Origin of the sequence: Kocuria sp. CPCC 205261 (genome assembly GCF_040981025.1) — a bacterium.
Lineage (GTDB): Bacteria > Actinomycetota > Actinomycetes > Actinomycetales > Micrococcaceae > Kocuria > Kocuria marina.
This window is the reverse complement of sequence record NZ_JAVKPU010000003.1, coordinates 171,773-229,443: the sequence shown is the minus strand read 5'-3', so window position 1 is coordinate 229,443 and position 57,671 is coordinate 171,773. Positions and strand designations below refer to the sequence as shown.

Here is a 57,671-nt window from a genome sequence, read left to right as displayed (position 1 = left end):
GGTCTTCGAGTACTTCCTGCGCAACAAGCGCCGCGACTGGGACCAGTACCGCCAGGAGGTCTCGCCCTACGAACTGCGGACCAACCTGGGCATCCTGTAGGGGCAGACCATGACTGACACCCCGGGCACCGCCAAGGAGCGCGCGGAGAAGATCTCGGCCAAGCAACTGATCTCGATCGGTTTCGCGGACGTCACGAATGCCCGGCGCTGGCTGGGGTTCCGGGAACTGGACGGCGTGGACCTGTCCGCGCTGCTCGCGGGACTGGCCCACGCGGCGTCGCCGGACGTGGCGCTGCAGCTCATCGTGCGGCTCATCGAGAACCACCCGGAGGTCGCGCGGCGAATCAACGGGGACCCCCGAGAGTCCGAGACCATGTTCCGCTTGCTGGGTGCGTCCGAGGCGCTGGGGGAGTTCCTGCTGCGCGCCCCCGAGAACCTGGACCTGCTGGACATCCCGCCCGTGGACGAGCCGAGGGCGGACCGCGCGGAGGTCTTCCGTGCGGCGCTGCTCGAATCGGTGGGCGCCGATCCGCAGGCGGACACCCCGGTGGCATCGCTCACGGGACAGGACGCGCACAAGGCGTTGCGCGTGGCCTATCGCCGCGGGCTCGCGCGCGTGGCCGTCCGGGATGTCGGGGCCGTGGACCCGGTGGCCTACATGCCCGCCGTCGGCCGGCAACTCGCGGACCTCGCCGGGGCCGCCCTCGAGGCCGGCCTGGCGGTGGCGCGCGCTCACGCCGCCGAGCGCTGGGACCCCGCCCTCGTGGAGCAGGTACGGCTCGCGGTGATCGGCATGGGCAAGTGCGGCGCCCGAGAGCTGAACTACATCTCGGACGTGGACGTGGTCTACGTCGGGGAGACCCGGGCCTCCGACGCCGGGGACACCCCGGACGAGAGCACGAGCACGGAGATCGCCACCGAGATGGCCCACACCCTCGCGCAGGCCATGATGGCCGCCGGTCCCGAGCCGGCGTTGTGGGAAGTGGACGCGAACCTACGGCCCGAGGGCAAGGACGGGCCGCTCGTGCGGACACTGGACTCCCACGTGCGCTATTACAAGCGCTGGGCCAGGTCCTGGGAGTTCCAGGCGCTGCTCAAGGCCCGGTGCGTCGCGGGCGATCAGGACCTCGGGAGGCGCTACGAGGCGGCCATCGCGCCGTTCATCTGGTCATCCGCCGAGCGCGAGGGCTTCGTGGAATCCGTCCAAGCCATGCGCCGCAGGGTCACGGAGAACATCCCTGAGGCGGACCGGGACCGGCAGATCAAGCTCGGACCCGGGGGACTGCGGGATGTCGAGTTCACGGTGCAGTTGCTACAACTCGTACACGGACGCTCGGATGAGACCGTCCGCACGCGTGCCACCACCGAATCCCTCGCGGCGCTGAGCGCGGGTGGCTACATCGGCCGCGCGGACGCCGAGGAGTTCGGACTCAACTACCGATGGCTGCGGTTGCTCGAGCACCGGATCCAGTTGTTCCGCATGCGGCGGACGCACCTGATGCCGCGCGACGAACGGGAACTGGCCGTCGTCGCCCGGTCCGTGGACGGCGCCGCCGAGCGCACGCACCCCACGGCCCAGAAACTCGTGAGCGACTGGAACGCGGCCAAGCGCTCCGTGCGCAGCATGCACGAGCGGATCTTCTACCGTCCCATGCTCGCGGCGCTCGCCAACGCGCCCGCGGACACCACCCTCACGACCGACGCCGCTCGGGACCGCCTCGCGGCACTCGGGTACCAGGACACCAAGGCCGCGATGCGACACATCGAGGCCCTCTCGCGCGGCGTGAGCCGGCGAGCCGAGATCCTGCGCACGCTGCTGCCGGTGCTGCTCGACTGGCTCGCTGAGGGCGTGGACCCGGACGCCGGTCTGCTCAACCTGCGCAGGGTGTGCGAGGCTCTGGGCAACACACCCTGGTTCCTGCGATTACTGCGGGATTCCAACGCCGCGGCCGAGCGGTTGTGTCACATCCTCTCGAGTTCTCGGTACGTCTCGGACCTGCTCGAAACCTCTCCCGAGGCGACGGCGTGGTTGGGCGACGACTCCCAGCTGGCCACCCGGTCCCTGGACGAGCTCGTGTCACAGATGCGCGCGCAGGTCGCTCGGCACCACGACCCGGGCGAGGCCATCCGGGCCGTGCGCCAGATCCGGCGCCGCGAACAGTTGCGCATCGCGCTCGCGGACACGAGCGGCGTCGCCAGCGTGGAGACCACCGTGACGGGTCTTTCGGACGTGGACCAGGCCACCGTGATGGCCGCGCTGTACCTTGCCCGCACCGAGTACGCGGCCGAGCACGACGGCGCTGTCCCCGCCGAGGTGCTCGTGATCGCCATGGGGCGCCAGGGCGGGCGCGAGATCGGTTTCGGCTCGGACGCGGACGTGATGTACGCGTACGCACCCGCCCCGGACGCGGACCCCGGGGAAGCGCGCAGTGCCGCGGAAACCGTGCTCAACCGCATGGTCAAGCTCCTGAAGCAACCGTGCACGCCGCCCGTGATCGCCGAACGGGTCCTGGAGATCGACAACGACCTGCGTCCGGAAGGGCGCTCGGGCACCATGGTGCGGTCGGTGGCCTCGTACGCCGAGTACTACGAGCGCTGGGGTCAGACCTGGGAGTTCCAGGCCCTGACCCGCGCCCGGTACATGGCCGGTTCCGAGGACGTGGCCCAGGCGTTCTTCCGTGTGGTGGACCGCTTCCGGTACCCGGCCGAATTCACGGACCGTCAGCTCGTGGACATCCGGCGCATGAAGGCGCGCGTGGAGAGCGAGCGGATGCCCCGCGGGGCAGATCCCACCCGGCAGGTGAAGCTGGGCAGGGGCGGGCTCTCGGACGTGGAATGGCTCGTGCAGTTGCTGCAGCTGCAGCACGCGCACGAGGTCCCCGAACTGCGCACCACCTCCACGCTGCCCGCGCTGAACGCCGCGGTGGCCGCCGACCTCGTGGGCCCGGAGGACGCCGCCGTACTGGAGCACGCGTGGAAACTTGCCACGGACATCCGCAACGGCAACGTCCTGCGCTCCGGGCGGGCCTCCGATTCCGTGCCGTCACGCCGGGTGGACCTCGAGGCCGTGGCCCGGTGGATCGGCTACGAACCCGGTTCCGCCGCGCAGCTCGAGGAGGACTACCTGCGGATCACCCGGCAGTCCCGCTCGGTGTTCGAGCGGTTGTTCTACGGCCGCTAGTTCTGCGCCCGACCGTTCGTGCCGTCCTCGTAGGCCGCGTCCCGCGAGCCCACCTGACGCGCGACCGACAGGTGCCCGCCCAGGTAACCGCCCAGGCCGGCGGCGGACATGCCGCCCAGGGCGAGGACGCGCCCCAGCCCGTGGCGTCCGGTGCAGCGGGCCACCCACGAGGCGAATTGCAGACCCGTGGCCAGGCCGTTGGACCCGGCGTGAATCACGGCCACACGTTTGTCCCGGTTCTGCAGCCCGTGGTACTCGGCCCATCCGGTCAGGGCAGATGGCACCGCCGAGAGGACACCCACGCCCGTGAGCACCCGCGCGGCGCGGGCGGAGTCACGGCCACCCATGAGGTCGAGCACGAGCGCGCTCATCCACGTGCCCATGGGCACCTCGATGAGCAGCGGGTGCAGCGCGTGGCCCACCTGCTTGCCCTGCAGGAGGTCGCGAACGGTCGGATTCCCGGCCACCGCGGTGGCCACGGAATCGGCCGAGCTCACCAAGGGGTCCAGGGCGCTGCTGCCCTCGACCGTTTTCATCAGGGGAGTCAGGGGGCTCTCGGCATTCGAGGCGGGGGATTGGGTGGACTCATTCATGGTCGGTCCTCTCAGATGTGGGATGTCCCGCCATCCTCGCACCCCGCGGCGGGGAATGCACCCGCCCCTCGGGGTGTCCCGCTCCTGCGTGGAGTGGGCCAGTCAGCCCGGCGCTGCCTGTTGTGGTAGACCCGCCCGCTTCAACTGAGCAAAAGTAACCCGGGGCGCCCCTGGGCTGCTTTTGCTCCACGGGATTTTCGGTGGAACGGGCCTGGTGAGTGGTGCCCCAGGAGGGAGTCGAACCCCCGACCAAGAGATTAGAAGGCTCCTGCTCTATCCACTGAGCTACTGAGGCGGGTCGCCGAAGCGACGACTCAGTTTAGCAACGCCTCCGAGCCGCTCGCGCACGTGAGTTGCTCCGCCACCCCGTGCGGTCCGGGCTGCACAGATGGCCGACGTCGCCCGGCCGGGCATCGGGCTTTCCACACCTCCTTGAACGGACCGCCGACGCCGCGTCCCGCGCGTCAGGCTGGGCTCACCCCGATGCGGGGTTCACCCCTTACCCGCCGGCCTTCGGGCCGCGGGTGACCGAATGAAGGAGCATCCCATGAGCGAACACGTGACACTGCGCGGATTCGTGGGCAAGGACCCGCAGTCGCACCTCTTCGACGACGGCACGATGGCCGCGCGCTTCCGCCTGGCCACCACGTCCCGCCGTTTCGACGCCGCCACCCAGACGTGGCACGACTCCGGCACCAACTGGTACTCGATCCGGTGCTTCCGCGCCCTGGCCATGCACGTCATGGCGAGCGTGCACTGCGGTCAACCCGTGGTGGTCACCGGCAAGCTCAGCATCAACGAGTGGCAGTCGGATTCCGGCCCGCGCACGATCGTGCAGGTGGATGCGGCGGCCGTGGGTCATGACCTGAGCTTCGGCACGGCCAACTTTGCCCGCTCAGGCGGGCGGAATCCGGGGGCCGGTACGGCAAGTGCCGCGCCGGGTGACGGACAGGGGTCTGACGACACCGGCATGGACGGCGCCGGGGAGGACTCGAACGAGAACGCCGGGACCGCCGGGCACGATCGGTACCGCTCCGCTCGGTCGATGGGACTGTCCGACGAGGGGTTCGTGGATCTCACTTCCGGGGCGGTGATCGCGGTGGGGGAGCAGGACCACACGTTCGACGGCCTGACCCCGGCCGCTCCCGACGCCAGTGCCGCGGTCGGGGACACCCTGAGTGTCACGGAGGGGATGGACGAGGACGCCGAAGACGAGTCCCGTGACAGCGCCGACCGGACGCGTGAAACCTCCGACCTGGAGGGGGCGACCACGGGTGGCTGACTAGTAGGGGGCAGGCGGTGTCGTCGTCGTACCAGGGAGCGATTCCGGAACCGGGACCGCACGGCCGGGGGACCGCGGCGCGGCGACGCCGGGAGGTGAGGGAACGACGTCGCTCCGTGGCTCGCGCGGGTGCGGCGGCGCGGTAGCCTGGAGGGTATGGCGGAATTTATCTACACCATGAACAAAGCCCGCAAGAAAGTGGGCGACAAGGTCATCCTCGATGACGTCACCATGTCGTTCTTCCCCGGCGCCAAGATCGGCGTGGTGGGGCCGAACGGCGCGGGTAAGTCGACGATTTTGAAGATCATGGCGGGGCTGGACCAGCCCTCCAACGGCGAGGCGCGCCTGAGCCCCGGCTACTCGGTGGGCATCCTTTTGCAGGAACCCCCGTTGAACGAGGACAAGACCGTCCTGGGCAACGTGGAGGAGGGCGTCGGCGAGATCAAGGCCAAGCTCGACCGCTTCAACGAGATCTCCGCCGAGATGGCCGAGCCGGACGCCGACTTCGATGCCCTGATGGAAGAGATGGGCAAGCTGCAGGAAGAGATCGACGCCGCCAACGCGTGGGATCTCGACTCCCAGCTCGAGCAGGCCATGGACGCGCTGCGGTGCCCGCCGCCGGACGCGGATGTGAAGGTGCTCTCCGGTGGTGAGCGCCGTCGTGTGGCGCTGTGCAAGCTGCTGCTCGAGAAGCCGGACCTGCTGCTGCTGGACGAACCCACCAACCACCTGGATGCCGAGTCCGTGCTGTGGCTCGAGCAGCACCTGGCCTCCTACCCCGGTGCGGTGCTGGCCGTGACCCACGACCGATACTTCCTGGACCACGTGGCCGAATGGATTTGCGAGGTGGACCGCGGCCGCCTCTACCCCTACGAGGGCAACTACTCCACGTACCTGGACACCAAGGCCAAGCGCATGGAGATCCAGGGCAAGAAGGACGCCAAGCAGGCCAAGCGCCTCAAGGACGAACTCGAATGGGTCCGTTCCAACGCCAAGGGCCGCCAGACCAAGTCGAAGTCCCGTCTGGCGCGTTACGAGGAGATGGCGGCCGAGGCCGAAAAGACCCGGAAGCTGGACTTCGAGGAGATCCAGATCCCGCCGGGGCCCCGCCTGGGCAACCAGGTCATCGAGGCCAGCAACCTCAAGAAGGGCTTCGGGGACCGCTCCCTGATCGACGGGCTCTCGTTCTCGCTGCCGCGCAACGGCATCGTGGGCGTGATCGGGCCCAACGGTGTGGGTAAGTCCACGCTGTTCAAGACCATCGTGGGCCTCGAACCGCTCGACGGCGGCGAGCTGAAGATCGGCGATTCCGTGCAGATCTCCTACGTGGACCAGAACCGCGAGAACCTGGACTCGGAGAAGACCCTGTGGGAGGTCGTCTCGGACGGGCTGGACTACATCAACGTGGGCAAGGTCGAGATGCCCTCGCGCGCGTACGTGTCCGCGTTCGGCTTCAAGGGCCCGGATCAGCAGAAGAAGGCCGGCGTGCTCTCCGGTGGTGAGCGCAACCGCTTGAACCTCGCGCTGACCCTGAAGCAGGGCGGCAACCTGCTGCTGCTGGACGAGCCCACCAACGACCTCGACGTGGAGACCCTCGGTTCCCTGGAGAACGCACTTCTCGAGTTCCCGGGCTGCGCCGTGGTCGTCTCCCACGACCGGTGGTTCCTGGACCGCGTGGCCACCCACATCCTCGCGTGGGAGGGCACCGAGGAGAACCCCGACCGCTGGTACTGGTTCGAGGGCAACTTCGACGCGTACGAGGAGAACAAGGTGGAGCGCCTCGGCGCCGACGCCGCTCGGCCCAAGCGCCTCACGCACCGTCGTCTCACGCGCGACTGACATTCGCGCCACCGCGGGTCCTGTGCCCGCACCGGCCCGGCGCCCCCGGCCACCGCACACGCGGTGACCGGGGGCGGCGTCGGTTCGGGAGCGGGCCGGACCGCGGTGTCCGTGGACCGCTCTGCCCCGGGTGAAACCCATGAAGCCAGGCTCGTGCGACCGCCCGGTCAGCCCACAAGGATGCGGCGGCTCGCAACGTCAGCCCCCGAATCGACCACCGGTCGTGCTCAGCGGGACTCGGTGAGCCCGCCAACGCGAAGGAACGCCAACTGCCCGGTCTTCCCCGGTAACCGGATGGTCGGGCCGAGCTCGAAACCCGTGGCGATGAGTCGGGCCACGGCTCGGTCGTTGGACACGTCCGGTTCCGCCACGATTCGTCGGGTGCCGCAGCGTGCGAGCTGCGCGATGATGAGGCGCCCGAGTGCCGCGGTGAGTCCCGGGCGGCGGGTGCGCACGGGCGCCAGCAGGACATGCACCCCCAGGTCCCCGGGTTCCACCCGATACGTCGCGCCCACCGGATCAGCGTGGGGTTCGTAGCTCTGGAAGATACCCATGGGGGTACCGTCGAGTTCCAGGAGCCACGCATGATGCGTGGGCGAGGCATCCAGGTACTCGTACACCTCGCGCACCCGCTCGGGGGTCCACCCCGTCATGCCCCAGAAGCGGGCTCGCGGCGCACGGACCCATTCATGGATCACGGCCGCGTCCCGCCCCGGCTCCACGAGCCTCAGCGTCACGCGCGGGCCTGGCGCGGACTGATCCGGTAGCGGTGGCAGTGCGCCCAGGTCGATGGATCCACCGGACGAGCTGGCCGAGCCGGCCGGACCGGCCGGACCCATCGCGCCGGACCTCCCCACGGAACCAGCCGGAACCCACGGCAGAGCGTGATCCATCTCCCCGCACGACCACCGGTGCAGCGGCGGTTCCGTGCACTCGCCCCGGGCCACGGGGTCGGGTGTGATCCACCACGACGCCGCGGGGTCGGCCAGATCCCACAGCACCCGCGCGGCGGGGACACGCACGCACGCGGGTCCCGTGCCCGGTAGTGTCCCCGCCGCGAGCAGGCAGTCCGCGTCCCCGCCCACGGGAACGGGGTCCGCCGCGGTCAGGGCCGGGTCACTGCGCCACGGGGTGTACAGATGCAGTGCGCCCCACGGCGGGAGCGCCGTACCCGGGTGCTCGTGGGCGACCCGTTCGAGGGCCGTCCTGGCGCACCAGCGGACGTCCACTCCCAGGTCAGGGCCGTGACGCACGATGTTCTCCACCGCGAGTCCCACTCGTCCGGGCCCGTGCAGGAACGGGTCCCACACGGTCGGCATGCCTGTGGGTCCCGAGAGCACCGATAGCGGGGTGGTCCGCATGAGCTCGTGAACGAACGCGTCCCGCCACACGGCGAACAACGACGCTGTCCAGGACCCCGCCGCCATCGACCCGTCCCAGTTGAGCAACGCCGCACGGACGGAGTCAGCCGCCTCCGCCGATGCATTCGTCGTTCGGGACTCCCCCTTCCGTTGCGATGCCGCACCGGCCGCCGACGGCGCCCCCACAGGTCCCGAGGCCATGTCCGGTTCCTGCGCATCCGCAGGTCCCGATCGCGCACCGGCCGCCGACGGCTCATCCGCAGGTCTCGACGGCGCACCCACAGGTCTCGACGCCACGTCCGGCTCCGGCGCCGTCCGCACCGGCCCCGTGGAACCCACCCGCGCCACGGTGGCGACCGGGTCCGACACGGCGGTCCGAGACGCGTCCGCGAACAGCTCCCTCAACAGCGGGGGCCAGTGCGGAGCGGCGGTGTCCAGCTGGGCCGCCAACAGGTCCTCATGACGCACGGCACCGTGTTCGGCCACGGCGGCGTCGAGCAGGTGCGTTGCCCGCCGGGCCCGGTGCGGGGGCGCGCACGCGAGCCGCGCGGCCGAAGCGCAGGGGTCCGAGGGGCGCTGATTGGCGCGCACGGTGATCCCGTGCAGCGGTCGGGGCGGTTCGGCGGCCCCCAGGAACGACCCCGTGACCGTGTGTCGACATGAGCCGTCGCGGTCCGCGGCCACCACGTCGTTGCACGGCACGGCCCACCCGGACACCGCCTCCATGACGTCGTCCGCTGTGCGCGCCGAGAGCAGCTCACGACATGCCGAGAACGCCCGCGCAGGATCCGCCGTGGGCGCGGGGAACACCACGGTGACGGTGGTCGCGGTGCCGGGCACGGCGGCGTCGAGCACTGCTTCCGCCGCGGGAGTGCCCGGCAGCACGAACCCCGCCGCGCACGAGCGGAGCAAACAGGCCCGTTCGACGCTACCGCGCGCCCGCAGCACCACCGAGCGGTGCTCGAGCCGTTCACCCGTGGTCGCGACGTACCACGCGCCGTCACGGTTCTCGACAGCTAGGTCCGCGATGTGTTCCGTCGTCGTCATGGCGGCCGTAATGGCCCACGCGGCGCTTTCGGTGCGCCCGAAGTGCGGGACCCCTGGCAATCCCGCGAGCGCGAGACCCCGCACCCGGACGTCCGGCGTGGAGAGGCACACGGGCTGATAGGGCCCCGATTCTTCCACGACGCGGTGCGGGTCCGCCGCGAGCAGCGGTGCGCCGCTCGCGGACAGCTCGCCCGGAACGAGCCACGCATTGGATCCGGCCGCCGCGGGGGATTCGGCATCGAGCACGGGGACCCAGGCGTCGCCGAGTTCGCGCCGCACGCGGCGTCGCCACAGCTGCTCGGGGAGACTCCCCGTGAGCAGGTGCGCATCGAGGTGCACGGCCATCGGGGTCCAGGGGTCCCACGGCCGCACGGCCCGCTCGGTGAGACCGAGCTCGCGCACCTCGGGGGTCCCTGGCCAGGTCTCGGCCAGTGCCTCACTGATCCCGCGCGCGTACGCGGCGAAGAACTCCCGGTCCCGCGCCGACGCCGCGTCCCACCACCGTCTGGCCGTACCGGGGACGTCCGCGGCCAGGGTGAGGTGATCGCCGTCGAGCCCGTCCGGTCCCACGAGCTCTGCCGAGCGCCCCTCGGCGCGGTGACGCAGCACCTCCACGTGCCAGGACCTGTCCACACCGGTCACGTAGCCGTGGCCGTGTGCCAGCGCGGTGAGATCGTCCGCCTGCACGTGGGGCACACCGAAGGGATCGCGCCACAACCGCCAGCCGGGGCCGGACCGTTCAGGACCGGGCCGCCCGGCATCAGACTGCTCAGAACCGGTCCGTGCGGGGGCAGAGAGCATGACACTCCGTGACCCGCGAGAGACACGCCCCGGCTCAGCACCGTCGGTGCGCGCTCCCGCGGATCCGCCGCCGGGACACCGTGCGCTCACGACGCGGGGCCCGCATCAGGGGAGCGGAACGCGGCCAGTGGATTGGTCAACCGACCGGCGTAGGTCAGGGACGCCGACTGGTCGGCCAGATCCACCATGCGCTGCGGGTTGCGCAGTTGCAGCCGGTTCAGGCACGAGTGGGCGAAGGTCTCCCGGAACAGGTCCAGCTCGCGCCAGTGTTCGGGGAAGCGCTCGCGGTGCTCGTCCAGGACCTTGGCCCCGAGCGCCCAGAACTCCTGTTCGGGGAGCACACCGGAGGTGTGCAGGAGCACCGCGAGGTGCCGCAGGACGCCGTCGACCACGTCCGTGTGGATGGACAGCTCCCGCTGCTCCGGCTCCACCACGGAACGGATGCGTTCGATCCCCTCGGGCAGGGGCCGGTCGCTGAGCACCGCGATTTCCTCCCCGATGTCCTTCCAGAACGCACCGACCGGGAACCCGTCGCGCAGGCGCAGGATCACGTTTTCGCTGTGGGGCATGAGCGCGATGTCCTGGGACAGCAAGAGGTGCGCGACCGGGACCAGGTACACGTCGAGCAGGGCGCGCACCCAGTCCCTCGCGGTGACTCCCGAGCGCTCGATCCACGCTTCCGTGAGGGGCCGCCCGGCGCAGTCCCGGTGCAACACCCCGGCCAGGCTGGCGGCGTGCTCCCCGGGCTCGAGCATCGGCACCGGGGACTCACGCCACAGCGCAGCCAACTGTTTGGTGTGGTCGGAGGCCACACCGCTGCGGTGGTGGGCATCCCCGGTGTAACCCACCGCGGCGTGCTCGCGCAGCACCCGGATCCCGCGTGAGCGCAGGAACGGATCCTCCCGGGTGATCCCGTGCAGCCAGTCACTCACGGCGGGCATCGTGCGCATGTAGGCGGGGGAGAGCCCGCGCAGGAACCCCATGCTGTGCACCCCGAGCGCGGTCTTGGCGTAATCCCGCGCCGGGTCGCTCACGTCCAGGAACGTGCGCACGGACTGTTGTGCGCGCCACTCGTGCTCACTACGGCCCACCAGGATCAGGTGGCGCCGCAGCACGTCCGGGAGCATCCCGGGCAGGATGCGATGCTCCCACTGCCACGGGTGCACCGGGAGGAACGTGTACTCGTCCGGGTCCTCGCCGGCCTCGGTCACCGCCGCGCGGAAACGGTCGCGCTCACCGGCGGTGAGGTGCCGGTCCTCATGGTCATGTTCGTTCACGTGCTGCCCCAGGGACACGATGCACAGACTGCGGCGCGCGGCGAGCCACGTCAACCGGGCGGGGTATGCCGCCTCGGGAGCCCATGACGTCTGTTCGGACGCACCCATGCCCACCCGGCCCGAGCTCGCGACGAATCCGGGGTGTCCCCGGTCCAGGAAACGTTCCACTTCGGCGAGGTCCGCGGTCGCCAGTTCCGCGGCGGTCGGTGCGGGTACGGCACGACGACGCGCCATCGAGTACATGGTTGCGGACAGGTCCTCAAGGTACAGCGGGAGCATTTCGTCGGTGAGTCCCAGGACGTCCTTGAGGTCCAGCACGGCCTGCTGGGCGTCCGGTTCCTCGCCGGCGTCCCCGGGGATGATGCGCCGCACCGAAGCGGGGTCCACCTCCCAGTGCTCGAGCGGGTGCCGGGTGGCCTCGAAGTACCAACTCGGGCGCCCGGCGGCGTCGGCCACGGTCCAACCGTCGCCGTGCGGGGCGGGATGCAGCAACCGTTCGTGACTGAACTCGGAGAACATCTTGGCGAGCACGTCCCGCTGCAGTCGCCGTGCGGCCCGGCGGTCCAGCCGGGGCTCGGGCGTCGGGGCGACGTCCCGCTGTTCATCGGGGATGCGGGTTTCGACGACGGCGCTCATCGGGTCACCCCCGCGCGCTCGGCCACGGAGGCTTCCGTGTCCGCGGTCCGTACGTGGTCCTGCGGTCCGTCCCCGCGGACGACGACGCTCACGGACGCGGTCTTCTCCGCCAGGTGGCACTCGCCCACCTCACGGAACCCGGCCCAGCGGTTGATTGCGCGGATCCGCTCGTTGCGGACGTCGGGTTCCACGATAACGCGCTGCACCGCGGGGTCCGACCACAGCAGGTTCAGCGCCGCCGCCATCACGGCTCGCGTGGTCCCCGGAACCGGACGGGACGTGGGTGCCACGAACAGGTGCAGACCGGCGTCGCCGTCGCGGACCGGCCACACCGCGGCCAGGGGGCTGCGGGCGGGGTCGTACGTCTCGAGCAGCGCGAGCGGGCGGTCGTGTTCGCTGACGATCCAGGCGTCCTCTGCGTCCGCCGCGGTCATCCTGTGGTACTCCCGGGAAATCGTCTGCTCGTCCGCGCCCACGAGTCCCCACGCGTGCGCACGCGGGGAACTCAACCACGCGTGCAACAGCGCCGCGTCCCCGTCCGGGTCCACCGGCCGCAGCGTGAACGCGCGCCCGAGAGCGCGGGTCTCGAACGCGCCGTCGGGCCCCACGGCGGGGGCGACATGACGCTGGGGGACGTGACCGAAACTCTGGAACGTCGTGTGGTCCTCGGTGATGTACGGTGTGCGGCCCGTGACGTGCGCGAGCACGTGCGCGTTGCGCAGCGGTCCCATCCCCAGGTCGGGTGCCGTGAGCGCATGCGTGTGCTCGCCGTGGTTGAGTACGTGCACGGTCCCGTCCGGGCTGGCCCGGTGGTACCGGTCGGGGCTGAGCCGCCCTGAGGCGTCGAGCGAGAGCTGGTCCCGGACCGGTGCGAGCCAGTCCGGGGCCGCGGACCGGTAGCCCGTGGCCGCGACGACGGCATCGGTCACGGTCTCGCGCACGTGGTGGTTCTCCGAATTGCGCCAGCGCAGGACGGTGCGCCCGGCCTCGTGCCACGCGTCCACGAGTTCGGTGGCCGCGACGAGGCGCACGGGCGGGGCGTCCGGGTCGTTGCGGCGCACGTACAGGGCCTCGTGGATCGCGTCGATCGTCGCGTCCGAGATGCCGCGGTGCAACTGGGGTTGGGACGCGTTGAGCCGGTCCCGCTCGGCCTCCGGGAGGGACCGGAAGTGGTCGAGGTAGTCGGGCGACGTCAGTTCGAGGCTGAGCTTGGAGTACTCCATGGGGTAGAACCGTGGTGAACGGGTGAACCAGTCCACGGCCGGCCCGCCCGGGGTGTGCAGCAGGTCCAGGAACACCTCCGCGGCCGACTGCCCCGAGCCGATCACGGTCACGTGCTCCTCACTCACCAGGGTCTCCCGGCGGGACAGGTACTCACTTGCGTGCACCGTGGTGTCCGGGACGCCGGACAGTTCGCCCGGCGTGCGGGGGACCGTCCCCGTGCCCACGACCAGGTGGCGCGCCCACCACGAGTGCTCGACGCCGCGGGCCCGGGCCGTGACGCGCCACGGACCCTCACCCGTCGGGCGGGTGACCTGGGTGACCCGGTGTCCCCAGTACACCCCGCGGACTCGCTGCGCGGCCCACCGGCAGTAGGCGTTGTAGTCCCGCCGCAGCGGGAAGAAGGACTCACGGACGTAGAACGGGTACAGCTCGCCGGTCTCCTTGAGCCACTGCAGGAACGAGAACCGCGAGGTGGGATCCGCCATGGTCACGAGGTCCGCGAGGAACGGGACCTGCAGCGTGGCGTCGTCGAACAGCAACCCGGGATGCCAGTTGAAACCGGGGGCCGCGTCCAGGAAGGCTGCGCGGACGTCCGGCAGAGGGTCGGTGAGGCATGCGAGTCCGAGTCCGAACGGGCCCACCCCCACGCACAGCAGGTCCAGGGGGTCGTCCGGGGTGCCACGCTGAACGGTGCCCGGGGCGTCAGTGGGAGTCGACGCGGCGTCCGACGGCGTCGATCCCTGGTCCGCGGGCCTGGAGTCGTCGTGTGCCGGTTCGGTTCCGTGCCGACGGTCGGGGTGGGATGCGGTCGTGCGGGGGGTCATGCGCGGGCCTTTCCGGTGCGATCGTGGGCGGTGAGGGACAGGGCGGTCTCGTGGATGAGGTCCAGGACCTCCCGGACGTCGTCGAGGGTCGTCTGCGGGTTGAGCAGGGTGAATTTCAGGCAGGGACGCCCGGCCACCTCGGTCTCCGCCACGGTGGCGCGGCCGGTGTCCCACACCGCGCGGCGGATCGGGCGCACCCAGCGGTCCGCGGTCTCATCGACCGCGTCCGGGCCGTTCCCCGTGGTGGAGGAGGCGTGTGCGGCGGAAGAGGTGTGCGCGGCAAGCGGGGCCCCCGCGGCGTCGTCGTTCCCCGCATCCGGAGGCGTCCAGCGGAACAGCACGGTGCTCAGGGACGGGTCGCACACGAGTTCGAAGCGCGGGTCCGAGCGCAGCTCGTGGGCCACACGCGCCGCGAGGTCGATGACGGCGTCGAACATCGCGCCGATCGCGTCCGGGCCCATCGTGCGCAGCGTGACCCACAGCTTGAGCGCCTCGAAGCGGCGTGTGGTCTGCAGGGAGCGGTCCACCTGATTGGGTTCGGGGGTGTCCGCCGGGTTGAGGTACGCGGCGTGATGCGCGCAGTGGCGCAGCGTGTGGCCGTCCCGCACGATCACGGCGGAGCACCCGATGGGCTGGAACCACGCCTTGTGGAAGTCCACGGTTACGGAGTCAGCGCGGTCGATCCCGGCGAGCCGGTCGCGGCGCGTGGGGGAGACCAGCAGCGCGCCACCGTAGGCCGCGTCCACGTGGAACCAGACCCCGTGCTGCGCACACACCTGCGCGACGTCCTCGAGCGGGTCGATCGCGCCGCGGTCCGTGGTGCCCGCGGTGGCCACCACGGCCATGGGGGTCAGCGACTGGGTCGCGAGGTCCGCCAGCACTCGACGCAGCGTCGGCACGGACAGTGCCCCCGCGGCGTCGACCGGGACCGGGACCACGCAGTCGTCGTCGAGTCCCAGGATCCGGGCGGCCGTGCTGACCGAGAAGTGGCTCTCCGCGCTCGCGAGGATGCGCAACGACGCCGCTCGCACCGGCCGCGGGGCCGCGTGCGGGGTGCGCGCGGAGCGTTCGAGGCATTCGTCGCGGGCGAGCATGAGCGCCTGCAGGTTGGAGGTCGTCCCGCCCGGGGTGAACATGCCGTCCGCGGCGGCGGGGAAGCCGATACGCCGCGCCGTCCACGTCAGCAGCGAACGTTCCATCACGGTCGCCGCCTTGGACTGGTCCCACGTGTCCATCGAGACGTTGACGGTGGCGGCCAGGGTCTCCGCGGCGACCGCGGGCACTGCCACCGGGCAATTGAGGTGCGCGAGCGTCCGGGGGTGATGGAACCACACCGCGTGGCGCAACCACGTACGGTCGAGCTCGTCCACCGCGGCGCCGAAGTCGTGCAGCGGGGTGTCCAGGTCGATCCGCGACAGTGCCCGGTCGATCTCGTCGTGGCTCGCGGGTTCGTGGGGTTGTCGCGCGCCGGCCAGGCGCGCCGCACCGGTGGCCGCGGCTGCGGTGACATCGCGCATGAGGTCCGTGACGGTGTCCGCGTGGAGCAGGGATGAACTCACGGAACGGTTCGGCTTTCGTTCGGGGGCACTCGGATGCAATAAGCTACACGGTGGTAACTAATTACTGATAGGTTAGGCTAACCTAAGATTCAGCAATTGTGTACCGCCCGATCCACCCCGGAACACGCAGAACTGCCTCGCGACCTGCCGGTTCTTTCCGGGCTGGTGTTCCGTGACCCGCCCGCCGAACGAGGAGAACGCCCGTGCCCCACTGGGAACGTCTGGCCGTCCGAGCCCTCGGGGCTTCCGAGACCGTGCTCACAGTGGTGAGTCGCCGCGACGTCGGCCCCACCTACACGCGCATCACCGTGCGGCACGAGGGGTTCCTCGCGCGCCACACGCCGTTCCCGACCATGTGGTTGCGGTTGTGGTTCACGTCCCGCGGCAAGGACCACCAGCGGGCGTTCACGGTGGTCGACCCACGCCCGGACGAGGGCGTCTTCGACATGGAGTTCGCCCTGCACGACGGCGCCTCCTCCGACTGGGCTCGCACGTGCGCACCCGGCGACACCATCCGGGCGTCGCTGCTCGGCAGCACCCCGCCCTGGCCGCCGCGCAGGACACCGCGCCGTGGTCACGGGTCCGAACCCGCTCCGGGGCTCGATGCCGATTTCCCGGGACGCACGGTGCTCGTGGGCGACCCCGCGAGCTTGCCCGCCCTGAACTCCATGCTCCCGCTGTTGGGAACCCACGACGTCGAGGTGTGGTTCGAGTACCGCGACCCGCGCGACGCTGACCTGCCCCTGGCCGCAGCGAAGCGCCACCAGGTGCACACGGTGCACCACATCGGCGCGGGGGAGGACGTGGCCGCGGCCGTGCTCGCGCACTGGGAGACGCATCCGCCCGCACCGGGGGACCGGTACTGGATCGCTGTGGAGGCGCAGCAGAACCGCCTGCTGACCTCGGCCCTGCGCACCCGCTACGGCGTGCCCCGCACACACATCGACGCCACCGCCTACTGGAGGAACGTATGAGCACCATGACCCTGTCCGCGCCCGCGGGGATCCGCACGAACCGTGGGTTCTGGGGGCTGCTGTGGGCGCTATACACCACGCAGTTCATCGGGGCGGCGTTCCTGTCCACCGGCCTGGTGGGCATCCTGCGCGACGGCGGCACGGACCTGGGGACCCTGGGCGCCCTGCAGCTACTCGCCCTCGTGTGGCCCGTGAAGTTCCTGTGGGCACCCCTGATCGATCGGTGGGCGCCGGGCCGGGCGCGCGGGCACTACAGGTCGTGGTTGCTCGTGCTGCAACCCCTCATGGTGCTCGCCCTGCTGGCCATGGCCGTGTTCGCCGACCCGCAGGACGGTCTGAGGGTCCTCGTGATCCTGGCCGCGGCGTTCGTGCTCTTCTCCGCGACGCAGGACATCGCGGCGGACGCGCTGTCCGTAAGGGGTCTCGATCGCTCCCAGCACGATCTCGGTGCGGGGGTCCAGGTGGGGGCGAGCTACATCGGGACCGTGATCGGCGGCGGATTGGCCTTGCTGATCTACGACGCCTGGGGATGGCGGGCCGCGGTGATCGCGCTCGCACTGTGCACCGCGGCCGCGATGGTCCCCGTGCTGCGGCACCGGGAACCGGAGCGCGCGGCGTCGAATGCGCAACCCCGCGGGCTCTCCGGGATGTTCGGCATGCTGGCCGTACCGGGGGCCAAGGCCTGGGCGCTCGGTGGTGTCCCCCTGGTGACGTTCGGCTCCGCAGCCGTGTGGTCCCTCGTGACCCCGGCACTCGTGGATGCGGGGTGGTCGCTGGCCTTCATCGGCGCGGTCACCTCCATGATCGCGGCGGCGCCCGCCCTGGCCGCGGCACTCCTGGGCGGCCGGTTGTGCCGACGGCGCGGGCGCGGCGTCACGCTGTTGCTCGGCGCCGGGATCCAATTGCTCGGTGGGGTGTGTCTGGCACCCGTCGTGTGGCCCGGTGCGGGCGTGGACCAGTGGCTGCAGGTGCCGCTGGGCGTGGTGGGAGCGTGCGGCGTGCTCGCGGGCTACACCGTGATGAACACGGGCATCTACGCGGTGAACCTGGACCTTGCGCGTCCCGGGTGCGCCGGCGCCGACTTCACGCTCCTGAGCTCCATCGGCATGCTCGGCGGGAGCGTCGGTGCGTGGGCGGCCCTGTTCCTGGCCGGCATGGCCGGCTACGGCGCGTCACTCGTGTTCGGACTCGCGGTGTCCGTGGCGGGCGTGATCGTGTGCCGGTCGCACCCGCTACTGGCACGCCGCCCGTGAGGGCCCCGCTCAGTGGAACTCGGGCAGGCGCATCATGCCCTCCTGCACCGTGGTGGCGATCATCGTGCCGTCCCGCGTGAACATCTTGCCGATGGCCAGACCCCGGGCCGAGGATGCGTTGGGGGAGGTCTGGGTGTAGAGGATCCACTCGTCCGCGCGGGCATAGCGGTGCCACCACATCGCGTGGTCCAGGGACGCCACGTTCATCCCCGGTTCCACCCAGGACTTACCGTGGCGGCGCAGGATGGGCTCCATCATCGTGTAGTCGGAGACGTAGGCCAGGGCCGCCCGGTGGATGTTCGGGTCGTCCGGCAAGGGGGCCAGCGCCTTGATCCACACCGCGTTGTACGCATCCTGCGCACCCTTCCACGGCAGGAACAACGGCTCGGTCACGTAGCGCATGTCGAAGGGCCGCTCGAACGCGGTCGCGCGGGCCTCGGGGATGTCCAGTGCCCCGAGCGTCTCGCGCAGCGCGGGCAGCGACTCCGGATCGGGCACGTTCTCGGGCATGGGCTCCTGGTGCTCCAACCCCTCGGCGGGATCCTGGAAGGACGCGATCACGGACAGGATGGTCTTCCCGTGCTGGTAGGCGTGGATCCGCCGGGCGGAGAACGAGCGACCGTCGCGGACCCGTTCCACCCCGAACGTGATGGGGACCTCGATGTCACCGCCACGCAGGAAGTAGGCGTGCAGGGAGTGGATGTGCCGGTCCGGCTTGACGGTGCGCATGGCCGCCATGGCCGCTTGCGCCAGGACCTGCCCCCCGTACACCCGCGCTCGCGGCGAGGTGATGGTGTTGCCCACGAAAATGTCTTCCGTGGTGCGGGCCCCCCCTCCGTCCGCGAGTTGGAGCATCTGGATGAGGGCTTCCACGGGGTCCTGCAACGGGTCGACTGTCATGGCACCACTCTAAACCGGGCATCGGGTGTGATCTGATAGAGCCATGACTTCCCTCAACGTTCCCGTCCAGATGCGGTTCTTCGACCAGGACCAGTACGGCCACATCAACAACGTGACCATGCTGCGCTACTTCGAGGACGCCCGTGTGCGGCTCACGGCGTCCCCCATCAAGGCGGACGCCCAGCACGGCATCCCCGAGGACACGACCTTCCGCGAATCGGTGGGCAAGAACCGCACCGTGGTGGTCCACCAGAGCGTGGACTACAAAGAGCAGCTGTTCTTCCGCATGGATCCGGTGTTCGTGCGCACGTGGATCTCGCGCATCGGGGGGTCTTCGTTCACCATCTCCTACCGGCTGCAGGAGGAGGACGGCTCCCACGTGTACGCGGAGGGCGAATCCGTGATCGTGGTGATGGACCCGGGGACCGGCCGCAGCGTGAAGCTCTCCGAGGACCACCGCGCCCTGCTGGGTTCCCTGGAGGACGACGTCGAGTATTCCCACGCGCAGTGAGCGCCCCCCGAGAGCCCGGCGTCGCGGGCTTCACCCTGCTCGACCGCCAGGACGCCGCTGACCTGGCCACCTACGTGAGCCGCGCCCGTTCCGTGGACCCCCAGGCCGCGGTGCGGCTGCAGGGCCTGGACCGCGTGCTCGCCGCGTGGGTCTCCGTGATCCACCCCGCGGGCCTGCTGGATACCGCCCCCGTGGTGCTGGGGCTGCGCACCATGGGGCTCGCGCAGTCCTGCGACCTGGACGTCACCGTGGCCGCGGCCGCCATCACGGACCGGCTCGCGCGCGAGACGGGCGCTCGCGGGTCCGACGACGACGCCCCGGTGTGGATCAGCGCCCCGCCGCAAGAGGTCTCGGCCTCCTGGGCGGGGATCGTGGCCCCCCGTACGGGGTGGCGCTCCCTGGGGTCCGTGCCCGCCCACCGCGTTCGCGACGTGGCGCACCGCGGTATCCGGACCGTGTCCGATTCCGTGCCCACCGACTCCGGCGCCGCCGTGGTCCAGAAGGTCCGCGCGCGGGTGTGGGGTGCCGGGTCCGGTTGGGGTCCCCTGGAGGGCCCGGAGATCCCCGACGGCGCCGCGTTCGCCCTGGACGTCCTGGGGTTCATCCCGGCGTCCGAATCGGACGTGCACGTCGCGGCCGAGGCCTCGGGCCAGTGGGTGCGCCTGAGCACGGGTGCGGGTCACGTGCTCGTCAAGGTCTCCCGCTGAGACCCGGCCGCACCCGGTAAGGCGGTGCCGGGACCGGGCCCCGGCACGCGAGGAGAACGCCTCAGCCGGGGCGGTTGACCATCGCGTGGGCGGCGCGGTCGAAGTAGTCCCACATGATGCCGTCGTGCAGCGGGGACAGCTCCAGGGTGTCCATGGCCGCGCGCATGTGCGTCAGCCACGTCTCGCGCGCCCACGTGTCCACGGGGAACGGGGCGTGGCGCATCCGCAGTCTGGGGTGCCCGCGCTGCTCGGAGTACGTGGTGGGTCCGCCCCAGTACTGCTCCAGGAACATCCGCAGCCGCTCCTCCGCGGGTCCCAGGTCCTCCTCGGGGTACAGCGCCTTGAAATCGGGATCCTGCGCCACGCGCGCGTAGAACTCCCGGGTGAGCTTGGCGAACGTCTCGTGCCCGCCCACCTGGGCGTAGAACGAGTCCGACGACGCCGCTTCGGCCACGCCCCGCGCGTCCCCCACCTGTTGCGGGGGCTGGGTCACCGAGCCGGCGGCCGACCGGGAACCCACCGCACCCAGCGTGAAGGTGCGCCGCCCCGCCGGAGCAGCGGCCTGCGGGTCGAGTGGCTGGGAAGAGTCCTGCGTCCCACTCATCGGTCGGCCTCCGGGGTGTGGGCCGTGGTGTCCTGCACCGCAGCGGCGTCCACGGCCTGGGCGCGCACTGCGCGGCGCGCGGCGTCCTGGCGTTCCAACACGATCCGCCGCAACCCGGACAGGGCCGGGTCCAGCCGGTCGAGGAACGCCTGGGCGGCGTCGACCGTGTCCTGGCCGACGGCGCGGGGGAACAGTCCCACGGCGATCTGCTGCGCGAGTTCGTGCGTACGCTCGGTCCACACACCCGTGACGGCGTCGAAGTAGCGAGAGGAGTACGGGGTGACTAGGGCGTCGTCGTGCACGCGGAAGAACCCGGCGATGGCCGCTTGCTGCTGGGAGTTGGGCAGCGCGCCCTCGGTCACGACGAGCCGCCACGCCTCGGCCTTGGCCTCCGGGGTGGGGATCGCGGCGCGCGCGGTGGCCGCGGCGATCGCACCGGTCTCGGTGTTGTCCTCGGCCAGCGCACGGTCGACGTCCTCGGCGCCCTTGCGGCCGGCCGCGACGAGCGCGATCAGCACGGCCCAGCGGGTGTCCGTGTCCAGTTCGATCCCCTCGGGGACGCCCCCGTCGAAGAAACCCTCGATGCGATCGAAATGCGCCTCGGTGCACGCCCGGCGCAGGAAGGCCCGGAAGAACTGCCACTGGTGGTCGGAGCCCGCCTCCGCGGCGGCCGTGAGATCCCACAGGGTGTCCGCGGCCCGAGCCCGGACCTTGTCCGCGTGCTCGGGGGCGAGGTAGCGGTCCAGGGCCACGTCCAGCTGGCGCAGCTGCACCTGCACGGCCGTGGAGTCGGTCTCGTGGCCCACGTTGGAGAGCACGAGGTCCACGTAGTCGCGCGCCGGGCTCACGCCGTCGTGCACGGAGTCCCACGCCGCGGCCCACACGAGCGAGCGGGGCAACGACTCCTCGAAGTCTCCGAGGTGGGTGGTGGCCGTGGCCAGGGAGCACTCGTCCAGGCGGATCTTGGCGTAGGCGAGGTCGTCGTCGTTGAGCAGCACCAGGTCCGGGAGTTCGCGACCCACGAGCTGCGGGACATCGGTGAACTCGCCGTCCACGTCCAGCTCCACGCGGAACGTGCGGCTCAGCAGTCCGGTGTCCTCACGGTGGTCGTAGAAGCCCACGGCCACGCGGTGGGGCCGCAGGGTGGGATGGCCGTCCTGACCCAGCTGCTCGATCCGGAAGGATGTGATGACGCCATCGTCATCGGCCTCGACCTGCGGCACCAGGGTGTTCACGCCCGCGGTCTCGAGCCAGCGCGCGGACCAGTCGGTCAGGTCGCGACCGCTGGCCGCCTCGAGCTCGACCATGAGGTCCGAGAGCTCCGTGTTGGACCACGCGTGCTTGCCGAAGTAGCGGTTGAGCCCCGCCATGAACTCCTCCTGGCCCACCCAGGCCACGAGCTGCTTGAGCACCGAGGCACCCTTGGCGTAGGTGATGCCGTCGAAGTTCACGAGCACCGCCTCGAGGTCCGGGATCTCGGCCTTGATGGGGTGGGTGGTGGGCAGCTGGTCCTGTTCGTAGCCCCAGGACTTCTCCCCGGCCGCGAACGTGGTCCACGCGTTGGTGTACCGGGTGTTCTGCGCGCACGCGAGCGTGGACATGTACTCGGCGAAGGACTCGTTGAGCCACAGGTCGTTCCACCAGCGCATGGTCACGAGGTCCCCGAACCACATGTGCGCGAGCTCGTGCAGCACGGTGATCGCGCGGCGCTCCACGCGGGCCTGCGCCGGCTTGGAGCGGAAGACGTAGGACTCCACGAAGGTCACCGCGCCCGCGTTCTCCATGGCGCCGGCGTTGAACTGCGGCACGAAGAGCTGGTCGTACTTCTCGAAGGGGTAGGACACCCCGAACTGGGACTCGAAGAACTCGAAGCCCTGCTTGGTGACCTCGAACATCTCCTCGGCGTCCACGTACTCGAACAGGGAGCGGCGCGCGAACAGGCCCAGCTCGATGGTGCGTCCGTCCGAGGAGACCAGGCTGTCCGTGGTCTTGACGTAGGGGCCCGCGATCAACGCGGTGATGTAGCACGAGATCACGGGGGTGGGGGAGAACTCCCACCGGGCCACGCCGTCCGCCAGTGGGAAGGGTTCCGGGGTGGGCTGGTTGGACACCACGTCCCAGTCGGCGGGTGCGGTGACCGCAAACTGGAACGTGGCCTTGAGATCGGGCTGTTCGAACACTGGGAACATCCGGCGGGTGTCCGCGACCTCGAACTGGGTGTAGAGGTAAACCTGCTCGTCCACGGGATCCACGAACCGGTGCAGGCCCTCACCCGTGTTCATGTAGTACATCCGGGAGTCCACCACGAGCTCGTTGTGCTCGGCGAGATCGGGCAGGTCGATGCGCTCGCCGTCGCTGACCTTCGCGGGGTCCAGGAAGGTGCCGTTGAGGGTCACGGAATCCACGGACGCGGTGATCGCGTCGATGAACGTGTGCGCTCCCGCTTCGGCATCGAACGTCACCGTGGTGCGCGCCCGGAAGGTCTCGGGGTCCCCCGTGAGGTCCAGATCCACGTGGTAGGACTCGACCGAGATGATCCGCGCGCGCTCGGCGGCCTCCGCTCGGGTCAGGTTCGTTCCGGGCACAGCGGCGTTCCTCTCCTCGACGACAATTCGATGCCCGCGCGGGGCATCTTGCCATTATGGCAGCCGTCGCAAGTCCCGCCGCGGGCCCCACGCCGCCGACTCGGGCCCGCGTTCTTCCTCGCACGCATACCGCGACGGCACGGCCCCTCCGCCGGTCCGATCGTTGCCCGGGCGCGAGCCGGGGGAGCGCCCGCGCCGGTGGGATCGGCGGCTAAGGTAGAGGCGACCCTTTCCCCGTCGCGGAGCAGACGTGCCGGTTGCCCCGCGACCACCCCGTCCAGGAGTTGCTGACGTCCCATGCGCGTGCACATTGCCACCGACCACGCAGGCCTCGAGTTGTCCCACTTCCTCATGCAGCGGCTGAGCGAGGACGGTTACGAGATGATCGACCACGGCCCCGCGGTCTACGACGCCGCGGACGACTACCCCGCGTTCTGCATCAGTGCTGCCCAGGGGGTCCGCGAGGACCGCGAGAACGGTCTGGACTCGCTCGGCATCGTGCTGGGTGGTTCCGGTAACGGCGAGCAGATGGCGGCCAACCTGGTCCGGGGGATCCGCGCGGCCCTTGTGTGGAACGAGGACACCGCCCGGTTGGCCCGGCAGCACAACGACGCCCAGGTGATCGCGATCGGCGGGCGCCAGCACGGCAACGACGAGGCCCTGGAGCTCGTGCGGATCTTTCTCGCCGAGCCGTTCTCGGGGGAGTCCCGGCACGTGCGCCGAATCGAGCAGCTCGCCGAGTTCGAGCGCACCGGGGACATCGTGGGCCACCTCTCCGAGGTCCCAGTCCGCCCGTACACGCAGGACTGAGCGGGGGCGTCGGACGTGCCCGAGGGCCACTCGATCCACCGCCTCGGGCGTCAGCTCGGGGACCTGTTCGTGGGCCAGCGGTTGCGCGTCACGAGTCCCCAGGGCCGCTTCGCCGCGGGTGCCGCCGTGCTGGACGGGCGCGTCCTGACGTGCGCCCGCGCCCACGGCAAGCACCTCTACCTGGACTTCGCGGCGCCCTGTGACCCGGACGACGTCGTGGTCATGCGTTCGCACCTCGGCATCTACGGCGCGTGGAGTTTCGCGGGGGACGAGCAGTTCGCGGCGGCGTCCTCGATCGGCGCCCCGCGCCGCGTGGGGGAGCGCGAGTCCGGCTCCGCGGAGGAATCGGCAGTGGCGTACGACGACGCCGGACGGGTCGTTCCCGAGCCCCCGGTCGGTGCCGTGCGGGCCCGGTTGGCCGGCGAGCACGGGTGGGCGGATCTACGCGGGCCGGCCCTGTGCACGGTGGAGACACCGGAGGAAGCGCGGGCCGCGGAGGCCAAGCTGGGACCGGACCCCCTGGACCCGCAGGCCGATCCGGAACCGTTCCTGCGTGCCGCGGCCAAGAGCAAGCGGGCGATCGGCGTGCTGCTCATGGAGCAGAACGTGGTGTCGGGGATCGGCAACATCTTCCGGGCGGAGTCCCTGTTCCGCCGGGGTGTGAACCCCATGACGCCCGGAGCCTCGCTGACCCGCGAGGACCTGCTCGGGCTGTGGGAGGAGAACGTGACGCTCATGGCCGTGGGGGTGCGCGTGGGCCGGATCATCACCACGGATCCGGCAGACCGCCCCGACATCCCGGACACCGAGGCATGGCCCGAGCATGCGAACTACGTCTACCACCGCCACGGGCAGCCGTGCCTGCGGTGCGGGACCACCGTGCTCAAGCGCGACCTCAACGGGCGGGGGCTCTACTGGTGCCCGAGCTGCCAGGCGTGATGCGGCCTCGCACCCACCGTGTGCCCGCTCCGGTTCGACGCGGCGTCGTACTGCGAGAGTCTTCCGGGGGGGGTGTCGGGAGAAGGGTCGCGGGAACGAGGAAACCCCGCGGCGCACACGGGTACGGCGGGGTTTCGGGGATCGCTGAGGGGATGACGGGAATCGAACCCGCGTAGCCAGTTTGGAAGACTGGGGCTCTACCATTGAGCTACATCCCCGGGGACGTTGAAAGAGTACACGAGCCCCAGAAACCGTGCCAATCACCGGGTTCTACCACCCGGTTGCCGGGTGCGGGGCCGCGACACGATAGACTGTCGTGATGTCGGCTCGCCCGCGGGCGAGCCGTCGACCTCGTTCCGTCCACGGGCGGAGACGAAACGGAGCGCGTGTCGGGCACGTGATCACGGGGTGTAGCGCAGTGGCTAGCGCGCCTGCTTTGGGAGCAGGAGATCGCAGGTTCGAGTCCTGTCACCCCGACGTCTGAGCGTTGCAGCGCGTCGCGTTGCGGCGCTCGTTGACCGACCGGACCGACCCCGGTCCGTTGTAGCAAGTACCCATCGACCCCAGGAGTGACAGCGGAAGTGAAGAGCGCCGTCGAGAAACTCAACCCCACCGAGGCGAAGATCACCATTGACATCGCTTACGCGGATCTGAAGCCGTTCGTCCAGAAGACCTACAAGGAACTGGCCGAGCAGATCCAGATCCCCGGCTTCCGCAAGGGCAAGGTGCCCTCCAAGCTCATCGACCAGCGCGTGGGCTTCGACTTCGTGGTGGAGAACGCCCTGAACGAGGGGCTCAACGACTTCTATCAGCAGGCCCTCGCCGAGCACGAGCTGACCCCGCTGTCGCAGCCCCAGGTCGAGGTGCTTTCCAAGCCGGAGGGTGACGACCGCGAGGCCGACAGCCAGGTGGAGATCTCCGTGGCCATCCGTCCCGAGATCGAGCTGCCTGACTACAAGGGTCTGAAGATCGAGGTGGACGCCCGTGAGGCCTCCGCCGAGGACGAGCAGAAGGCCCTGGACGAGCTGCGCGGTCGCTTCGGCACCCTCAAGACCGTGGATCGCCCCGCGGCCGAGGGTGACCACGTGACCCTCGACCTGCAGGCGCTCGTGGACGGCGAGGAAGTGGACGCCGCCAACGACCTGTCCTACGAGGTGGGCTCTGGCACCATGCTCGAGGGCATCGACGAGGCCGTGACCGGCCTGTCCGCCGGTGAGGACGCCACGTTCGAGACCACGCTGGCCGGTGGCGAGCACTCCGGTGCCGAGGCCACGGTCAAGGTCAAGGTCACGGCCGTGAAGGAACGCGAACTGCCCGAGGTGGACGACGAGTTCGCCCAGCTGGCCTCCGAGTTCGACACCGTCGATGAACTCAAGGAGGACCTGAAGAAGCAGGCCGCCGAGTCCGTCGCCGTCGAGCAGGGCATCGAGGCCCGTGACAAGGTGCTCGAGAAGCTCGTGGAGCTCATCGAGGTCCCGGTCCCCGAGAACGTCATCGAGGAGCAGGTCACCCAGCACTTCGACTCGCCGCAGGCCCAGGCCTCCGCCGAACCCGGTCACGACACCGAGGAGCACCGTGCCGAGGTCCGTGAGAACGCCGCGACCGCGTTCCGCAACGAGATCATTCTGGACGCCGTGGCCGAGGCCGAAGAGGTCGGCGTGGAGCAGTCCGAGCTGATCGACTACATCGTTAACATGTCCCAGCAGTACGGCATGGACCCCAACCAGTTCGCACAGATGCTGGACGGTTCCGGCCAGGCCGGGATGATGGTCGGTGAGGTGCGCCGCCGCAAGGCCCTGGCCAAGGTCCTCGAGTACGCCACCGTCACCGACTCCAACGGCAAAGCCGTGGACCTGTCCAAGTTCGTGGGCTCCGCGGACGACGCCGCCGCCGACCAGGGTGCCGAGGCCGAGTCCGCTCCGGCCGTCTCCGAGGAGACCGCCGCGGACGAAGCTGCCACCGACGAGGCCGCCGAGACCAAGTGAGTCACCCGTTGGCACCCGGGTGAACCGGGTGCCAACGGCCTCCGCGCAACGCCACGACGAGCCCCCCACCGAGGGGACGTCGTGGCGTTTCGCTGTCCGCGTGCCACCATGCGCCAGAAGCGAACACCGCGGAACACCGGGCGTGCACGGGGAGACGGCGCACTACGCTGCTGAGACAGAACGTGTTCATGGGTTCGGTTCGGCGGCGCTCGTTCGACCCGGACCCGTCCAGCAGAAAGAGGGCATTCATGACCTCCACTCCCATTCAGCCGTACGGTGCCGCACCGGCCACTCCGCGTATGGAGGACATGGCGCCGGGCGGTCAGGACGACTACGTCTACAACCGACTGCTCAAGGAACGCATCATTTGGTTGGGTTCCGAGGTGCGGGACACCAACGCCAACCTCATCTGCTCGCAGATGCTATTGCTCTCCGCCGAGGACCCCGAGGCGGACATCTACCTCTACATCAACTCCCCGGGCGGTTCCGTCACGGCGGGCATGGCGATCTACGACACCATGCAGTTGATCCCCAACGACGTCGTCACGGTCGCCACGGGCCTCGCCGCGTCCATGGGCCAGTTCCTGCTGTCCTCCGGGACCAAGGGCAAGCGCTATGCGACCCCCAACGCGCGCATCCTCATGCACCAGCCCTCGGGCGGCATGGGCGGCACCGCGTCCGACATCCGCGTGCAGGCCGAGCTGATCCTGTCCATGAAGCAGCGGCTCGCGGAACTGACCGCGGAGCAGACCGGTCAGACGCTCGAGACCATCCTGCGCGACAACGACCGTGACAACTGGTTCGACGCTCAGCGCGCCCTGGAGTACGGATTCTTCGACCAGATCGCCCAGTCTGCCGGCAACGTGACCGGTGGCGGCGGAACCATGAAGGACTCCCAGTAAGCAGCGCGCGAGCTGCCAGAACCACCCATAGACTTTCAGGACGGACCAATGAACTTGCCTCACGCCACTGCACCGCAGTTGCCCACCAGCCGCTACGTGATCCCGGACTTCGAGGAACGCACGCCGTACGGCTACCGCCGCCAGAACCCGTACACCAAGCTGTTCGAGGACAGGATCATCTTCCTGGGCGTCCAGGTGGATGACACCTCCGCGGACGACATCATGGCGCAGCTGCTCGTGCTCGAGTCCCAGGACCCGGACCGGGACATCACCATGTACATCAACTCCCCGGGCGGTTCGTTCACGGCCATGACGGCCATCTACGACACCATGCAGTACATCCGCCCCGAGATCCAGACCGTGTGCCTGGGCCAGGCGGCCTCCGCGGCGTCCGTGCTGCTCGCGGGCGGTACTCCCGGTAAGCGCCTCGCGCTGCCCAACGCGCGCGTGCTGATCCACCAGCCCGCCATGGAGGGCCAGGGCGGCGGTCAGGCCTCGGACATCGAGATCCAGGCCAACGAGATCATGCGCATGCGCACGTGGTTGGAGGAGACCATGGCGCTGCACACCAACAGGGCTGCGGAGGAGATCAACCGCGACATCGAACGCGACAAGATCCTCACGGCCAAAGAGGCCCAGGAGTACGGCATCATCGACCAGGTGCTGGACTCCCGCAAGATCAACAAGCCCTCCACGGTCACGCAGGCCTGAGCGGCGACCCGGAGGCGCAGCTTCCGGGGGTGACGAGGGGACCGACGGCCACGGTGCACGGATATGCGGCGTGGCCGTCACGCGCCTCGGCATGATTGGGCGGGCCGTGAGAAGCTCGCTTAGAGTGGACCCAGCATCCGTCAAGACGAACTGTGAGGCTGATACATGGCGCGCATCGGGGAGAGCGTTGACCTGCTCAAATGCTCCTTCTGCGGCAAAAGCCAGAAGCAGGTGCGCAAGCTCATCGCGGGCCCGCGGGTCTACATTTGTGACGAGTGCATCGAGCTGTGCAACGAGATCATCGAGGAGGAGCTCACCGAGGTCACGGAGACGGACCAGACGGAGCTGCCCCGCCCGCAGCAGATCTACGATCACCTGCGGGAGTACGTGATCGGCCAGGAGCCCGCCAAGCGTGCGCTGGCCGTGGCCGTGTACAACCACTACAAGCGCATCCGCGCGGGCGTCTCCGGGCACACGCTCACCATTGCGGGCTCCGAGGGGGACGAGGAGGCCATCGAGGTGGCCAAGTCCAACATCCTGTTGGTGGGACCCACGGGGTCCGGGAAGACCTACCTCGCGCAGTCCCTCGCCAAGAAGCTGGACGTGCCGTTCGCGGTCGCGGACGCCACCTCCCTGACCGAAGCCGGATACGTGGGGGAAGACGTTGAGAACATTCTTCTCAAGCTCATCCAAGCCGCTGATTTCGATATCAAGAAAGCGGAGCAGGGGATTATTTACATTGACGAGATCGACAAGATTTCTCGTAAATCTGAGAACCCCTCGATCACGCGGGACGTATCGGGCGAAGGGGTCCAGCAAGCGCTCCTGAAGATCCTCGAGGGCACGGTGGCCTCCGTGCCGCCCCAGGGTGGCCGCAAGCACCCGCAGCAGGAGTTCCTGCACCTGGACACCACCAACGTGTTGTTCATCGTGGCGGGAGCGTTCGCGGGTCTCGAGGAGATCGTGCAGCAGCGCACGGGCAAGAAGGGCATCGGTTTCGGTGCGCCTATCCGGGACACCGCGGACGTGGATCTCACGGGTCAGGTCCAGCCCGAGGACCTGCTCAAGTTCGGACTGATCCCCGAGTTCATCGGGCGGCTGCCCGTGGTGGCCACGCTCTCCAAACTGTCCGTCGCGGACATGGTACGCATCCTCACCGAACCCAAGAACGCGCTGGTCAAGCAGTACCGCAAACTCTTCCAGCTCGACGGTGTGGAACTCACCTTCGACCCGCAGGCACTCGAGGCCATCGCGGAACTGGCCATCGAACGCGGCACCGGCGCGCGCGGTCTGCGCGCGATCCTCGAGGACATCCTCATGCCGGTCATGTTCGAACTGCCGGGCCGCGACGACGTCGCCGCGGTGCTCGTCACCAAGGACGCCGTGGCCAAACTGGCCGACCCCGAGATCTTCACGCACGAGATGATCGACGCCGAGCGGCGTCGCCACAAGTCAGCGTGAGCGAAAGAACCGAACGCCCGAAAGGACACCTCATGGCCGAGAAGCAACACGTCGATTTCTGGTTCGATCCCCTGTGCCCGTGGGCCTGGATGACCTCCCGCTGGATGGAGGAGGTCGTGCGCATCCGGGACGTGGAGGTGGACTGGAAGATCATCTCGCTGGGCATCCTCAACGAGGACAACCCCGAGAACCACCACCACGGCCACGACGAGTCCATGTGGCTCGTGCGCGTGATCCAGGCCGCGGCCGAGCAGCACGGCGGCGAGTACTACAAGAAGCTCTACGACGCCATGGGCTCCCGTCGTCACCCCGGTGGCATGCAGGACCTCGAGGCGATCATCACCGAGTCCCTCGCAGAGGTCGGTCTGCCGGCAGACCTCGCTGCGGCCAAGAACTCCACCGAGTACGACGACGCCATCCGGGCGTCCACGGACGAGGCCCGTGCCGTGGCGGGTCAGGACATCGGCACCCCGTGCATCGCCGTGAACGGCGTGGGCTTCTTCGGTCCCGTGTTCACCCCGGCGCCCAAGGGCGAGGAGGCCGGCAAGGTCTGGGACGGCGCCCTGGCGCTGGCGTCCTACCCCGGCTTTTACGAGCTCAAGCGCGGGCGCGAGAAGGGCCCCGACTTCAGCTGACGTCCCGCGGCGGCGCGTGCGCCCGACCGCTGCAGGCATGAACGAACCCCGTCACGCACGTGGCGGGGTTCGTTCATGCGCTGGGTGCAGCGCAGAGGGCCCGGTGTGCCGGTGCCGCCCGTCGGACCGGGCAAGGGCGGCTCCGCGGGGGCGACGGCGTTCGTGATGTGCCGAGGGGCCCGATCCCGCACGAGGCAGGACGGGGCCCCTCCAAGTCGACTCAGGCCTGTGGTGCTTCCTCGAGCTGGACGTCACTCACGGCCAGCTCACCCTCGGCGTCGGTGAGCGTGAGGTCTGCGGCGTTACCGGCGGCCTGGAGGTCCTCCAGCCCGGCGCGCAACTGCTCGAGCTGAGCGGCCGGGCCCGAGATCACCGCGGAGGTGACCGCGGTACGCTGCTTGACCTTGGCCTCGGACTTGGCCTTGCGCAGCCCGGACAGCGCCTCGCCCACCACGGTGAGCACCTCGGGATCACCCGCGCGAGCGGGCTCGGCGAACCCGTCAGTCACGGGCCAGGCCGCGCGGTGCACCGAACCGGAGCGCCACCACGACCACACCTCTTCCGTGGCGAATGGGATGAACGGGGCGAACAAGCGCAGCAGGGTGTCGAGCGTCGTCGCGAGGGCCGCGTGCACCGAGGCCTGCGAGGCCTCCCCGCGGGAACCGTATGCGCGGTCCTTCACGAGCTCCACGTAGTCGTCCGTGAAGGTCCAGAAGAAGGACTCGATCAACTGCAGGGCGCGCGCGTACTCGTACTCCTGGAACGCGGTGCTCGCGCGCTCCACGACGTCCGCGAGCTGGGCCAACAGGGAGCGGTCCAGACCGTTGGTCACCACGGAACCGTCCGTCCCGGAGCCCAGCACGGAGGCCTCGGTCACGCCCTGGGCCAGCACGAACTTGGATGCGTTGAGCAGTTTGATCGCCAGGCGACGGCCGATCTTCATCTGGCCCTCGTCGTAGGCGGTGTCCGCGCCCAGGCGGGCCGACGCCGCCCAGTAGCGCACCGCGTCCGAGCCGTACTTCTCGAGCACCTCGGTGGGGATCACCACGTTGCCCTTGGACTTGGACATCTTCTTGCGGTCCGGGTCCAGGATCCACCCGGACAGTGCCGTGTGCTTCCACGGCACGGTCTGCGCCAGCGTCTCGGCGCGTACCACGGTCGAGAACAGCCACGTGCGGATGATGTCGTGACCCTGCGGGCGCAGGTCCATGGGGAACGTGTTGGCGTGCAAGGTCTCGTCCACGGCCCAGCCGGTTGCGATCTGCGGGGTCAGGGAAGAGGTTGCCCAGGTGTCCAGGACGTCCGGGTCCGCCATGAATCCACCGGGCTGATCGCGCTGGTCCTCGGTGTAGCCGGGGGCCACGTCCGTGGTGGGATCCACGGGCAACTGGTCTTGGGCGGGGAGCACGGGGTGGTCGTAATCCGGTTCACCGGACTCGTCCAGCGGGTACCACACCGGGAACGGCACGCCGAAGAAGCGCTGACGGGAGATCAGCCAATCCCCGTTGAGACCCTCGATCCAGTTCTCGTAGCGCGCGCGCATGAACGAGGGGTGCCACGAGATCTCACGGCCCCGTTCGATCAGGGCGTCGCGGCGCTCGGCGTCCCGACCGCCGTTGCGGATGTACCACTGGCGGGAGGTGACGACCTCGAGGGGCTTGTCGCCCTTCTCATAGAAGTTCACGGGGTGGGTGATCTTCTTGGGCTCGCCCTCCATGTCACCGGAGGCGGCGAGCAGTTCGACCACGGTCTTCTGCGCGGAGAACACGGTCTTGCCGGCGAGCTGCGCGTAGTTCTCGGCCGGGGCGCCGTCGGCGATCCATGCGGGCTGCTCCGAGGCGAAGCGGCCGTCGCGGCCGATCAGGGCGCGCGTGGGCAGATCGAGCTCGCGCCACCACGTGACGTCGGTGAGGTCACCGAACGTACAGATCATGGCGATACCCGAGCCCTTGTCCGGCTTGGCGAGCGGGTGGGCCTTGACCTCGACCTCGACGTCGAACAGCGGGGAACGCACGGTGGTGCCGAACAGCGCCTGGTAGCGCTCGTCGTCCGGGTGGGCCACCAGCGCCACGCACGCGGGCAGCAGCTCGGGGCGGGTGGTCTCGATGAAGACCTTCTCGCCGTCCGGTCGGTGGAACGCCACGCGGTGGTAGGCACCTTCGCGTTCGCGGTCCTCGAGCTCGGCCTGGGCCACGGCGGTGCGGAACGTGACGTCCCACATGGTGGGGGCCTCGGCCATGTACGCGTTACCGGCCTCGTAGTCCTTGAGGAATGCGAGCTGGGAGACCTTGCGCGAGTGCGCGTCGATCGTGCGGTACGTGCGGGTCCAGTCCACGGACAGCCCCAGGGTGGAGAACAGGTGCTCGAAGACCTTCTCGTCCTCGACCGCGAGTTCCTCGCACAGCTCGATGAAGTTCTGGCGGGACACCACGTCCCAGTCGCGCTGGTTCTTGGCCGGCTTCTCCGGGGGCTGGTAACCCTCGATGTACGGCTTGCCGGGCTCGCAGCGCACGCCGTAGTAGTTCTGCACGCGGCGCTCGGTGGGCAGGCCGTTGTCGTCCCAGCCCAGCGGGTAGAACACGTTCTTGCCGGACATCCGCTGATAGCGGGCGATCACGTCCGTCTGCGTGTAGGAGAACATGTGTCCCACGTGTAGGGAGCCGGAGGCCGTGGGCGGGGGAGTGTCGATCGAGTAGACGTCCTCGCGCGTGGTGTCCTCGCGGAACGCGTACGTACCGTTCTCGCGCCACTGCGCGGAGTACTTCTCCTCCAGGCCCTCCATGGCCGGCTTGTCGGGGACGTTCACCGCGGTGGTGGACGCAGCGCTGTCGATGATTTCGGGCGTGTCTGTACCCTCGAGGTTCTGTGCCATGTGCTCCAGTCTCTCATGCACGCGGGCACGGACCGTCGTAGCGTGGGGGCATGGCACGTTTGCACATCCACCGCATTCGCGAAGACGCCGCGCGAGACGACGGCGCTCGGATCCTGGTCGATCGCTTGTGGCCGCGCGGGGTCAGAAAGGACCATGCAGCCCTGGACCACTGGTTCAAGGGGGTTGCCCCGAGCGACGAGTTGCGCAAGTGGTTCGGTCACGACCCCGAGAAGTTCGACCGCTTCGCGCAGCGCTACCGCGAGGAACTCGACGAGGATGCCTCCGGGGAGGTCGCGCAGCTCAGGAGCGTGCTGCGGGACGTAGACTCCGCGACCCTGCTTTATGACGCGAAGGACGAGGAGCACAACAACGCCGTTGTGCTCCTGGGCTGGTTGCGCGATCACCGCAGTGGTTTCTGAAACGTCCTAATCGAGCCGATCCGGATTGTTCTAAGTCATAATTCCCCGCGCTACGGTGGAAGCATGACTCAGAACACACATCCCACCTACAAGGATCCCAAGCCGCTCGGCAACGGCAAGGTGGCCGTGGTCACCGGTGCTTCCACGGGCATCGGCGAGGCCACGGTGCGCCGCCTGCGCGAGAGCGGGTGGACGGTGTACGCCGTCGCCCGTCGCGCGGAGCGTCTCGAGGAATTGGCCCGGGAGACCGGCGCGAGTGCCGCGCCCACCGACATCACCGACCAGGCGCAGGTGGATGCGCTGCGCGATCGGGTGCTCGGCGAGCAGGGCACCGTGGACGCGATCCTCAACATCTCCGGCGGAGCACGCGGCACGGACACGGTGGCCGACGCCAAGGACGAGGACTGGCAGTGGATGTACGACGTCAACGTGATGGGCACCCTGCGGGTGGTCCGCGCGTTCCTACCCACGTTGCGGGCCAACGGTGAGGGCACGGTGCTGAACCTGACCTCGATCGCCGCCCAGCGCGCCTACGAGGGCGGAGCGGGCTACAACGCCGCCAAGTACGCCGAACGCGCCATGACCGAGGCGCTGCGCCTCGAGGAGGCTGAGCACAACGTGCGCGTGGTGGAGGTGGCGCCCGGTCTGGTGCACACTCCCGAGTTCTCGCTCATGCGCCTGGGTGGTGACCAGGCGGCCGCGGACAAGATCTACGCGGGCGTGGAGAAACCGCTCTCGGGCCAGGATGTGGCCGAGGTCTGCGCCTTCGCCGTGGAACTGCCGCATCACGTGGACCTGGACACGATCACGGTCAAGCCTGTGGCCCAGGCTGCGCCGCACAAGATGATCCGCACGAACAACTAACAGCGTGCGTTGCGGTGACCGGCCGCCGGTGCCTCGGAGCACCGACGGCCGGTTGCCCTTGGTGGGCCGGTCCTGCCCATCCGCCCGGCGCCCCACGACCGGTCAGCGGAATACCCTGGCTCTGCTCGGTCCGGCCGCACCCGCGAGAGCGCGCACGGAGCGGTTGCGGCCGAACGGGAGCATGAATTAGGTTAGGCTTGCCTTATCAAATTCAGTGACCCAGGAGTGTCCATGTCCCCTCACCGGTCCGGGAACGCGTCCCGGCAGTTCAACCGTCGCACCCTGCTGGGCTCCGGCCTGGCCGTGGCCTCCCTCATGGGGCTCGCGGCGTGTTCCACGGGCGCGCGGGACGGGGACGGGCAGGCGCCGACCCCCGGTGCCACGGCGTCGTCGAGCCCCACGGACACGTTCCCCGTGGAGGTGACACACGCCCTGGGCACCACGAAGGTCGAGGCCGCGCCGCAGCGGGTCGTGTGCGTGGGCGCGAGCAACACGCAAGACTTCGTGGCCGCCCTCGGCGTGGTGCCGGTGGGCATGACCAAGGTGGCCTGGGGCGGCAACGCGAACGGGTCCACCGACTGGTTCGACGCCAAGGTCTCAGAACTGGGCGGGCAGACGCCCAAGGTCATGGACGAGTCGGACGGTGTGAACTTCACGGACATCGCCGAGCTGAGCCCGGACCTGATCGTCGCGGTGAACTCCGGGGTCACCCGGGAGGAGTACGACCGCCTCACGAAGATCGCCCCGGTGGTCGCGTACCCCACGGGCCCGTGGGTCAACTCGTGGCAAGACATGCAGCGTGTCACGGCCAAGGCCCTGGGCCGTTCCGCGGCCGGTGACGAACTCGTGAGCCGCACCGAAGAACTCGTCTCCCGGCGCTCCGACGAACTCGGCGCGGCCAAGGGCAAGACCTTCATCTACGGTGACGTCTCCCAGAGCCTGGGGTTCTACGGCCCCGCGGACGGACGCCCCCGCTTCTTCACCGAGCTGGGCATGAATCTCGCGGACGCGGTCAAGGACAACATCACGGAGGATCAGTTCTGGCGCGAATGGCCCCGCGAACGCGCCGACGAGCTCACGAGCGACCTGTTCGTGGCGGCCGCGGAGGACGACGCCCAGGCCGAGAAGTTCCGCACGGACCCGATCCTCAAGACCATCCCCGCGATCGCGAACGGGCGGGGGATGTTCCTCACGGACAAGCAGGACGTGCTCTCCGGGTACTCGTCCTCTCCGCTGTCCATGCCCCACGCGCTCGACGCCCACATCCCGGCGATCAAGACCACGCTGGGGGCCTGACCCTTCGTGCCCGGCAGTTCCACGTTCGCCCGTCCCGACGCCGCGCCGTCCGCCCCGCGCGGGCGCACGCGAGGTCGGGGTATGTCCTGGCTCGCCATGGCGGCACTGCTGCTCGTGGCCGTGTTCCTCTCGATCTCGTACGGGTCCCGGCCCATCGGGCTGGGTGTCACGTGGCACGTGGTCCCGCACGTGTTCTCGGGTGACCCGGGGGCCGTCCCCGGGGTTCCCGCGCTCGACGGCGCCGTGGTCGAATCCCGCGTGTGGCGCACCGGGGCGGGCCTGCTCACCGGGGCCGCGCTCGCCGTGGCCGGGGCGTTGCTACAGGGTGCCACGCGCAACCCCCTGGGCGATCCGGGCATCCTGGGGCTGACGGCCGGGGCCGCGTTCGCGGTCGTGGCCGGCGGCGCGTTCCTGGGTCTGACCGGCGTCACGCACCAGTTGTGGCTCGCGGCGCTGGGCTCCGCCGTGGCCGTGGCCGCCGTGTACGCGCTGGCCTCCGCGGCCCGGGGCGGGGCGCGTCCGGTGACCCTGGCCCTCACGGGGGCGGCGGTCTCCGCGGGTCTCACGGCGCTGACGAGCGCGGTGCTGTTGAGCAACCAGGCCACGTTCGACACTTTCCGGCGCTGGCAGGTCGGTGAACTGACCCGGCCGGACGGCACGTTCCTGGTGCTCGCGAGCCCCGTGATTCTCGTGGCCCTGCTGCTCGGGTGGACGCTGGCCCGTTCCCTGGACACCCTGACCCTGGGCGACGCTCTGGGTCAGGGACTCGGGGTGAACCCGGCGCTCGTGCGCGGCCTCGCGGGCCTGGCCGTGGTGCTGCTCTCGGGTACCTCCACCGCACTCGTGGGCCCGCTCGTGTTCTGCGGACTGCTCGTACCCCACGCGGTGCGTTCGCTGGTGGGCATCTCCTACCGCAGGGTCGTCCCGGCGTGCCTGCTCGCGGGCCCGTTCATCGTCCTGCTCGCGGACGTCGTGGCGCGCGTGCTCGTCCCGGACCGGGAGATCCAGGTGGGGATCGCGCTCGTGGTGATCGGCGCCCCCGCGCTCGTGGTCGTGATCCGACGCAGGGGAGTGGTGGCCGCGTGAGTCCCGCCGTTTCCCCTTTTCCCAGGACGACGCCGCTGCCCGCCCCCGCGACCGTGGCCACCGTGCGCGCGGGACGCTCCCGCTCCCGACGCCGCACCCGCCGGGTCACGGCGCTGCTCGTGCTCGTCCTGGCCCTCGCCTCCTTCGCGCGGATCGCACTGGGCAAGTATGTCGTGGCCGTGCCCGACCTGGTCGCCGTGCTCACCCACGACTACTCCGGCCCCGCCGCGTACATCGTGTGGGACATCACCCTGCCGCGCACGGTGCTCGGGATCCTCACGGGGATCGCCTTCGGGATCGCCGGTCACCTGTTCCAGCGCGTGCTCCGCAACCCCCTGGCCTCCCCGGACATCATGGGTGTCTCCTCCGGGGCCGGGCTCGGCGCGGTCGCGGCCATCACGCTGGGCGGGCTCTCCGGCGCCGCGGTGACACTCAGTTCCCTCGCGGGTGGTTTCGGCCTCATGGTCGCGGTGGTCCTGGCCGCCGGGGGCACGAGGGCCAACATCGGCAAACTCGTGCTGACCGGCGTCGCGGCGGGAGCACTGACCGCCGCGGCGATCAACGCGGTGCTGACCCGCGCGGACATCTATGCGGCCCAGGACGCGATGCAGTGGCTCACGGGTTCACTCAACGCTGCCCGGTGGGTGGACATCGCGCAGGTGGGGATCTGCCTCGCGATCCTGCTGCCCGTGTGCGCGGTTTTGGCGCCCGCGGTGGACACGCTCGGCGCGGGGGATCCCCTGGCCGCCGGGCTCGGGGTGCACGTGCGGGCCACGCGGCTCGCGGCCCTCGGGCTCGCCGTGGTGCTCGTGGCCGTGGCGGCCTCCGCCGTGGGGCCCGTGGCGTTCGTGTCGTTCATGGCCGCACCCATTGCGAGGGGGCTGGGTGGCGGTGCGGGTCACGCCCGGCACGCCGCGCTCGTGGGCGCGGTGCTCATGGTGGTCTCAGACTACGTGGCCGCGGAGACGATCCCCGGGCTGGCCCTGCCCGTGGGTGTGGTCACCGCTGCGGCCGGCGCGCCCGTGCTGCTGTGGTTGTTGATCGGGCGAGGAAAGGCGGAAGCATGACGTCCATGACCGATCCGAATCGGGCCGGGGGGACCGAGCAAGGCGAGGACGCGGCGTCGTCGTCCGAGCTCGCGGTGCGTGGGCTGACCGTGGGCTACGGCGAGACGCCGGTGCTGCGGGAGGTGAACGTGACGTTCCCCGCGGGGGCCGTGACCGCGCTCGTGGGGGCCAACGGTTGCGGGAAGTCCACGCTGCTCAAGGCGTGCGCGCGCCAGCTCACCCCGTCCGCCGGAGAGATCCTCGTGGGCGGGGCGGACGTGAGTCGGTGGCACCGCACCCGGTTCGCGCGCACCGTGGGTTTCCTCCCACAGGACCCCGTGGCACCCGAGGGCGTGACCGTGCAGGAGCTCGTGGCGCGCGGACGGCACCCGTACCGTGGCGCCTTCGGACGGTGGCGTGCCCAGGACGACGACGCCGTGGCGGAAGCGGTCGAACTCACCGGGTTGGGGGAGCTGCTCGAACGCCGCGTGGGGGACTTGTCCGGCGGTCAACGCCAACGCGTATGGATCGCCCTCGCGCTCGCGCAGCACACGGACGTACTGTTGCTCGACGAACCGACGACGTATCTGGACATCGCGCGCCAGGCCGAGATCCTGGACATCCTCACCGCACTGCAGCGCTCCCGAGGGATCACCCTGGTCATGGTGCTGCATGAACTCTCGCTCGCGGCGCGGTACGCGGACGTGCTCGTGGCACTCAAGGACGGGGCGGTCGCCGCGACCGGTTCGGCCGAGCAGGTCATGACCGATGAGGTGGTCAGCGACGTCTTCGACATGTCCGCGCGGGTGCTCCACGACGCCCCCACGGACGCCCGGCTCGTGATCCCGTGGACGGGACCGGCGAACACCCCGCCGCGCACTCCAGGATCACCCGAGGAGGTACTACCATGACGGAACTCGCATGTGTGACGGCCACCGTCACGGGACGCACGAAGCTCAGCGAACACCTCGTGCGCGTACGTGTGGCGGGGCAGGAATTGCGGATCATGCCGTGGGGTGACCAGGGACCGGGCCCCCGCACGGACGCCTACCTCAAGGTACTGATCCCACCCACCCCCGGGGCCACCGTGGCGGTGGACGTGAGCGACATGACCCGGTGGCGGCGCGAGTTCATGGCCGCCCCGCCCGAACGCCGGGGTTGGCTGCGCACGTACACGGTGCGCGATGCGGCCGAGGTGGAGCTGGCCGGGCACACGGTCCCGGAGCTGGCCATCGACGTGGTGCTCCACGACGACCCCGAGCAGGGGATGGGCCCCGGGGCCGCGTGGGGTGACACCGTGCGCGAGGGTGAGGACGTGCAGCTGCTCGTGCCCTCGGGCGGGTCCCCCTGGTGGGCCGCGTGGGACGAACGGCGTGCGGCGGACCAGGACGTCGTGCTCGCTGGGGACGAGACTGCCCTGCCCGCGCTCGCCGCGATCATCGACGGCATCGAGCGGGGGGTGCACGTGGGTGTGCCTGCCCCTTCCGCCCCGCCCCGCAGCGTGACGATCGCGGTGGAGGTTCCTTCCGAGGACGACGCCGTGGCCGCGGTCGGCCCGCGCGCCCTCGCCCGGGCGACGTCGTCCGACGGGCACACCCTGACCGTGACGCTGCGCGGCGGCACCGAACTGCACTGGACGTGGCTGCCCCGGCGGGGACGCCCGCGCGGACTAGACCTGGAGCTGTGGCTGTGGCACCGGTTGTCCGAGCGCGCCCGCCGCTACTGGGAGGTCGGTCACGGCGAGCCTGAGGCCGCCCCGTCGGAGGAGGCGGACTTCGTATGGGACGTCGCCCGCCCGGAGGGCCGCGGTACCTACTGGTTCTTCGCGGCGGAATCCGCCACGGTCAAGTCGCTGCGCCGGATGTGCGTGAGCGGGGGAGTGCCCAAGACGGACATCTCGTTCATGGGCTACTGGAAACAGGGAGCGGCCACGGAGTGACCCCGCGGATGTGACGTCCGAGGTCAGGAGAGGCGGCCCGCGGCGTAGCATGGCGATGATCCGCCCGCACCCGAGGAGAGCTCCCGACCATGACCTACCCCCTGGGGCTGAACCTCGCCGGACGCGCCGTGCTGGTGGTCGGTGGGGGACCGGACGCCGCGCGTCGGACGCGGTCCTTGCTCGCCGAGGGCGCCCTCGTGGACCTCGTGGCACCTGATCTGCATGACACGTTGCGGGACCTCACGAGCTCATCCGGTCTCACGCGGCACGAGCGCGCGTTCCGCCCCGACGACCTCGACGGCGCGTGGCTCGTCTTCCTCCACGTCTCGGACTCCGGGGAACGGGAGCGGGTGGCGCTCGCGGCGGAAGAGCGTCGGGTCCTGTGCGTCGCGGACGACGCCGCGCCCGAGCCCGATCGCGCAGCCGACACTCGGGCACCGGTCACTCAGGTGCCGGTTACCGAAACACGGGTTGCTCAGGATCGGGTCTTTCAGGCCCCGGTCACTCAGGAACCCGGGACAGTGGCGCTGGTGGGCGGAGGACCCGGCGACCCCGGACTGCTCACGGTGCGCGGACGGCAACTGTTGGCGGACGCGGACGTGATCGTCGCGGACCGGCTCGGCCCCACGGACCTCCTACCAGAGCTCGCCCGGCACGCCCGCATCATCGACGTGGGCAAGCGCGCCGGGTACCACAAGTACACGCAGGACCGGATCAACGAGACCCTCGTGGAGCAGGCGAAACTCGGACTGCGGGTCGTGCGGCTCAAGGGTGGGGACCCGTACGTGTTCGGCCGCGGTGGCGAGGAAGTCGAGTTCTGCCGGGCCCATGGTGTGGCCACCCAAGTGGTGCCGGGTGTGACCTCGGCGATCTCCGTCCCCGCCGCGGCGGGGATCCCCGTGACCCACCGGGACATGACCCACGGGTTCACCGTGATCACTGCACACCAGCACTTGCGTCACGTGCCGTACCGGGACGGGCACACCCTGATCCTCATGATGGGCGTGCGGGGTCTCGAACGTAACGCCGAGCTGCTCATGGCCGCGGGCTACCCCGCAGACACCCCGGTCGCGGTCGTGGAGCGGGGCTGGACCCCAACCCAGCGCACGACCGTGGCGCAGCTGGACACAATCGCCCGCGTGGCCCGCGCGCGCGAGGTCACTGCTCCCGCGGTGATCGTGGTGGGTCGGGTCGCCGCGCTCGCGCACGAGTCATCCGCGATCCCCGGCCCCCAGGAGTCGGCTCAGGAGGGCTGACCCACCGGGATCCTCGCCCCGGACACCAACAGCTTGTGCCCCTCACCGGCCTCGGACCGGGCGATCTCCTCGGGGGTGGCCGGGCGGATCTGTTCGCGCTCGAGCACGTACATGCGCGCGTTCACGTCCTCCGGCGCACTCTCGGGGTGGTTCACGAACGCGCGGAAGCGGCGCAGGCGATCGGGGTCCGCGAGGGTCGCAGCCCACTCGTCCTCGTACGCGTCGATGTGGCGGGCCACCTCCGCCTCTAGGTCCGCGCAGATGCCCAGGGAGTCGTGCTGGATCACGTCCCGCACGTGCTGCATCCCGTCCCCGTACCGCTCGTCCAGGTCCTCCAACCAGCGGGCGGTGCGCTGGAGCTTGTCCGCCGTGCGGATGTAGTACATGAGGTAGCGGTCGATGTACCGGAACACCTGCTCGCGCGTGAGGTCCTTCGCGAACAGGCGGCCGTGGGCGGGGTTCGAGCCACCGTTGCCTCCCAGGAACAGGTTCCAGCCGTTGGTGGTGGCGATCACACCCACGTCCTTGCCCTGGGCCTCGGCGCACTCGCGGCTGCAGCCCGAGACCCCGAACTTGAACTTGTGGGGTGAGCGCAGCCCGCGGTAGCGGTTCTCCAGGTCCACGGCGAGCGCCACCGAGTCCTGCACACCGAAGCGGCACCACGAACTGCCGATGCACGACTTCACGTTGCGCAGCGCCTTGCCGTACGCGGAACCGGACTCGAAACCGGCGTCCACGAGTTCCTTCCAGATCGTCGGCAGCTGCTCCAGGCGGGCCCCGTAGAGCCCGATGCGCTGGGCACCCGTGATCTTGGTGTACAGCCCGTACTCCTGGCCCACCCGGGCCAGCACGCCCAGCTTCTCGGGAGTGATCTCGCCCCCGGGGATGCGCGGGATCACGGAGTAGGTGCCGTCCTTCTGCATGTTGGCCATGTTGCGGTCGTTGGTGTCCTGCAGGGTCCCTCGGCCGCCGTCGAGCGAGTACGCGTGGACCTGCGAGTGCAGGATGGACGCGACCGCCGGCTTGCACAGCGCGCAACCGTCCTCGCCCGTGCCGAAGCGGGCGAGCACGGACTCGAAGTCCTCGAGCGCCGTGGAGCGCACCGCTTCGTAGAGCTCGGGCCGGGACATGGGGAAGTGCTCGCACAGGGCCTTGGAAACCGTGAGCCCCATGGCCTTCATGCGCTGCTCCAGCGTCTTCTGCAGCATGGGTACGCACGAGCCGCACTGCGTCCCGGCCGTGGTGCAGGCCTTCAACGACGCGACGTCGTGGGCGCCGTCGTCCACCGCGGCACGCACCGTGGCGAAGTCCACGTTGTTGCATGAGCACAGGATCGCGTCCCCGGGCAGCTCGGTGTCCGGGACGCCGTCGCCGCCGGCCGCGCTGAGGTACGCGCCGGGCTCGGCGGGCAGTTCGCGCCCGAGCAGGGGCTTCAAGGAGTCGAACGGGGAGGCGTCCCCCACGAACACCCCACCGAGCAGGGTCTTGGCGTCCTGCGAGACCACGACCTTCTGGTACATCCCGCGCGCCGGGTCCGCATAGAGCACCTCGAGGCTGCCGGGGGTGCGGCCGAGCCGGTCGCCGAATCCCGCGACCTCCACCCCGGAGAACTTCAGCTTGGTCGCGACGTCGAACTCCGCGACCTCCGCGTCCCCGCCCGTGAGATTGCGCGCGGTGGCCTCGGCCATCGCGTTCGCCGGCGCCACGAGGCCCCACGTACGGCCCAGGATGTTGGCGACCTCGCCGATGGCCCATACGTGCGGGTCCGCCGTGCGGCAGTGATCGTCCACGAGGATGCCGCCGCGCTCGCCCAGGCGCAGGCCCGCGGCCTTCGCGAGTTCGTCGTTCGGGCGGATGCCGGCGGCCATCACGACCATGTCCGCGGGAAGCGTGCGCGCCGCGGACTCGTCACCCAGGGACTGCGCGAGGGAGACGGAAACGACTTCCCCGGTGTTGTCCGAGTTCACGGAGGAGATGAACGCACCGCACTCCACCTCGATCCCCGTGGCGCGGATCGCCTCGTTGACCGCGTATCCGCCGGCCTGGTCCAGTTCCACGGACAGCAACCACGAGGCCACGTCCAGGATCACGGGGTCCGCTCCCACGCGCTGCAGGCCCTCGGCCGCCTCGAGCCCCAGCAGGCCGCCGCCCACGACGACGGCGCGCGGTCGCCTCCCGAGCCGCTCCTGCAAACGGGCGGCCTCCGAGACCATGGTGCGGACGTCGTCGACCGTGCGGAAGACGTGCGCGTGCTGTGAGCCCGGGATGGGGATGACCGCCGCGCGGGACCCCGTGGCGAACACGAGCTCGTCGTAGGGATGCTCGGTGCCCCCCTGATCGGTCACGACGCGACGGTCGCGGTCCACGCGCGCGGCGCGGGTGTTGGTGAGCAACTCGATGGCCGGTTCATTCCACAGGCTCCCGTCCCCGAGGGTCAGGTCCTTGTCCGGCTCGGCGAACAACTGCTCGAGCGCGACCCGGTCATACGGGTCGTACGGCTCGTCCATGAGCACTCGGATCCGGTCCGCGGGACCGCTGCGCTCGGCAAGCGCACGGACCAGGCGGAACGCCGCCGGGCCACCTCCCAGGACGAGGATCGTGCGGGGTGTGCCGGGGGCGGTGGGTGTCTCGTGCGCTGCCATGGGGACCTCCGTCGGGCGATCGGTTGCGCCGCGACCGTACGGGGCACGGCACTGCTAATATTAGCCGGGAAAATACGTAATTCCCGGCATGTCAGCCCCCCGGCAGGAGGCCCCCGATGAACGATTCGTCACATCCCACCGCCGAGTCCGTGAATGCCGAGTGGACGGACGTGTGCGGCGTCGAGGACCTCGAGGTCAACTGGGGTGAGGCAGCCCTCGTGGGTGGACGCGAGATCGCGGTGTTCCGCACCCATGACGACCTCGTGTTCGCGACCGACCACCGGGACCCCCGCTCCCGGGCGCTCGTGATGGCCCGGGGGATCGTGGGGCGCACGGGGCAGTACCACACGGTGGCCTCACCCCTGTACAAGGAGACCTACGACCTCGCGACCGGGCGGTGCGTGTCCGGAGCGGAGTACACGCTGCCCGTCCACCCGGTGCGCGTGCAGGACGGCCGGGTCCTGGTGGTGGTGTCCGGGGGAGACGAACAGGGCGGCGGCGAGCAGGGCGAGTAGTCCCTCCCGTCGGGGTATTATGGCGGGGTGCGCCCTGCGCGCACGGGTGTCGATCCGGCCATCACCGGGGAGCCCTTCCGGAAGAACAGGCACCGCGCCCCAGTAGAACCGGACGACTCGGGCCCGTGACAGCCCCCAACGAGCGACTCGCGGCGTCGTCGGCTGTGCCGATGCCACCGCGGGTAAGCGAGGTGGTACCGCGCCACCGGCGCCCCGCGCGCCCGAGCGTCCTCGCATCCTGAACCACACACCCCTCAGGATGGAGCACCGTGACCGAATCCTTCGTGTATCCCAAGGCGAGCACCGACCCCAGCGCACACGGGGTGCCCTCCGCGCCGCGTTTCCCCGCGGTCGAGGAGCGCGTCTTGGATTACTGGAAACAGGACCACACCTTCCAGGCGAGCATCGACCAGCGCGACCGCGGGGACCACGGGTCCAACGAGTTCGTGTTCTACGACGGCCCGCCCTTCGCCAACGGCCTGCCCCACTACGGCCACCTGCTGACCGGCTACGTCAAGGACCTCGTGGCCCGCTACCAGACGCAGCGGGGCCGGCGCGTGGAGCGCCGCTTCGGGTGGGACACCCACGGACTGCCGGCCGAACTCGAGGCCATGAAGCAGCTCGGGATGACCGACAAGCAGGACATCGAGGCCATGGGCATCGACAAGTTCAACGACGCCTGCCGCGCCTCCGTGTTGAAGTACGCGTCCGAGTGGCAGGACTACGTGACCCGCCAGGCCCGCTGGGTGGACTTCGACAACGACTACAAGACCCTGAACGTGGACTACATGGAGTCCGTGATCGGCGCCTTCAAGGCCCTGGATGACAAGGGCCTGGTCTACTCCGGCTACCGCGTGCTGCCGTACTGCTGGAAGGACGAGACGCCCCTGTCCAACCACGAGTTGCGCATGGACGACGACGTCTACAAGAACCGCCAGGACCCCTCCGTGACCGTGGCGTTCACGCTCTCCGATGACACCTCGTGGGCCACCGATCCCGCCGTGGCCGCCGAACTCGCCGGCGCGGAGGCCATCGCCTGGACCACGACCCCCTGGACCCTGCCCACCAACGAGGCGCTCGCGGTCGGTCCGCACATCGACTACGTCCTGGTCCCCGGTGCCGGCGACCTGGCCGGGCGCCGCTTCCTCGTGGCCGCGGAGCTCGCGGGCGGGTACGCCAAGGAGTTCGGGTACGACGACGCCGCGGCCGTCGCGGATGCCGTCACCGCCCACTACAAGGGTGAGCAGCTGGGCGGGATCCGGTATCGGCCGCTGTGGGACTACTTCACGGACGCCGAGCGCTTCGGGACGCAGAACGCGTGGCAGATCCTCGTGGCCGAGTACGTGTCCACCACGGACGGCACGGGCATCGTGCACCAGGCCCCCGCGTACGGCGAGGACGATCAGATGGTGTGCGCCGCCCACGACATCCCCGTGGTGCTCTCCGTGGACGAGAGCGGACGGTTCTACGATTTCTTCACGGACGAGTCCCTCGCGCAGGGCGCGCCGCTCGCGGAACTCGCCGGGCACAACGTGTTCGACAAGGACGTGGCCCGCACCGTGGTCCGGGACCTCCGAGCCCGCGGCGCGCTGCTGCGGGAGGCCTCCTACGAGCACTCGTACCCGCACTGCTGGCGCTGCCGTAACCCTCTGATCTACCGCGCGGTGTCCTCGTGGTTCGTGAGCGTGACCGCGTTCAAGGACCGGATGGTCGAGCTGAACCAGCAGATCAACTGGATCCCCGATAACGTCAAGGACGGCCAGTTCGGCAAGTGGCTCGAGAACGCCCGTGACTGGTCCATCTCCCGCAATCGCTACTGGGGTTCACCCATCCCGGTGTGGGAATCGAGCGACCCCCATTACCCGCGCCGGGACGTCTACGGTTCCCTCGCGGAGCTGGAGCGGGACTTCGGCCGACTTCCGCGTAACGCCCAGGGCGAGGTGGACCTGCACCGGCCGTGGATCGACGACCTGACCCGGCCCAACCCGGACGACCCCACGGGCGAGTCCGTGATGCGCCGCGTGCCCGAGGTGCTGGACGTGTGGTTCGACTCCGGGTCCATGCCGTACGCCCAGGTGCACTACCCCATGGAGAACCGGGAGTGGTTCGAGACCCACAACCCGGGTGACTTCATCGTGGAGTACATCGGTCAGACCCGCGGCTGGTTCTACACGCTGCACATCCTGGCCACCGCGCTGTTCGACCGCCCCGCGTTCCGCAACGTGATCTCCCACGGGATCGTGCTGGGTTCGGACGGGCAGAAGATGTCCAAGTCGCTGCAGAACTACCCGGACGTCAACGAGGTCCTGGACCGGGACGGTTCGGACGCCATGCGCTGGTTCCTGATGTCCTCGCCCATCCTGCGCGGCGGCAACCTGATCGTCACCGAGCAGGGCATCCGCGACGGCGTGCGCCAGATGATGTTGCCGCTGTGGAACGTGTACCACTTCTTCGGTCTGTACACGAACGCCGCGAACGGGGGAGTGGGCTACGACGCCCAGTTGCGCCACGACGCCGATCACGTGATGGACCGCTACATCCTCGCGGAGACCGGCGCGCTCGTCACGGACGTCAAGCGGTTGTTCGACGACTACGACATCTGGGCCGGTGCCGAGCGGTTGCGCTCCTACATGGACACCCTCACCAACTGGTACGTGCGCCGTTCCCGCGAGCGGTTCTTCGAGGAGGACACCCAGGCCTTCGACGTGCTGTACACGTGCCTCGAGACGGTGTGCCGCGTGGCCGCCCCGCTGCTGCCGCTCGTCACGGAGGAGATCTGGCGCGGTCTTACGGGTGGGCGCTCCGTGCACCTGACCGACTGGCCGGATGCCTCCCTGTTCCCGCGGGACGAGGCCCTACTCACGGCCATGGAGCGCACGCGCGCCATCTGCTCGGCCGGGTCCGGTCTGCGCAAGACCCACAACCTGCGCGTGCGGCAACCGCTCGCGGGCATGACCGTGGCCGTGCCCGGGGCGCATGCCCTCGAGGGCACGTTCCAGGAGATCATCGCCGATGAGTTGAACCTCAAGTCCGTCACGCTCGAGGACTCGGAGCAGGTCAGCGCCGCGGACCACGGTATCTCCCAGGAGCTGAAGGTCAACGCCCGCGCGGCGGGCCCGCGCCTGGGCAAGCAGGTGCAGCAGGTCATCAAGGCCACCAAGAACGGTGACTGGTCGGTTTCCGCGGACGGCGTCGTCGTCGCCGGCTCCGTGCCCCTGCAGGAGGGCGAGTACGAACTCGTCACGGTCGTCGACGACGCCGCGGCGGACTCCGCGCGCGCCGTGACCGTTCTGCCCGGCGGCGGGTTCCTGGTCCTGGACACCGAACTGACGGATGAACTGCGCGCGGAGGGCGTGGCGCGGGACATGATCCGTGCGATCCAGCAGGCCCGGAAGGACGCGGACCTGCAGGTCTCGGACCGGATCCGCACCCACGTCGCCGCGGACGCGCAGACCGTGGCCGCCGTGGCCGCGAACCGCGAGCTCGTGCAGTCCGAGACCCTGTCCCGCGAGCTCGAGCTCTTGGAAGCGGACGAGCCGTCCGTGACCGTGGCGGTGATCGACGCGTGAGCGGGGCCCAGGAGCACGAGGACTTCGCATCGGTCGAGAATATCTACCAGCACCTGCTGAGTCGGGCGCCGGAGGACAGGATGGCGCCGCGGCTGGACGCCGTGGCCGCCGCCGTCGCCGCGCTCGGGGATCCGCACCGCAGCGCACCCGTGGTGCACGTGACCGGGACCAACGGCAAGACGTCCACGGCCCGGATGATCGAGTCGCTGTTGCTCGCCCACGACCTGCGCGTGGGCCGGTACACGAGCCCGCACCTCGAGCGCGTCACGGAGCGGATCAGCATCGACGGCGAACCCGTCCCGGACGAGACGTTCGTGCGGATCTACTCGGAGATCGCCCCGTACCTCGAGCTCGTGGACCGACAGCTCGAGGCCGACGGCGCTCCCCGCCTCACGTACTTCGAGACCCTTACGGTCCTGGCGTTCGCGGTCTTCGCGGACGAACCCGTGGACGTCATGGTCCTTGAAGTCGGCATCGGTGGCACGTGGGACGCGACCAACGTGGCGGACGCCGCGGTGTCCGTGGTGACCCCGATCGGGCTGGACCACACAACCATGCTCGGGGACACCGTGGGGCAGATCGCCCGGGAGAAGGCCGGGATCATCAAGCCCCAGGGCTTCCTCGTGAGCGCGGCGCAGCAACCCGAGGCCGCGCAGGTCCTGCTGGACCGGGCCCGGGAACTCGGTGACCCGTTCCGGTTCGAGGGCGTGGAGTTCGCCGTGACCGGGCGTTCCACCGCGGTGGGCGGCCAGGTCATCACCGTGCAGGGGCTCGCGGGGGAGTACCCGGATCTCATGTTGCCGCTGTTCGGGGCCCATCAGGCCCAGAACGCCGCGGTGGCCGTGGCCGCCGTCGAGGCGTTCGTGGGGGGAGGGGACAAGCCCCTGAACCCCGAGCTCGTGGCCACGGGACTGGGTGCGGTCTCCTCGCCGGGCCGACTCGAGCTCGCCCGCAAGGCACCGCCGGTGATCCTGGATGCGGCCCACAACCCGCACGGTCTGCTGGCCTCGGCGACCGCGGTGCGCGAGGCCTTCACGTTCACCAAGCTCAACCTGGTGGTGGGCGTGCTGCGAGACAAGGACGCTGCGGAGATGATGCGCGTGCTCGTGGACGAGTACCACGAGTTCGAGCTCGAACTGTGGTGCACCCGCTCCCAGTCCCCGCGCGCTGTGGCACCCGAGGAACTCGCGGAGATCGCCGAGGAGATGGGCTTCGACGAGGACGCCGTGCACGTGAGCGAGCGACTGGACGACGCGTGCGCCGCGGCCATCCAGGACGCCGCGGCCCGCGAGCAGTTCGACGGCGCGGTGCTCGTCACCGGGTCCATCACCGTGGTGGGTGAGGCCCGTGTGCTGCTCGGACTCTGAGCCCGCCGCCCCGACCACGGAAGGAGCCCGATGGCCCGCATGACCAAGGCCCAGCGCGAATGGCGCCCTGGCCAACCCAAGAAGCCACGCTCGATCAAGACGATGTTCGCCTCGAGCGTGCTCTCCATCGAGGCGTTCATCGTGTTCTTCGCCGCCCTCGCGGCGTTCGGACTCACGGCGCGGGACTGGAGCACGGCCGGGAAACTGTGGCTCATGGGCGGATCGGTGGTGCTCGCCCTGGTGTTCCTGCTGGCGTGCGGCCTCCTGCGCAAGCCGTGGGGGTACACCCTCGGGTGGGTGCTGCAGGTCGTGCTCATCGCCACGGGAGTGCTCGTGCCCTCAATGTTCGTGATCGGCGTGTTGTGCGCCCTGGCCTGGTGGTACGCCGTGGTCAAGGGTGGCGCGATGGATCGTGAGAACGTGCGGCGCGCGGAGGAACAACGCCGCTGGGAGGCCGAGAACCCCCTGACGTGATCACCGTCTCCCGGCCGCGGTCCCCGGGCGTTGCCGCGCGGGGACCGCAGGCCGTTAGGCTCGGAACGGAACCTGATCGACCGAGGACTCCGCGTGGGTCCACAGCAAGGAGAAGCACATGACGCAACGCACCCTCGTCCTCGTGAAGCCGGACGGCGTCCAGCGCGGCCTGACCGGGCAGATCCTGGCCCGCATCGAGGCCAAGGGCTACACGCTCGCGCAACTCGAGCTCGTGACGGCGACCCGCGAGATTCTCGAGCGGCACTACGAGGAGCACCAGGGCAAGCCGTTCTTCGAGCCGCTCGTGGAGTTCATGCTCTCCGGGCCCGTCGTGGCCGCCGTGGTCGAGGGGGACCGGGTCATCGAGGGCTTCCGCAGCCTCGCCGGTGCCACCGAGCCCACCACGGCCGCCCCCGGTACCATTCGCGGCGATTTGGGTCGGGACTGGGGCGAGAAGGTGCAGAAGAACCTCGTGCACGGCTCCGATTCGCCCGAGTCCGCCGAGCGGGAGATCGGCATCTGGTTCAGCTGAGCTGAACGCGGGATCCATGACCGACTACGACCCGCGGATCGTCGACCTGTACGACGGGGACAACCCCGACGGGCCGGACCATGACGACTACCGCTCCCTCGCCGAGCGGATGCATGCCCGTGCGGTGCTCGACGTGGGGTGTGGGACGGGTGGCGTCAGTCCGAGCCCACCGCGCGGGACACGCAGCACGGGCTGTTGCGGCAATGGTGCGAGGTGGGGGAACTCGAACGGAGCCGGGTCCTGCTGCGTTTGCACAATCACTTCGAGTCATCGGATGAGCTCGTGGTGGAGGAGTCGGACCTGGCCTTTCGTGACCGCGGCATCCTGACCGATCAGTGACGGCGCGCCGGGTTCGAGGTCGACGCGGTTCGGGGCGACTGGCAGCGGACGCCATTCGACGGCACGCACCCCATCATGGTGTTCGAGGCGCACGCCGTCTGAGCGCGGCGTCGGTGAACGGCTCAGGCGAAGATCGCGGTCGAGAAGCGCACCGCGATGATCCCGAAGACGATCACGAGCACCCCGATGCCCAGGAGCCACGCCCACGCGGCGGAACCGGCGGCGGTGCCACGCGAGGAACCGATCAGGCCGGCGCGGCGCATCCGCGCCGTCGTATGCGCGAGCAACAGGGTCTGGGCGCACCACACGATCATGCAGTACAGGCACAGGGCGTTGATGTGGAAAGTGGTCTGCCACCACAGCCACAGGGTGAACACCGAGCCGGCGGCGATCCCCAGCCACAGCAACCACCAGAACCAGCTGGCGTAGCGTGCGCCGGCGAGCACGCCCACGGCCACGGCGATCACCACAGCGTACGCCACGATCCCGATGAACGGGTTGGGGAAGCCGAAGAGCTCCGCCTGCGGGGTGCGCATGACCGTGCCGCACGAGAGCCACGCGTTGATGTCGCAGCTCGTGCGGTGTCCCGCGTCCTTGTAGATCGCGAGCCGTTCCGCCACGAGCACGGCCGATGCGGCGAAACCCACGATCGAGAAGATCACCGCGAGCACGGCCCACGCGCGGTCCGAACGGGTGGCGTGCGCCGGAGTCGTCTCGGGTGTCCGGTCGGTCAGGGGGGTGGTCGCGGAAGTTGGGCTCACGCGCCCGATCGTAGACCATGCGCATGACGACCCACCGGGCGCGGGCCGCCCGTGGCGGCGGGTGACGCCGGCACACACCCCGTACACGCGCTGTGGTCCGGCCGGTGGAATGTGGTCCGGACCACCCGGAATGTGCCCCGGCCCGGGGTGACTGTGAGATACTGCCAATGGTCGGGCCTCAGCCGCACGTGAGGAACCGGCCCGGCAGGAACACCGATCTCCCTCGGTACGGACCCGCGCTCTCACAGGATCGAGCGCGTCCGGAGCGGGGCAAGTTCGCGGTCCCCACGGACCCAGCGACTCGGGCATCCGCCGGCTCGCGGACAGTGCGCGTGACACACGCCGCGCCCGCGAGTACGACTTTGACTTCCGGCGGCCGCGTGGCAAACACCGGCTCGACCGACCGAGCACACCTTGGGCCCGGGTGCGGGCGGTGTCCCGAGCAGGAGCACAACTTCACATGGAACCTGAGAAGGACAACGCGGAACAGTCACCCCTCGAGACTGCCGCCACCACCCCCGTCGAGGACAGCACCACCACCGATCCCGCCGTCACGCCTGATGCACCGGCCGACGACGCCGCCGTTCCCCATTCCGAGCCCGACGCCGCCGTGCCCGCCGAGACCGCTACCGGGCAACCCGCGACGACCGACGCGCCCGCCGAGGATCCGGGGACGTCCGATTCCGCGGCCACCGCTTCCGACGATGCTGGCGTTGCGGACACGCCCGCGCGCGAGATCCCAGTGGCCGAGATCCCCGAGGCCGAGCAGCCCGCGGAGAGTATCGAGGACGAGATCGCGCTCGATGTCGAGGACGCAGCCGGTGACGCCGCTGAGCGCGCCCGCGAGACGGATGAGCAGGCCGCTCTGCGCGCCGACGGGCCCGAGCAGACGACGCAGGCCGGCGAAGGAACCGGCTCGGCCGAGGCGAGCGACGAGCAGACCGACACCTCGGAACAGACGGACGCGCAGACTGTACAGGCCGAGGAGTCCGCGAACGACCAGCCCAGCACCCAGGAGAACTTCGGGGCCTTCGGTCCCGGCGCCTCCCTCATGTTCCATGCCCCGGACCCGGACGAGATCCGCCGTGCCGCCGAGGAGCAGGCTGCCCGACTGCGCGAGGCCGCCAAGGAACGCGACGCCCAGCGCGAGGCCGAGCGGGCCGCACGCAAGGACGTGAACAGCGAGGACGACGTGGACAGCGAGGACGACAAGTCCGGCGAGGTCACGAGCAAGCGGCGTCGCCGGCGGCGTCGCGGTGACGAGGACATGGAACTCGTGGACGAGTCCGACGGCTCGGTGACCCGGGTCCGCGCCCCGCGCGGTGCCGGTGAGGGCACGGGCAGCGACGAGGTGACCGGGGTCAAGGGCTCCACGCGGCTCGAGGCCAAGCGTCAGCGTCGTCGTGAGTCCCGGCAGTTCGGCCGCCGCCGCCACGTGATCACCGAGGCCGAGTTCCTGGCCCGGCGCGAATCCGTGGAGCGCAAGATGCTCGTGCGGCAGAAGGACGACCGGATCCAGATCGGTGTGCTCGAGGACGGGATCCTTGCCGAGCACTTCGTCTCGCACACCCAGCAGGACTCGCTGATCGGCAACGTGTACGTGGGCAAGGTGCAGAACGTGCTGCCGTCCATGGAGGCCGCCTTCGTGGACATCGGCCGCGGCCGCAACGCCGTGCTCTACGCCGGTGAGGTGGACTGGGACGCCGCCGAGCTGGGCAGCAAGCCCCGCAAGATCGAGAACGCCCTGAAGTCCGGGGACACCGTGCTCGTGCAGGTCACCAAGGACCCCGTGGGGCACAAAGGTGCTCGGCTCACGAGCCAGGTGTCCCTGCCCGGTCGCTACCTCGTCTACGTCCCGGGCGGTTCCATGACGGGGATCTCCCGCAAGCTCCCGGACGTGGAGCGCCAGCGGCTGAAGAAGATCCTCAAGGACCGGTTGCCGGAGGGCGCGGGCGTGATCGTGCGCACTGCGGCGGAGGGTGCCTCCGAGACCGAGCTGACCAACGACATCAACCGGCTGCGCTCGCAGTGGGAGCAGATCCAGGACAAGGCCAAGTCCACCAAGACGCTGGCCCCGGAGATGCTGTACGCGGAACCGGACCTGACCATCAAGACCGTGCGGGACGTCTTCAACGAGGATTTCACCGCCATGGTGGTCCAGGGCGAGCAGGCGTGGGACAACATCGAGGCTTACGTGACCTACGTGGCGCCCGACCTGCTGGACCGCCTCGAGCGCTGGACCGGCGATGACGACCTCTTCGAGCACATGCGCGTGGAGGAGCAGATCCAGAAGGCCCTCGAGCGCAAGGTCTTCCTGCCCTCCGGCGGATCGCTCGTGATCGACCGCACCGAGGCCATGACCGTGGTGGACGTCAACACCGGCAAGTTCACGGGCTCCGGGGGCAACCTCGAGGAGACCGTGACCAAGAACAACCTCGAAGCCGCCGAGGAGATCGTGCGGCAACTGCGGTTGCGGGATATCGGCGGGATCATCGTGGTGGACTTCATCGACATGGTTCTGGAGTCCAACCGCGATCTCGTACTGCGCCGGCTCGTGGAGTGCCTGGGCCGGGACCGCACGAAGCACCAGGTGGCCGAGGTGACCTCCCTGGGTCTCGTGCAGATGACGCGCAAGCGCATGGGTACGGGGTTGCTCGAGGTCTTCTCCGAGCCGTGCGAGGAATGCGCGGGCCGCGGCGTCGTGGTCCACGACCACCCCTTGAAGGGCCGCTCCGGCGCGGCTCCCTCCGACCAGCGCGGCACTCGACACGAGCGTAAGCGTTCGCGCAACAAGCAGCACAACGGTGCGCAGGACAAGCCCAGGAACGGCAACCAGCACCACGGTTCGGACGAGCCGGACCAGGCGCGCGTGGAGGCCACCCGCACGGCGTTGGCGAACATCGCCGCGGCCTCCTCCCACGACGAGTCCGACGACGCCGCACGGAATGCTTCCCAGGGCACCGCACCGCAGTCCGGGGGCGGGCAGGCCGAGGACACCGGTTCCCAGGAGCAGCAGACCTCCCGCGGTCAGCAGGGCGGGGAGCACGCGTCCGAGAACTCCCACGGGGAGTCCGAGGGCGGGCGCCGTCGCCGCAAGCGCCGCGGCAAGCGCAGCCGCGGTCGCGGTCAGCAGGGCGAGGACAACGCCGTGCAGAACGACGGTTCCGGCCGGGACGGTTCCGGGAACGACTCGCGCGGGGATTCCCGGTCCGAGGACCGTTCCGGTGGGGACTCGTCCGCGAGCCTCACGATTCACGGCGAGGTCATCGAACTGCCCCACGGGCAGTCTGAGCAGCGGGGGAGCGAGGGCACCCAGGAGGCCCTGTCCCTGGATTCGCTGAGCGCCGCGTTCACGGATGCGGGCGAGGACGAAACCTCGACCGAGGGTGCCGTTCAGGATGCGGACGCCGCGTCCCAGCCGCGGGAGGCGGTGTCGAAGCGGTCGGCCGCCGGACACGCGCCGTCGAACTCCGGGACTGCGCAATCCAGTGCAGGGCAGACGAGTGCCGCGCAGCAGCAGACTTCCGGGGCAGCGTCGTCCGCTGGCGGGAACCGGCCGGCGGAGGCGCCGGCGGCTCCGGCCCGACGGCGTCGTGGGTCGCGGCGTGCCGTGGCGCCGGCGGCCGCGCCCGGAACCGCGAGCGTGGAGACCCACGAGTACACGCAGGAACGGCAGGTCAGCCGTTTCACCGCGGAGGCCGGGGCCGTGGCCCCCGCGGCGTCCGGTGACCAGCCCACCATCGTGGGTGTGGGCATCAAGGCTCAGGACATCACGATGACCGGCAAGCAGGACTGAGTGACCGGCGGCTGGATCCGTCGCCACGCGAGCACCGCAGGGGCACCCGGGATTCCGGGTGCCCCTGTGGCATGATCGGGGACACACACACGGGGTGCTGCGCACTGCGGCTGAGAACACACCCGTCGAACCTGATCTAGCTCGTACTAGCGAAGGGATTGTCGTGGACACCACGCCTTCTACCGCCATACCCCGCGTCCTCTCGATTGCCGGAACCGATCCCACGGGCGGGGCGGGTCACGCCGCGGACCTGAAATCCATCGCCGCACTGGGCGGGTACGGGCTGAGTGTGATCACCGCAGTGGTCGCCCAGAACACCCGGGGCGTCGTGAGCGTACACACCCCACCCGTCCAGGTCCTGCGGGACCAGCTGGATGCGGTCGCCGGGGACGTCACCCTGGATGCGATCAAGGTGGGGATGCTCGGCTCCGTGGAGGTCATCGACACGGTCCGGGACTGGCTCATGGTGGGGCGCGCACCCGTGGTCGTGATCGACCCCGTCATGGTCGCCACGGCCGGTGGGCGATTGCTGCGTCCGGACGCCGAACGGGCCCTGCGGGAGCTGCTGCCCCACGCGAATCTGATCACCCCCAACCTCCCGGAACTCGCGGTGCTGGCCGAGCGCCCCGTGGCCGCGACCTGGGACGAGGCGCTCGAGCAGGGACGCGCGGTCGCGGCGGCGTTCCATACCCGGGTCCTCGTGAAGGGTGGCCACTTGGCCGGGGACACGACCCCGGACGCCCTGTTGCTCCCCGGTCAGGACGAACCCGCCGCGTTGTTCGAGGGTCGCAGGGTGCACACGCGTAACACCCACGGCACCGGGTGCTCGCTGTCCTCCGCGGTGGCCACGGTCGTGGCGCGGACCGGGGACTGGCCCGAGGCGATCCGCACGGCCCGCACATGGTTGCGCGGTGCACTGCGCGGCGCGGACGAGTTGCACGTGGGTCACGGCAACGGTCCCGTGCACCACATGCACCACGTCCAGCACCTCGTCACGGATCCGGCGTTCGTGATGACGGCCGCCGCGGAATCCGAGGGCCCCCGGTTCACCGATGAACTGTGGGAGGAGAGCGCCCCGGTGCGTGAACGCATTGCCGCCCTGGCGTTCATCCGGGGCCTCGGGGACGGCACCCTGGACCCGGGCGAGTTCGAGCTGTACCTGGACCAGGACATGCAATATCTGCAGTACTACTCCCGGGCGCTGGCCCTGCTCGCGGCCTCCGCCCCGGACGAGCGTGCGCGCGAACACTTCGCCGCGGCGTCGGCCTCCGTGGTCTCGGTCGAGTCCGCGCTGCATCGCGCCCGGCTCGGGGACCGGGAGCCCATGCCGCCGAGTGACGTCACGAGCAGTTACGCGGACTTCCTGCTGGCGCGCACGGGTCAGGACGGCTTCGCGGTGGGCTCCGCCGCGATCCTGCCGTGCTACTGGCTCTACGCCCACGTGGGTGCGGAGCTCACCCGTCGTGCCCGCGTCGCGGGACCGCAGCACCCGTTCGCCGACTGGCTCAGCACGTACGACGATCCGGACTTCCAGACCGCGACCGAGTCGGTGCGCGAGATCGTGGACCGGGAGGCCGCCCACGCGGACCCGGCCACCCGGGAGCACATGCGCCGCGCGTTCCACCGGGCGTGCGCGCTCGAGCTGGCCTTCTTCGCGCAGACGACCCCGGCGACGTCGCCGGAGGGCGAGCGGCGCGCCGCGGCGCAACTGGCATGACTTCGGGTGATCGGGTAGGCTGGGGTGTCGGTGCCGAGCGCCGGTGTGTGTCATATCCAGTTCACGCACCAGGTTGCGGCACACTCGGGCGAACATCCTGAATCGATGCGATAGCCACGCGGAGAATGCGGTCGGTCATGGATCACCGCGGCGTGATGTCTCGACATTCGCAGTCCTCCAGGAGTACGCCCGACCCACACACGTAGTCCATAGATGTCGAGAGAAGTGAGTTCCCAAGTGGTGTACGCGATTGTCCGCGCAGGCGGCCGCCAGGAGAAGGTTTCCATCGGAGACCTCGTGACCCTTGACCGCGTCGCCGGCGAGGCAGGCAGCACCGTAGAGCTTCCTGCGCTGCTGCTGGTCGATGGGGACAAGGTCACCTCCGACTCCAAGACCCTGGCGAACGTCAAGGTCACCGCCGAGATCGTCGAGGACCTGCGCGGTCCCAAGATCTCGATCATGAAGTACAAGAACAAGACCGGTTACAAGAAGCGTCAGGGCTTCCGCGCCGAACTGACCACCGTCAAGGTCACCGGCATCGACGCCTGAGTATCCGGCTCCCCACATACGTTTCCAACGA

43 protein-coding genes, 3 tRNA genes and 1 riboswitch (1 of these 47 cut by a window edge) are annotated in these 57,671 nt (G+C 69.9%); of the genes, 33 read left to right on the top strand and 13 right to left on the bottom strand.

What is annotated here, in order from left to right:
* A protein-coding gene (locus RF646_RS05375) for a glutamine synthetase family protein (RefSeq protein ID WP_035962238.1) crosses the window boundary here: on the top strand, window positions 1-100 show its 3' portion. The gene continues 1,244 nt to the left of window position 1, outside the view; 100 of the gene's 1,344 nt are visible here — the last part of the coding sequence; the start codon falls outside the window, past its left edge; it ends in the stop codon at window positions 98-100.
* Window positions 101-109: 9 nt separating this feature from the next.
* Entirely contained in the window at window positions 110-3,181 is a 3,072-nt protein-coding gene (locus RF646_RS05370; RefSeq protein ID WP_368835402.1) for a bifunctional [glutamine synthetase] adenylyltransferase/[glutamine synthetase]-adenylyl-L-tyrosine phosphorylase, read from the top strand.
* Here RF646_RS05370 and RF646_RS05365 read toward each other — a convergent pair.
* Both RF646_RS05365 and RF646_RS05360 read right to left on the bottom strand, forming a co-directional pair.
* Window positions 3,178-3,774 carry a DUF2231 domain-containing protein gene (locus RF646_RS05365; RefSeq protein WP_144996480.1) on the bottom strand — a complete coding sequence of 199 codons (597 nt, stop codon included), beginning with the start codon at window positions 3,772-3,774 and terminating at the stop codon, window positions 3,178-3,180. The genes RF646_RS05370 and RF646_RS05365 overlap by 4 nt on opposite strands.
* A 219-nt stretch (window positions 3,775-3,993) precedes the next feature.
* Window positions 3,994-4,069: transfer RNA gene (locus tag RF646_RS05360), tRNA-Arg, on the bottom strand.
* A gap of 252 nt (window positions 4,070-4,321) precedes the next feature.
* Between RF646_RS05360 and RF646_RS05355 the strand changes: the two genes are divergently transcribed.
* Both RF646_RS05355 and ettA read left to right on the top strand, forming a co-directional pair.
* A complete protein-coding gene (locus RF646_RS05355; RefSeq protein WP_064847261.1) occupies window positions 4,322-5,056 on the top strand; it encodes a single-stranded DNA-binding protein in 735 nt (244 codons plus the stop codon).
* A gap of 156 nt (window positions 5,057-5,212) precedes the next feature.
* The gene (gene ettA, locus RF646_RS05350) at window positions 5,213-6,895 is read left to right on the top strand and encodes an energy-dependent translational throttle protein EttA (RefSeq protein WP_368835401.1); all 1,683 of its coding nucleotides are present in this window, start codon (window positions 5,213-5,215) and stop codon (window positions 6,893-6,895) included.
* Between the two features lie 227 nt (window positions 6,896-7,122).
* Here the strand turns inward: ettA and RF646_RS05345 are convergent, their stop codons facing one another.
* The 4 genes from RF646_RS05345 to RF646_RS05330 form a co-directional block, all read right to left on the bottom strand.
* Window positions 7,123-10,020, bottom strand: a complete 2,898-nt coding sequence (locus RF646_RS05345; protein ID WP_368835408.1) for a GNAT family N-acetyltransferase — start codon at window positions 10,018-10,020, stop codon at window positions 7,123-7,125.
* A gap of 170 nt (window positions 10,021-10,190) precedes the next feature.
* A complete protein-coding gene (locus tag RF646_RS05340; RefSeq protein WP_368835400.1) occupies window positions 10,191-12,017 on the bottom strand; it encodes an IucA/IucC family siderophore biosynthesis protein in 1,827 nt (608 codons plus the stop codon).
* A complete protein-coding gene (locus RF646_RS05335) occupies window positions 12,014-14,065 on the bottom strand; it encodes a GNAT family N-acetyltransferase (RefSeq protein WP_368835399.1) in 2,052 nt (683 codons plus the stop codon). Before RF646_RS05335 ends, RF646_RS05340 begins: the two co-directional genes overlap by 4 nt.
* A complete protein-coding gene (locus tag RF646_RS05330) occupies window positions 14,062-15,624 on the bottom strand; it encodes an aspartate aminotransferase family protein (RefSeq protein ID WP_368835398.1) in 1,563 nt (520 codons plus the stop codon). Before RF646_RS05330 ends, RF646_RS05335 begins: the two co-directional genes overlap by 4 nt.
* Window positions 15,625-15,827: 203 nt before the next feature.
* Between RF646_RS05330 and RF646_RS05325 the strand changes: the two genes are divergently transcribed.
* On the top strand, window positions 15,828-16,598 hold the full coding sequence (locus tag RF646_RS05325) for a siderophore-interacting protein (protein WP_206069198.1): 771 nt from the start codon (window positions 15,828-15,830) through the stop codon (window positions 16,596-16,598).
* Window positions 16,595-17,851, top strand: a complete 1,257-nt coding sequence (locus RF646_RS05320) for an MFS transporter (RefSeq protein WP_368835397.1) — start codon at window positions 16,595-16,597, stop codon at window positions 17,849-17,851. Before RF646_RS05325 ends, RF646_RS05320 begins: the two co-directional genes overlap by 4 nt.
* A gap of 9 nt (window positions 17,852-17,860) precedes the next feature.
* On the opposite strand, the gene RF646_RS05315 is transcribed toward RF646_RS05320, so the two are convergent.
* On the bottom strand, window positions 17,861-18,751 hold the full coding sequence (locus tag RF646_RS05315; protein ID WP_368835396.1) for an acyl-CoA thioesterase: 891 nt from the start codon (window positions 18,749-18,751) through the stop codon (window positions 17,861-17,863).
* Between the two features lie 43 nt (window positions 18,752-18,794).
* Here RF646_RS05315 and RF646_RS05310 point away from each other — a divergent pair, with 43 nt between their 5' ends.
* The gene (locus RF646_RS05310; RefSeq protein ID WP_368835395.1) at window positions 18,795-19,262 is read left to right on the top strand and encodes an acyl-CoA thioesterase; all 468 of its coding nucleotides are present in this window, start codon (window positions 18,795-18,797) and stop codon (window positions 19,260-19,262) included.
* Window positions 19,259-19,969: a hypothetical protein gene (locus tag RF646_RS05305; protein ID WP_368835394.1), complete on the top strand. Its 711-nt coding sequence runs from the start codon at window positions 19,259-19,261 to the stop codon at window positions 19,967-19,969. The genes RF646_RS05310 and RF646_RS05305 overlap by 4 nt, the downstream gene beginning before the upstream one ends.
* Window positions 19,970-20,030: 61 nt before the next feature.
* Here RF646_RS05305 and RF646_RS05300 read toward each other — a convergent pair whose 3' ends face one another.
* Together RF646_RS05300 and pepN are read right to left on the bottom strand one after the other, a co-directional pair.
* Entirely contained in the window at window positions 20,031-20,423 is a 393-nt protein-coding gene (locus tag RF646_RS05300; protein WP_035962646.1) for a globin, read from the bottom strand.
* A gap of 146 nt (window positions 20,424-20,569) precedes the next feature.
* Window positions 20,570-23,158, bottom strand: coding sequence for an aminopeptidase N (gene pepN / locus RF646_RS05295; RefSeq protein WP_368835393.1), 2,589 nt, complete (start codon window positions 23,156-23,158; stop codon window positions 20,570-20,572).
* Window positions 23,159-23,455: 297 nt separating this feature from the next.
* Between pepN and RF646_RS05290 the strand changes: the two genes are divergently transcribed.
* Together RF646_RS05290 and RF646_RS05285 are read left to right on the top strand one after the other, a co-directional pair.
* A complete protein-coding gene (locus RF646_RS05290) occupies window positions 23,456-23,968 on the top strand; it encodes a ribose-5-phosphate isomerase (RefSeq protein ID WP_085107757.1) in 513 nt (170 codons plus the stop codon).
* A gap of 15 nt (window positions 23,969-23,983) precedes the next feature.
* A complete protein-coding gene (locus tag RF646_RS05285; protein ID WP_131332776.1) occupies window positions 23,984-24,907 on the top strand; it encodes an Fpg/Nei family DNA glycosylase in 924 nt (307 codons plus the stop codon).
* A 147-nt stretch (window positions 24,908-25,054) separates the two neighbouring features.
* Here the strand turns inward: RF646_RS05285 and RF646_RS05280 are convergent.
* A tRNA-Gly gene (locus tag RF646_RS05280) sits at window positions 25,055-25,125 on the bottom strand.
* Between the two features lie 186 nt (window positions 25,126-25,311).
* Between RF646_RS05280 and RF646_RS05275 the strand changes: the two genes are divergently transcribed.
* The 6 genes from RF646_RS05275 (at window position 25,312) to RF646_RS05250 (ending at window position 30,601) form a co-directional block, all read left to right on the top strand.
* A tRNA-Pro gene (locus RF646_RS05275) sits at window positions 25,312-25,384 on the top strand.
* Between the two features lie 104 nt (window positions 25,385-25,488).
* Entirely contained in the window at window positions 25,489-26,892 is a 1,404-nt protein-coding gene (gene tig, locus RF646_RS05270; protein WP_368835392.1) for a trigger factor, read from the top strand.
* A gap of 299 nt (window positions 26,893-27,191) precedes the next feature.
* Window positions 27,192-27,794 carry an ATP-dependent Clp protease proteolytic subunit gene (locus tag RF646_RS05265; RefSeq protein ID WP_035962642.1) on the top strand — a complete coding sequence of 201 codons (603 nt, stop codon included), beginning with the start codon at window positions 27,192-27,194 and terminating at the stop codon, window positions 27,792-27,794.
* A 48-nt stretch (window positions 27,795-27,842) separates the two neighbouring features.
* Window positions 27,843-28,505, top strand: a complete 663-nt coding sequence (locus tag RF646_RS05260) for an ATP-dependent Clp protease proteolytic subunit (protein WP_035962208.1) — start codon at window positions 27,843-27,845, stop codon at window positions 28,503-28,505.
* A 165-nt stretch (window positions 28,506-28,670) separates the two neighbouring features.
* On the top strand, window positions 28,671-29,966 hold the full coding sequence (gene clpX, locus RF646_RS05255) for an ATP-dependent Clp protease ATP-binding subunit ClpX (protein ID WP_131332780.1): 1,296 nt from the start codon (window positions 28,671-28,673) through the stop codon (window positions 29,964-29,966).
* Window positions 29,967-29,998: 32 nt separating this feature from the next.
* Window positions 29,999-30,601: a DsbA family protein gene (locus RF646_RS05250; protein ID WP_098055016.1), complete on the top strand. Its 603-nt coding sequence runs from the start codon at window positions 29,999-30,001 to the stop codon at window positions 30,599-30,601.
* A 220-nt stretch (window positions 30,602-30,821) separates the two neighbouring features.
* On the opposite strand, the gene valS is transcribed toward RF646_RS05250, so the two are convergent.
* Complete coding sequence (valS, locus tag RF646_RS05245) at window positions 30,822-33,473, bottom strand: valine--tRNA ligase (protein ID WP_167318415.1); 2,652 nt, start codon at window positions 33,471-33,473, stop codon at window positions 30,822-30,824.
* Between the two features lie 50 nt (window positions 33,474-33,523).
* On the opposite strand from valS, the gene RF646_RS05240 reads away from it, so the two are divergent.
* The 8 genes from RF646_RS05240 to cobA all read left to right on the top strand — a co-directional run bounded on the left by RF646_RS05240 (window position 33,524) and on the right by cobA (window position 41,379).
* The gene (locus tag RF646_RS05240) at window positions 33,524-33,892 is read left to right on the top strand and encodes a DUF488 domain-containing protein (RefSeq protein WP_064846141.1); all 369 of its coding nucleotides are present in this window, start codon (window positions 33,524-33,526) and stop codon (window positions 33,890-33,892) included.
* A gap of 63 nt (window positions 33,893-33,955) precedes the next feature.
* Window positions 33,956-34,756: an SDR family oxidoreductase gene (locus tag RF646_RS05235; protein ID WP_064846142.1), complete on the top strand. Its 801-nt coding sequence runs from the start codon at window positions 33,956-33,958 to the stop codon at window positions 34,754-34,756.
* 231 nt (window positions 34,757-34,987) lie between these two features.
* Complete coding sequence (locus RF646_RS05230) at window positions 34,988-36,052, top strand: ABC transporter substrate-binding protein (RefSeq protein WP_368835391.1); 1,065 nt, start codon at window positions 34,988-34,990, stop codon at window positions 36,050-36,052.
* An 81-nt stretch (window positions 36,053-36,133) separates the two neighbouring features.
* Complete coding sequence (locus RF646_RS05225; RefSeq protein WP_368835390.1) at window positions 36,134-37,138, top strand: FecCD family ABC transporter permease; 1,005 nt, start codon at window positions 36,134-36,136, stop codon at window positions 37,136-37,138.
* Window positions 37,135-38,205, top strand: a complete 1,071-nt coding sequence (locus RF646_RS05220; RefSeq protein WP_368835389.1) for a FecCD family ABC transporter permease — start codon at window positions 37,135-37,137, stop codon at window positions 38,203-38,205. Before RF646_RS05225 ends, RF646_RS05220 begins: the two co-directional genes overlap by 4 nt.
* A 5-nt stretch (window positions 38,206-38,210) precedes the next feature.
* A complete protein-coding gene (locus tag RF646_RS05215; RefSeq protein WP_368835388.1) occupies window positions 38,211-39,095 on the top strand; it encodes an ABC transporter ATP-binding protein in 885 nt (294 codons plus the stop codon).
* Entirely contained in the window at window positions 39,092-40,123 is a 1,032-nt protein-coding gene (locus tag RF646_RS05210; protein ID WP_367402187.1) for a siderophore-interacting protein, read from the top strand. Before RF646_RS05215 ends, RF646_RS05210 begins: the two co-directional genes overlap by 4 nt.
* A gap of 89 nt (window positions 40,124-40,212) precedes the next feature.
* The gene (cobA, locus tag RF646_RS05205; RefSeq protein ID WP_368835387.1) at window positions 40,213-41,379 is read left to right on the top strand and encodes a uroporphyrinogen-III C-methyltransferase; all 1,167 of its coding nucleotides are present in this window, start codon (window positions 40,213-40,215) and stop codon (window positions 41,377-41,379) included.
* Here the strand turns inward: cobA and nirB are convergent.
* Window positions 41,367-44,021, bottom strand: a complete 2,655-nt coding sequence (gene nirB / locus RF646_RS05200; protein WP_085107788.1) for a nitrite reductase large subunit NirB — start codon at window positions 44,019-44,021, stop codon at window positions 41,367-41,369. The genes cobA and nirB overlap by 13 nt on opposite strands.
* A 116-nt stretch (window positions 44,022-44,137) precedes the next feature.
* Between nirB and nirD the strand changes: the two genes are divergently transcribed.
* The 6 genes from nirD to RF646_RS05170 all read left to right on the top strand — a co-directional run bounded on the left by nirD (window position 44,138) and on the right by RF646_RS05170 (window position 50,817).
* Complete coding sequence (gene nirD / locus RF646_RS05195; protein WP_052160704.1) at window positions 44,138-44,536, top strand: nitrite reductase small subunit NirD; 399 nt, start codon at window positions 44,138-44,140, stop codon at window positions 44,534-44,536.
* Between the two features lie 269 nt (window positions 44,537-44,805).
* Entirely contained in the window at window positions 44,806-48,105 is a 3,300-nt protein-coding gene (ileS, locus tag RF646_RS05190; RefSeq protein WP_368835386.1) for an isoleucine--tRNA ligase, read from the top strand.
* Complete coding sequence (locus tag RF646_RS05185; RefSeq protein WP_167318424.1) at window positions 48,102-49,472, top strand: folylpolyglutamate synthase/dihydrofolate synthase family protein; 1,371 nt, start codon at window positions 48,102-48,104, stop codon at window positions 49,470-49,472. Before ileS ends, RF646_RS05185 begins: the two co-directional genes overlap by 4 nt.
* Before the next feature lie 30 nt (window positions 49,473-49,502).
* Window positions 49,503-49,946, top strand: a complete 444-nt coding sequence (locus RF646_RS05180) for a DUF4233 domain-containing protein (protein WP_144930874.1) — start codon at window positions 49,503-49,505, stop codon at window positions 49,944-49,946.
* Window positions 49,947-50,064: 118 nt separating this feature from the next.
* On the top strand, window positions 50,065-50,478 hold the full coding sequence (gene ndk, locus RF646_RS05175) for a nucleoside-diphosphate kinase (protein WP_064846151.1): 414 nt from the start codon (window positions 50,065-50,067) through the stop codon (window positions 50,476-50,478).
* 138 nt (window positions 50,479-50,616) lie between these two features.
* The gene (locus RF646_RS05170; RefSeq protein WP_368835385.1) at window positions 50,617-50,817 is read left to right on the top strand and encodes a hypothetical protein; all 201 of its coding nucleotides are present in this window, start codon (window positions 50,617-50,619) and stop codon (window positions 50,815-50,817) included.
* A gap of 122 nt (window positions 50,818-50,939) precedes the next feature.
* On the opposite strand, the gene RF646_RS05165 is transcribed toward RF646_RS05170, so the two are convergent.
* A complete protein-coding gene (locus RF646_RS05165) occupies window positions 50,940-51,578 on the bottom strand; it encodes a vitamin K epoxide reductase family protein (RefSeq protein WP_231885535.1) in 639 nt (212 codons plus the stop codon).
* A 460-nt stretch (window positions 51,579-52,038) separates the two neighbouring features.
* On the opposite strand from RF646_RS05165, the gene RF646_RS05160 reads away from it, so the two are divergent.
* The 3 genes from RF646_RS05160 (at window position 52,039) to rplU (ending at window position 57,640) form a co-directional block, all read left to right on the top strand.
* The gene (locus RF646_RS05160; protein WP_368835384.1) at window positions 52,039-55,374 is read left to right on the top strand and encodes an Rne/Rng family ribonuclease; all 3,336 of its coding nucleotides are present in this window, start codon (window positions 52,039-52,041) and stop codon (window positions 55,372-55,374) included.
* 80 nt (window positions 55,375-55,454) lie between these two features.
* A riboswitch (TPP riboswitch) is annotated at window positions 55,455-55,550 on the top strand.
* Window positions 55,538-57,091, top strand: a complete 1,554-nt coding sequence (locus tag RF646_RS05155) for a bifunctional hydroxymethylpyrimidine kinase/phosphomethylpyrimidine kinase (protein ID WP_368835383.1) — start codon at window positions 55,538-55,540, stop codon at window positions 57,089-57,091. Its footprint overlaps the riboswitch before it by 13 nt.
* A gap of 237 nt (window positions 57,092-57,328) precedes the next feature.
* Entirely contained in the window at window positions 57,329-57,640 is a 312-nt protein-coding gene (gene rplU, locus RF646_RS05150) for a 50S ribosomal protein L21 (protein ID WP_064846154.1), read from the top strand.
* Window positions 57,641-57,671 lie beyond the last annotated feature (31 nt).

Coding starts and splice junctions, on each gene's coding strand:
- nirB (WP_085107788.1), bottom strand. CDS start 44,021: ATGGCAGCGCACGAGACACCCACCGCCCCCGGCACACCCCGCACGATC.
- ettA (WP_368835401.1), top strand. CDS start 5,213: ATGGCGGAATTTATCTACACCATGAACAAAGCCCGCAAGAAAGTGGGC.
- ndk (WP_064846151.1), top strand. CDS start 50,065: ATGACGCAACGCACCCTCGTCCTCGTGAAGCCGGACGGCGTCCAGCGC.
- RF646_RS05260 (WP_035962208.1), top strand. CDS start 27,843: ATGAACTTGCCTCACGCCACTGCACCGCAGTTGCCCACCAGCCGCTAC.
- valS (WP_167318415.1), bottom strand. CDS start 33,473: ATGGCACAGAACCTCGAGGGTACAGACACGCCCGAAATCATCGACAGC.
- RF646_RS05160 (WP_368835384.1), top strand. CDS start 52,039: ATGGAACCTGAGAAGGACAACGCGGAACAGTCACCCCTCGAGACTGCC.
- RF646_RS05355 (WP_064847261.1), top strand. CDS start 4,322: ATGAGCGAACACGTGACACTGCGCGGATTCGTGGGCAAGGACCCGCAG.
- RF646_RS05225 (WP_368835390.1), top strand. CDS start 36,134: ATGTCCTGGCTCGCCATGGCGGCACTGCTGCTCGTGGCCGTGTTCCTC.
- RF646_RS05315 (WP_368835396.1), bottom strand. CDS start 18,751: ATGACAGTCGACCCGTTGCAGGACCCCGTGGAAGCCCTCATCCAGATG.
- RF646_RS05370 (WP_368835402.1), top strand. CDS start 110: ATGACTGACACCCCGGGCACCGCCAAGGAGCGCGCGGAGAAGATCTCG.
- RF646_RS05230 (WP_368835391.1), top strand. CDS start 34,988: ATGTCCCCTCACCGGTCCGGGAACGCGTCCCGGCAGTTCAACCGTCGC.
- RF646_RS05365 (WP_144996480.1), bottom strand. CDS start 3,774: ATGAATGAGTCCACCCAATCCCCCGCCTCGAATGCCGAGAGCCCCCTG.
- RF646_RS05290 (WP_085107757.1), top strand. CDS start 23,456: ATGCGCGTGCACATTGCCACCGACCACGCAGGCCTCGAGTTGTCCCAC.
- RF646_RS05310 (WP_368835395.1), top strand. CDS start 18,795: ATGACTTCCCTCAACGTTCCCGTCCAGATGCGGTTCTTCGACCAGGAC.
- RF646_RS05240 (WP_064846141.1), top strand. CDS start 33,524: ATGGCACGTTTGCACATCCACCGCATTCGCGAAGACGCCGCGCGAGAC.
- RF646_RS05180 (WP_144930874.1), top strand. CDS start 49,503: ATGGCCCGCATGACCAAGGCCCAGCGCGAATGGCGCCCTGGCCAACCC.
- RF646_RS05210 (WP_367402187.1), top strand. CDS start 39,092: ATGACGGAACTCGCATGTGTGACGGCCACCGTCACGGGACGCACGAAG.
- RF646_RS05235 (WP_064846142.1), top strand. CDS start 33,956: ATGACTCAGAACACACATCCCACCTACAAGGATCCCAAGCCGCTCGGC.
- clpX (WP_131332780.1), top strand. CDS start 28,671: ATGGCGCGCATCGGGGAGAGCGTTGACCTGCTCAAATGCTCCTTCTGC.
- RF646_RS05340 (WP_368835400.1), bottom strand. CDS start 12,017: ATGAGCGCCGTCGTCGAAACCCGCATCCCCGATGAACAGCGGGACGTC.
- RF646_RS05335 (WP_368835399.1), bottom strand. CDS start 14,065: ATGACCCCCCGCACGACCGCATCCCACCCCGACCGTCGGCACGGAACC.
- RF646_RS05320 (WP_368835397.1), top strand. CDS start 16,595: ATGAGCACCATGACCCTGTCCGCGCCCGCGGGGATCCGCACGAACCGT.
- RF646_RS05250 (WP_098055016.1), top strand. CDS start 29,999: ATGGCCGAGAAGCAACACGTCGATTTCTGGTTCGATCCCCTGTGCCCG.
- RF646_RS05215 (WP_368835388.1), top strand. CDS start 38,211: ATGACCGATCCGAATCGGGCCGGGGGGACCGAGCAAGGCGAGGACGCG.
- nirD (WP_052160704.1), top strand. CDS start 44,138: ATGAACGATTCGTCACATCCCACCGCCGAGTCCGTGAATGCCGAGTGG.
- cobA (WP_368835387.1), top strand. CDS start 40,213: ATGACCTACCCCCTGGGGCTGAACCTCGCCGGACGCGCCGTGCTGGTG.
- RF646_RS05265 (WP_035962642.1), top strand. CDS start 27,192: ATGGAGGACATGGCGCCGGGCGGTCAGGACGACTACGTCTACAACCGA.